The following is a 57,024-nucleotide window of genomic DNA, read 5'->3' as shown; positions in this document are numbered from 1 at the left end:
CGAGCCGGAGCCCGCGGCCCGCCTCGGCGGCGAGCGGTGGCGCGACGGGCACCTCCGGCGGCGCGGGGTCCGTGTCCCACGCCCCCAGCCGCAGGGCCCCCCGGGACTGCCTCAGTTTCAGGGCGGCGGGCCCTTTCGTGTGCCGGATGGCGTTGCTCAGCAACTCGGAGGCGAGGAGTTCGGCGGGTTCTAGGAGGGCGGGAAGGTGGTGGGTGGTGAGGATGTCGCGGAGGGTACGGCGACCGATCGCCACGGCGCGGGGGTCGTGGGGGATGTAGAGCGTGTACTCCCAGGGTTCGCCATCGCATTCGGGCATACGGGACTCCGGTGGGGAGGAGGGAGGGGTTGGGGGCGGCGGAGTCGGGCGGTGGCTCTGTCGCGGCCGCCCTGGCAGGGCGGGGCGGTGCGCTTCCGGGGTCCCGGTGATTCCGCAGCGTGTGCGGCGCGTCACTTAAGGTAGGGGTGAGATGTCACCCCGGTCAAGCTGGACTGGAATACTCGAGTCCCTCAACTCCCGTGGAAGAAGGGGTACATGCCAGCTAGGAATCTGGTCACCGCCCGGCAGGAGCGGCTTGGGGCCGAGCTGCGCAAGCTGCGGGAACGGGCCGGTGCATCGATCAGGGAGGCGTCCGAGGCCACGGGCATCGCGCAGAGCAAGATCTCCATGATGGAGGCGGGCCGAGTCGGCGTGAGCGCGGAGCGTGTGCGCTACCTGGCTGGTGAGTACGCCTGTCACGATGCCGTGTACGTCGATGTCCTGGTGGCCATGGCCACCGAACGGGAGCGCGGCTGGTGGGAGGAGTACCGAGGTCTGCTCCCGCCCGGCTTTCTCGACCTGGCCGAACTCGAGCATCACGCCGCGTATTTGAAGTCGTTCGAGAACGTACGGATTCCTGGTCTGCTGCAGACCGAGGAACAGTTGCGGGCGATGTACGGCTCCGCCGTCTCAGCGCTCTCCGAGGAGCAGGTTGAGGCACGCGTCCGGTTCCGCCTGCGGCGACAAGAGGTGCTCGAAAGGTCCGAGTTCCGTTGCGCGGTGGTGATCCATGAGGCGGCTCTACGTGTCAGAGTCGCCGACCGCGAAGTGGCCCGGCGTCAGCTGCTCCATGTCCTGGAGCAATCAGAGCGACCTCAAGTCACCGTGAACGTCGTCCCGTTCGACGTTGACGGCTTCACCTGGATCGGCAACCCGGTGTTGCTCGTGGGTGGGCTTGTTCCGCAGCTGGACACCGTCCTTCTCGACTCCGTGCATGGGGGGACGTTCATGGATACGGAGGCGCAGTTGGCCCTGTATCGCAAGGTGATCGCCGACGTGGAGTGCGCAGCGCTTGGAGTCGTAGAGTCCAGGGACTTCATCCACCAACTGGCGAAAAGCATGTGAGGGGTCCCGAAGTGACAGCGGTCGTGGCGTGGCAGAAGTCGTCGTTCTCCGACGGAGGGGACGCCCCCAACTGCATCGAGCTCGCCGCCACCCAAGGAGCCCTGTGGCTCCGCGAAAGCGACGAGCCCGGCACGGTGGTGACCACCACCGCAACCGGACTCGCGGCCCTCATACGCCACTTGCGGATGGACTAGTCGACGAAGGGATGCCCCACCTCGGGCAGTTCCACGGAGCCCGTCGCCGTCGGACCCGTCGTCGAACCCGGCAGCAGCAACCCCCCGCTGGACGCGGCGACGGCCAAGTCCGCCTTGCCGTCGGCGTTCACGTCGCGCAGGCGCAGGCTGTGGCCGAAGGACTCGTACGAGTCGGGCGTGCCCGTCACGGACTGCGGGATCCACGCGGAGCGGGAACCGGACAGGCCACCGGAGCCGCCACGGAACACGTGCACGCCGCCCTGGTCCTCCTGGCCGGAGACGTCCTCGTGCGGGACGCCGACCGCGAGGTCCGCGTAGCCGTCGCCGTTGGAGTCGGCGGCGGAGAGGGCGTAGGCGAAGTTGTCGTCGGCCTCGGGTGAGCCGGAGACACCGGACGTGGCCTGGGTCAGCTTCGTCGAGCGGGTGCTGCTCGGGCCGGAGGACGTGCCGTACCAGATGGTCACCGAGCCCTTGCCGCCGCTCTCGTCGGGGTCGCCGAGGGCGATGTCGCCGTAGCCGTCCTTGTCGAAGTCGCCGATGACGGCGTTCGGGCCGAGGCCGCCGTTCCAGTCGCTGTCGACGGTCTTGGAGGCGCCCGAGGAGAGACCGGTGGACGTTCCCTTCAGGTACCAGGCGCGGGCGCGTACTTCGGACCCGTAGAACTGGGTGCCCAGCACCACCAGGTCCGTCTTGCCGTCGCCGTTGACCTTGCCGGCGGCCAGGCCCGTCGAGGACCAGCCGGCGTCCGTCTTGTCGATCTTGCTGACGCTGCCCGTGGTGCCGGACTTGGTGAACGCGCCCCGGTACAGCCAGGCTTCCTGGCTGCCGATGACCGCGAGGTCCGGGGAGCCGTCGCCGGTGAAGTCGCCGGTCGCCAGGTCGCTGCCGAAGTGGCCGTACGCGGCGCTCTTCGGGGTGACCATGGTGCCGCCGGACAGCCCGGAGGCGGAGCCCCAGACGATGGTGACCGAGCCGCGGTACTCGTAACTGCCCACGTGCTCGGTGGGATTGCCGACGACGAGGTCCGCGTAGCCGTCCTTGTTGAGGTCCGCGCTCGTCAGGCTCTCGCCGAACATGTCGTCCTCCTCACCCGCGCCGGGGACGCCGGGGCTGTCCTGGTGGACGACCTGGGTGTGCGAGGTGTCGAGGCCGTTCGCACCGCCGTACACGACGGTGACGGCACCGCCCTGCCAGCCGTCCGCGCCGGAGATGCCGCTGTAGGCGTGGGCGTACGCGAGGTCGCGGCGGCCGTCGCCGTTGAAGTCGTCGTAGTGCTTGGCGGTCGCGGCGGAGGCGGAGGTGGTGAGGGTCAGCGGGGTGAGTCCCGCGGCCAGGAGGGCGGCGAGGGTCGTGGTGGTGCGGATGCGCATGGAGGTTCCTTCCCGGTCAGCCCGCGAGGACGTTGCCGAAGTACGCGAGGCCCGCAGGGCCGCCCAGCGTCGTGCTGTTGAAGGACTTGGAGCCCGTGGCGGTGATGCCGCTGGAGGTGGTCTTGAACAGCCAGGCCGCGCCGGCGCCGTCGTTCTCGCCCATCGCGCCCACCACGAGTTCCGTACGGCCGTCGGCGTTCGCGTCGGTGAGGTGGACCGCGTCGCCGAAGTGGTCCTCGGACTCGGCTGTGCCGGGCACGCCCGAGGTGTTCTGCGAGAAGGCCTTGGCGCCGCTGCCGGTCAGGCCCGACGCCGAGCCGCGCAGGACGACCACCGAGCCCGCGCGCGTTGCCGAGCCGATGGACTCGCTCGCGACGCCGACCGCGATGTCCGCGTACCCGTCGGCGTTCACGTCGCCCGCCGACAGGCTCCAGCCGAACGCGTCGTTCTTCTCGGCGGCACCGGGCACGCCCGTGGTGTCCTGGGTGATGCGGACCGGGGTGCGGGAGCTCAGGCCGGTGGACGCTCCGTACGTCACCGTGATCGCGCCACCGAGGCCGCCGTTGGGCTCGCTGGTGGACTTCTCCATGAAGTTGCCCGTGACGATGTCGCCGTAGCCGTCCTTGTCGACGTCCGCGATGACCGCGTCGTAGCCGCCCGCGACCTTGCTTCCCGCGATCAGGCCGGAGGCCGAGCCCTTGTAGAGGACGCTGCGCGTGCGGTAGCCGTCGGTGATCTCCTGCTGGCCCATGACCAGGAGGTCCGTCGTACCGTCGCCGGTGACGTCGCCCGCGACGAGCTTGTCGGTGTTGATGCCGGTCTGCTCGTATGTGTCGATGCCGACGAGTTCGGTGGCCGCGCCCGTGCGGGAGATCGGGCCCTTGAAGATGTTCAGCTCCGGGTACGCGAGGTTGGCGGCGGCCAGGTCGGTGTCGCCGTCCCCGTCGAAGTCGCCGGTGGCGACGGACCAGCCCAGCTCGTTGCGGTTCTCGGGGAGGGGCGAGGTGATGTCGGTGGCGGTCTTGAGCCCGTCCGCGCCGCCCCAGACGACCGTGAGGGCACCGTATTCGTCGGTCGAGCCGATCCGCTCGCCGTGCACGCCGACGATCAGGTCCGTGTAGCCGTCGCCGTCCAGGTCGCCCGTGGTCAGGCGGTCGCCGAAGTAGTCGTACGACTCCGGGGTGCCGGGGATGCCGGTGGTGGCCTGACTGATCACCTGCCGCTTCGAGGTGTCCAGGCCGCTCGCGGTGCCGTAGACGACCGCGACGTAACCGGCGCCGGACTTGGTGGAGACCTTGGCGATGGGTGCGGCGATCGCGAGGTCGCGGTAGCCGTCGCCGTTGAAGTCGCCCGGCAGGCCCGAGGGGGCGGCCGAGGCGGTGGCGGGAAGGGTGGTGAGCAGGCTGGTCGTCAGCGTGGCGGCCAGCAGGAGGGTGCGCTTGCGCAAGGTGGGGCTCCGGGGTGTGGGAGGGCCCGCACCCCGGTGGGGGTGCGGGCCCGACTAGCGGGAGTGCGCGTCAGCTGGCGGCGTTCGCGCCGAAGAGCGGGTACGCGTCCGTCGAGACGCCCACCGAGGTCGGGGAGAGGGAGCGGGCACCGGTGGTGGTGATCTTGGTGCCGTCGGAGGGCAGGTAGACCACCGAGCCGTTGCCGGTGTTCTCGCCGTACGCGCCGACCGTCAGGTCCGCCTTGCCGTCGCCCGTGACGTCGGTGAGCTTCACCTCGCCGCCGAACGCGTCGTCCTTCTCGTCCGAGCCGGGGACACCGGCCGTGGACTGGGCGAAGTACTGGTAGCCGGAGGCGGTGTTCACGCCGGACTCCGAGCCGTACAGGACCGTGACCGCGCCCGTGTTCACCACACCGTTCAGGTTCTCGCCGGGCGCGCCGACCACCAGGTCCGTCTTGCCGTCGCCGTTGATGTCGCCGAGCGACAGCTCGCTGCCGAACCAGTCGCCGCGCTCGGAGGAGCCGGGCACGTTGCCGCTGTTCTGGGTCACGGCGACGGTGGTGGCCGGTCCCTCGGCGGAACCGTAGATGATGTGGACCTTGCCGCCGGTGGACGACTCGGGGACGGACGGCTCGCTGCCGTCCTTGGACGGGTCCCAGTCCTGACCGGTCACGATGTCGCCGAAGCCGTCGCCGTTGACGTCACCGATGCCGGTGATGACGCCGCGCTTCAGCTCCTGCGCGTACGCCGCGTCCAGGCCCGAGGCCGTGCCGGGCACGTAGAAGTTGGTGTTGTAGCCGTAGTCGCTGTCGGTCTCGTAGCCGTCGACGACCAGGTCGGTCCGCTTGTCGCCGTTGACGTCACCCGCGGTGAGCATGAGCGTGCCCGAGTCGCCACCGGAGTGGATGTCCGTCGTGAAGGAGTAACGGCCACCGTAGCTACCGGACTTGGTGATGCCGCCCTTGAAGACGTAGACCCTGTTCGACGAGGAGCCGACCGCGAGGTCCTCCGTGCCGTCGCCGTCGAAGTCGCCCGCGGCGAGCGCCTTGCCCCAGCGGTCGTGGGACGAGACTGCCGGATCCTTGATCGTCGTGGCACCGGACAGACCGCTCGCCGAACCCCACACGATGAGGACGGTGCCGCCGTCGGTGTCGCCGTCCACGTCCTCGAGGTCCGCGGACACGGCGAGGTCGTCGAATCCGTCGGCGTTGAAGTCGCCGTACGCGCTCATCCAGCCGAACCCGTCGTTGGTCTCGGCGGTGCCGGGGACGCCTGTGGTGTTCTGGCTGATCGTGGCGCGCTTCGTGGACGTCACACCGCTGGCCGAGCCGTACAGGGCGACGATCTGGCCGGCGCCCTTCTTGCCACCGACGGTGGCTGAGCCGGCGGAGTACGCGACATCGCCGTAGCCGTCGTTGTTGAAGTCCGCCACGGGGTGGTGGACGGAGTCGGCCGCCGTCGCCGTCGCGGCCGTGAAGGTGAGCAGTCCGCCCGTCAGCGCGGCAGCGGTGGCCGTCGCGAGGGCGAGTCGCAGGTGCTTCTTGTGCATGCGGGATTCTCCTGCGGCATGCGGGGGACGCCTGGCGGGGCGTCCGCAGTCAATGGGCTGCTGTACGACCGCGTTTGCCCGGACTTCTCCTGGGGTTCGCGGGTCGGTTGGCGAACAGGAGACCGCTGAAGGTGTCTGAGGGTTGCACGGGAACGCGGAGAATTTCTGAGGCCCTGAGGTGAGTGGGGGCATAGGGGATGAAAGCCCTTCCCGTACGCCCCACCGGTGCTGGAACGTTCCTATTTCAGCTCCTATTTCAGCCGGAGTGGGACGCCGATGTCGGCAGGCGTGAAGTACTGGGCCTGCCGTGGATCGAGCCCTTCGCCGGTGCCGCGCAGTACCAGGAACTCGCCGCGCCGCTTCTCGTACAGCGGCAGGAAGACGATCACGTCGGAGCGCCCGTCGCCGTCGACGTCGAGCAGCGGCGGCTGATGGTCGAAGGCGTTCCAGTAGTGCGGGTTGGGGGTGCCGGGCAGGCCCTCGGTCGCCGCGTCGACGGACTGCTCACCCGTGGTGGACGGCACGCCCGCCGAGCCGCCCGGCAGGAGCGTGACCTTGCCGTCGTTCCTCCGGAAGCCCGGGGTGTTCACCACGACGTCGGGCCGCTTGTCGCCGTTGACGTCGCCGACGGCGGGCGATGAACCGAAGTCCGCTCGGCGCTCTCCGCCGATGACGGTCGCCTGCCGTCCCGTGCCGAGACCGGACGTGGCGCCGTACAGGATGGTCAGGGCCCCTCCGCCGCCGTCCGCCGGGGCCGTGGGCAGTTGTGTGGGCAGCAGCAGATCGTCGGTGCCGTCGCCGTCCGCGTCGCCCGTGGCCGGGACCCGTGGGCCGTCGGCCAGCGCAACGGCGCCGGCGATACGGGCCTCCCGGGCGCGGTCGCGTACGAGGCCCTGCTCGCCGCCCTCGTAGTACGCGACCGTGTGCAGGTCGGAGGGTGCGCTCTCGTCCTCCTCCGCGTCGAAGCCGTAGGTGAGGACGACGTCCGCACGGCCGTCGGCGTCGAAGTCGCCGGTGGTGGCGGTCGACGGAGCGGCGTAACCGTGCTGGCCGAGATCGAGTTCGGCCGTCCGCTGCGGTTTTCCCGAGCGGCCGAACGGTCCGTAGAGCAGACGCCCGTCGGTGGCCGGTGTGCCACCCATCGGCGGCCCGGAGCCACCGGTGCCGGCATCCAGCAGATCGGCCGAGCCGTCTCCGTCGAAATCCGCGACGGCGAGCGGGCGGGTGTCCTGGGGGACGTCGAGCGCTTGGGGCGTGTCCAGTCCCCGCGCCCCGCCGTACATCACGAACGTCTGCCGGCGCGGTGACGCGCCGTCCAATACCGACGGGCCGCGGCTGCCCACCAGGTCCGTGAAGCCGTCGCCGTCGAGGTCGGCGCGCAGGAGCGGCGTGGTGAACGACGCGCTGCCCGAACCTGCGGGGATGCGCACCGACCAGTCGGGGTTGAGGCCGTCCTTCGAGCCGTACACGACGATCAGGGTCGCCTTGGACCGGTTGCGGTCGCGGGAGGTGGCGCTGACGACCTGGACGTAGTCGTCGTAACCGTCGCCGTTGAAGTCGCCGGGGTCCGGGTCGGCGGCGGGCCTGCCGGGGGCCGGGGAGCCGCTCGGCTTCCCGGCGTCGCCTCCTCCGCTGCCGCCGTCATCTCCCCCGCCCCCGCCCCCGCTGCACGCGGTGAGCGCCATGGTGCAGCACAGGGTGACCGCGACGGCGGACTGCCAGGCCCCTCTGCGCGCCTCTGCGCGCCTCGACGTCATGCAGATCCCCCCAGCGTCCTGCTGTGCCCCAGCGTCATGCAGTGCCCTTGAACTCGGCGGTGGAGAACGTCACTTCCGGCTCGCCCACAACCAGCCCGCTCTTCCTCCCCGGAAACACCGCCACCGTATCCCTCGTCTCCCCGCGATACGTCCGCACGACGAGGTCGTCCCGCTTGTCCCCGTCGAAGTCGGCGACGGCGACGATCTGGGTGGAGCCTTGCGCCCTCGGTGTCACGGTGACCGCGGACGCCGCGGAAAGACCCTTCGGGCGCCCCTTGAAGATCTGCAACCGGTCGCCGTCGCCCACGACGAGTTCGCTGAGCCCGTCGCCGTCGAAGTCGCCGGAGGCGAGGGAGGCGCCAGGCCGCGAGAGGTTCCCGCGCAGGGTGCCGCCCGGCACGTCGTAGCGCAGGGCGATCCCGGTGCCGGAGCCGATCGCGGCGTCCGTGCCCCGGCCCTTGCCGAAACGGCCGAAGGCCACGGTGGAGCCCGCCGGGAACACGGCCCCCGTCCGGGTCGGGCCGGCCGGACCGCCGAGGACGAGGCTCGACGCCGATGCGTCGGCGGCGGTGGCGCGCACCAGCAGGTCGTCGTAGCCGTCGCGGTCGACGTCGACGGAGGGGCCGACGGAGGGTCCGACGGGGACGTTGCCGGGCGCGGCCAGCGGTGTGCCCGCGGCCCGCGGGGAGCCCTCGCGGCTGAACGGCCCCCGCAGATAACTGATCCGGCTGCCCGACGCGTGCACGACGAGGTCCTTGGCACCGTCCCCGTCGAAGTCGCCGCACACGGGCTGGTCGGGCCAGTCGTTGCCGAACCGGGCACGCGCGGGGATGCGCAGCTTCACCGCCTTTCCGGTCAGTCCCTTGGGCGAGCCGAAGAGGAGCTGCAACGGCACCGGCGGCTGCCCCTGACCGTCGTACGGCGGGTCGGTGGAGACCACGAGATCGGTGAAACCGTCCCCGTCGAGATCGCAGGAGGCCTCGGCGTCGAAGACGGCGGGCAGCTGCCCCTTGGTCGGCGCGGCGTACTCGGCCGGGCTCAGCAACTGACGTGCACCCGGCACGAGTCCCTGCCCCTGTCCCCGTCCCTGCCCGGAGCCCGCGTTCCCGCCGTACACGATCCCGATCCCCGGGTCGTCGCCGTGCAAGTCGTCCGCCCCCTTCACCAGGTCGTTGAGGACGAGATCACGGTGGCCGTCGCCGTTGAAGTCGTCGGCGACGCGGCTGCCCTTGCCGAGGGGGATGGGCAGGCGCGCAGCGGCCTTGCCCGGTGTGCTCACGGGCCGGTGCTTCGCGGCGGGCGGGCCGTGATGCGTGGCTGTGCCGCAGGCGGTGAGCAGCAGGCTGCAGCCGACGGTGGCGGCAGCGGCCCGCAGACCGGCGCGGGTACGGCGATGTCTCCTGCTCCCTGTGCTCGGAATGTGCACCACCCACCTCGAAGGCACCAGCGTCACGGACGACAACGATCGGCTCATGATGCTCTTGTTTCACTGACCACGTAAGGGCCCACGTCAGGGTGGGGACGCCGAAGGGCCGGGCCCCCAAGACGGGAACCCGGCCCTTCGCGTGCGTACGAACCTGTACGAACCCCGGCTACTTGACCGGCTCCGGCTCCGACTCGCTCTCCTCCTCGGCCTCACCGGCCGGGGGCTGGTTGTCGACGGGTGTCTTCACCGAGTCGAGCAGCAGCTGCGCCACGTCCACGACCTGCAGCGACTCCTTGGCCTGGCCATCGTTCTTCTTGCCGTTCACGGAGTCGGTGAGCATGACGAGGCAGAACGGGCAGGCGGTGGAGACGATGTCGGGGTTGAGGGACAGCGCCTCGTCCACGCGCTCGGTGTTGATGCGCTTGCCGATCCGCTCCTCCATCCACATCCGGGCGCCGCCGGCGCCGCAGCAGAAGCCGCGCTCCTTGTGGCGGTGCATCTCCTGCTGGCGCAGGCCGGGGACCTTGTCCATGATCTCGCGCGGCGGCGTGTAGACCTTGTTGTGGCGGCCCAGGTAGCAGGGGTCGTGGTAGGTGATCAGACCCTCGACCGGCGTGACCGGGATCAGCTTGCCCTCGTCGATGAGGTGCTGCAGCAGCTGCGTGTGGTGGATGACCTCGAACTCGCCGCCCAGCTGCGGGTACTCGTTCGCGATCGTGTTGAAGCAGTGCGGGCAGGTGGCGACGATCTTCTTCGCCGACTTCGGCTTCTTCGTCTCCGGGTCGTCGTCGTCCTCGCCGAACGCCATGTTCAGCATGGCCACGTTCTCCTGGCCGAGCTGCTGGAACAGCGGCTCGTTGCCCAGGCGGCGGGCCGAGTCACCGGTGCACTTCTCGTCGCCGCCCATGATCGCGAACTTGACGCCCGCGATGTGCAGCAGCTCCGCGAAGGCCTTGGTGGTCTTCTTGGCCCGGTCCTCCAGGGCGCCGGCGCAGCCGACCCAGTACAGGTAGTCGACCTCGCTGAGGTCCTCGATGTCCTTACCGACGACGGGAACCTCGAAGTCGACCTCCTTGGTCCACTCCAGGCGCTGCTTCTTCGCAAGCCCCCAGGGGTTGCCCTTCTTCTCCAGGTTCTTGAGCATCGTCCCGGCCTCGCTCGGGAAGGCGCTCTCGATCATGACCTGGTAGCGGCGCATGTCGACGATGTGGTCGACGTGCTCGATGTCCACCGGGCACTGCTCGACGCAGGCGCCGCAGGTGGTGCAGGACCACAGCACGTCCGGGTCGATGACGCCGTTCTCTTCGACGGTGCCGATCAGCGGGCGCTCGGCCTCGGCCAGCGCGGCGGCGGGCACCTCGGCGAGCTGCTCGGCCGTCGCCTTCTCCTCGCCCTCCATGGTCTTGCCGCCACCGGCCAGCAGGTACGGCGCCTTGGCGTGCGCGTGGTCGCGCAGCGACATGATCAGCAGCTTCGGCGAGAGCGGCTTGCCGGTGTTCCACGCCGGGCACTGCGACTGGCAGCGGCCGCACTCGGTGCAGGTGGAGAAGTCCAGCAGGCCCTTCCAGGAGAAGTGCTCGATCTGGCTGACGCCGTAGACGTCGTCGTCGCCCGGGTCCTCGAAGTCGATCGGCTTGCCGCCGGAGGTCATCGGCTGCAGCGCGCCGAGCGCCGTCTCGCCGGTCGCGTTCCGCTTGAACCAGATGTTCGGGAAGGCGAGGAAGCGGTGCCAGGCCACACCCATGTTGGTGTTGAGGGAGACCACGATCATCCACACGAAGGACGTGCCGATCTTGATCATCGCGGCCAGGTAGACCAGGTTCTGCAGCGCGCCGACCGACAGGCCCTTGAAGGCCAGGACCAGCGGATACGAGGCGAAGTACGCGGCCTCGTAATGCTCCACGTGGTGCAGCGCGCCCTCGAGGCCGCGCAGGACGTAGATGGCCAGGCCGATGGTGAGGATGACGTACTCGACGAAGTACGCCTGCCCGGCCTTGGAGCCCGCGAAGCGGGACTTGCGGCCGGCCCGCGACGGCAGGCTCAGCAGGCGGATCACCATCAGGACCGCGATGCCCAGGACGGTCATCACACCGATGAACTCGATGTACATCTCGAACGGCAGGAACCCGCCGATGACCGGCAGCGTCCAGTCGGCCTGGAAGAGCTGGCCGAACGCCTGGGCGAGGGTCGGGGGCAGGGTGAGGAAGCCGACGGCCACGAACCAGTGGGCGATGCCCACGATCCCCCAGCGGTTCATCCGCGTGTGGCCGAGGAACTCCTTCACCAGCGTCACGCTGCGCTGGTAGGGGTTGTCGGTCCGGCTGCCGGCGGGGACCGGCTGGCCCAGCTTGAAGTAGCGGACGAACTGACCGATGGCGCGTGCGAGCAGCGCAACGCCGACCACGGTCAGGACCAGCGACACGATGATCGCGGCGAGTTGCATTTAGGGGCTCCTCGGGCCTGCGAGGTGTGCTTCAGCGGAGTGCTTCAGCGGTCTGTCTTCGGATCTTCGGTGATTACTAAGCAGTAACTTATGCAGTCCGTCTGAGACTACCCAACATATGCCGCCGCGCTGTAGTCGCGCGTGCGGTGATCTGCGTCGCTGAGGATTGCCTTGCTAGCGGCGGACAGCGCCGTCCGGGGCCGTGGCCGGAGCCGGAAGTCCGCCGTCCGAGGGGATCCGGGCGACGCAGGCAATCTCGGAGAACAGGGTCGGCCGGGTGCGGGCGAGGAGCGTGCCCGTCCGGCGGCCGAGGATCCGGGGGCTCTGGAAGTACGGGTGGAACTCCACCTCCGTGTAACCGCACCGCCGAGTGAGCATCAGCGCCAGCGAGCGGTGCGTGAAGTAGTGCAGATGTCCCTCGTCGTGGAGGTCGGCGGCGGCCCCTCCGTAGGTGGTGAGGCCTTCGTTGGCGGAGGCGGTCGACGGGAAGCGTCCGGCGGCCAGCTTCAGCCGCCGGGTCCATTTCGCGATGTTGGGTGTGTCGATGTAGACGAAGCCACCCGGCTTGAGCAGTCCACGGATCTTGCGCATCGCTCCCAGCGGATCGATGAGGTGCTCGATCAGGGCGATCATCACCACTGCGTCGAAGGGGCCGTCGACCGTGGCGGTCGGCTGTTCCGCGTCGACCTGCGCGAAGCGCATCCGCGGGTCGGTGAGGGTGCGGCGCAGGCCCTCGAGGCGGGGTGTGGAGATGTCGCCGATCGTGTAGCCGCGGAACGGCACGCCGCCCGCACGCAGGCTCTCGGCCACCACTCCGTTGCCCGCGCCGAGCTCCAGGACGTCGGCGCCGTGGGGCAGCAGCCTGGCCAGAGTGGTGACGGCGGCGGCGCAGCGGTCCGCGGGGCGGGGGGCGCGGACCGGCAGGGGCTCCGGGGGCGGTGCCGTGCGCTCGGCCGCGTACTTGGCCTCGTAGTGCTGCACCAGGCGGGTGGGGATCACGGTGGCTCCTTTGCTCACTGGGTGGGCGATAACAGCGGAAATTCGGGCAACGAGAATTTAAGCAAGGGAAATTCATCAAATGAATCAGAGAGGGATGAAAACGACGCGGAACAACCTGGGCCACAGCTTCCCGGTGAGCAGGAACTGATCGGTGCCGGGGACGGCCGCGACACCGTTCAGGACGGCTCCGTGCTTCTTCTCCTCGGCGGGCAGCAGGCCCGCGGCATCGATCTCACCGGTCACCGCCCCGGTGGCGGCGTCGATGCGCACGATCCGGTCGGTGAACAGGACGTTGGCGTACACGGTGTTGCCGACGCATTCCAGCTCGTTGAGCCCCGACACCGGCCGACCACGGACCGTGACGGCGACCTCGCCCGTCTTCGCCAGCGTCGCCGGGTCCCGGAAGGTGAGGCGGGACGATCCGTTGCTCGACACCAGCCGGTCGTGTTCCCGCTGGTGGCACAGGCCCCAGCCGTCGTCCCGGTACGCGACCCGGCGCAGCTCGGCCAGCGTCCTGGCGTCGCGTTCGATCGCGACGCCGTTCTGCCAGGTGAGCTGCCACAGGGTCCGGCCGACGACGGTGATGCCCTCACCGAACAGAGGCGCGCGCATCATGACCCGGACCGTGGGGCTCTTGCCGGGCGGGCCCGCCCGGACCGAGGACCGCCCGACGATGCCGGTGCTCTCGTAGAGCGTGCCGCCCGCCATCTCCAGGCCCTGGGTGAACGCCTCGGGATCATGGGGCAGGACCTCGAGCACCTTGACGCCGAGCTGCTCGACGCCTTCCGGGTCGCGGGCCGGCGCGCCCGCCGTCCGGCTTCCGGCGTCGCGCTCCGCCGTACACGACGTGATCAGCGCTCCGGTGAGGACCGCCGCCATGGCGACGGGGGTAACCCGCACGTGGCGCCGGGCCGCGGGCCGACGCGGTGGCCGGGCCCGAACGTGGCGCCGGACCTGGTGCCGGCGCCGTGGCCGGACCCCGCCGCCCGTCAGGCCTGGCACGACGGCCCCGGCGGCAGCGTGGCCCGGAGCGGCGTCACGAGGGGCTGGCGCAGCACCGCGGGGGCGCGCTCGGCTCCCGGCTCCAGCAGGTGCAGCACCAGCGTGCGGCTCGATCGGGCCGGCAGCTCCAGGTCGAGGGTGTACACGGGATGACCGCGCTCCACGGCGGGGGACATCAGGACCGGGCGGCCGTCCAGGGTGGCCCTGGTCAGGCCGGCGCCCCTGCTGGCGTAGTAGGACACCAGGAGCCGGTTGTCGCCCGGCCGTGTGCGGTAGGGCGGGCTGTCGACGCGTTGGGTGACGTAGTGGGGGAGGCCCGAGGCCGGCGCCCGGTTGGCGAGGGTGATGGTCGCGGTGACCGACCGCCCGTCGGCGGTGCAGTGCCCCGGCGCCCAGGTCAGGCGGCGGTCGAGGTAGTAGTCCAGCTTGGTGCCGGCCGCGTTGTTCACGACGAGTCCGGCGAACGGGCCGGGTGTGTTCGGGAGTGCGCCGCCGAGCGGATGGGTTTCGAGCAGGCGTTGCTCGGCCCGGTGGGAGCTCCACATCTTGAGATGCCCGTCGCGCTGTGCGTCGTGGATCGCGGCGACCATGGCGGGGAGCAGGCGCGGGTCGTCCGCCGCGTCCATGAGCCGGGCGGCGGCCGCGCGGGCGGCGTCGAGGAAGAAGGCCTTGCGTTCGGCGGTGTCCCGGTAGGCCGCGTAACTGGCTCGCTCGGTGAGGTCCACCGCGTTGTCGGCCGTGAGAGCGGTCCCGTCGGGGAGACGGGCCGGTCCGGTGGCGCGCAGAAGCCGACTCAGGGCGCTGGGATCGAGAGCGGCGGCGCCGTCCACGCGCCGGCCGCTGTGCTCGCGCCACGCCGCCGTCCAGATACGTGCCGCATAGGGAAAGTGCGGGCTGAGATTCGAGTTGACCCAGACCTTGGTGGGAGCGTTGTTCCCGTACCGGGCTGTGTATTCGGCACCGAGGCTCACGTTCGCGCTGGCGTGTGCCAGCTCGGTGTCGTTCCCGAAGCGCTCGAAGCGCAGCCGGCCCTTGTCGGCCGTGACCGCGGCGAAGGCGCCCGGCAGCCCGCCGGTGCCGCGCGCCTCGGCCGTGTTCTGGAAGACCAGGAGATAGCGGCGTGTTCCATCCGCGCCCAGCATCGGCGGCAGCAGGCGGGCCGCGGCCGAGGCGTCGGTCGCCGCTGGGCTGAGACGGTTGAGTTGGCGGGACAGCTGCGTCCGGGCCCGGTCCGCGGCCGGAAGCCAGGTGGAACGGGGGAGAGCGCGGACCTCGGCCCGCACCTCGGCCGCGACGCGCGCGGCCCGGGCGAGCGCCGGGGCCTGCTCCCGCAGCGCGGAAAGGATCCGCGGAACGCCACCCTCGCGTGAGCCGGCCGTGAGCGCGGGGACGGTACGCACCAGCGGGGGCAGTACGTCGCCGGTCAGCCTGTCCGCGGCGTGTGCGGCGCCGCGGACCGTGCGGACGGGGCCGCCGAAGAAAGGCAGGTGAGCGGCGGGATACCAGGCCGGACCGGTGGTGAGGCGATGCGCTCGCGCGGCATGCGACGCCGCGGAACGCAGCGCCGCGTCCGGGGCGGGAGTCTGCACGGCGGCTGACGCGCCGCCGTCCGGTGCCGTTCGGCCGGCGACCGACTGCCGCAACCGGTCCAGGTCGCGCTGGGCCGCCAGCAGCTCGGCGCGGGCGAGCAGACCGGTGACGACGATCCAGGCCGCGCCCGTCAGGAGCACAGCCGCGGCAGCCGGCAGCAGGTGTCGTGCTGAAGGGCGGAAGCCACCGAGCCGTACGCGGCAGGCGTCCCGGGCACGCCCGGGACGCCTTGGGAAGCGTGGCAAGTGCATCCTGCGGTCTCCGTCATCGGCGCCCGCGCCGGCGCATGACCACCATGGTTCCGGCGCCTAGTGCGACCAGCCCTCCGGCTGCGGCGGACAGCATCAGCGTGGTGTCGTCGTCCGAACCCGTGTCCGCGAGATAGGGCGGCCTGTCCTTGCCGTGTCCCCCGCCTCCGGGAGCGCCCGGCCTCCCGGCGGACCCCCTCACGATGATGTTGGCCCGGAGGGTCAGGTCGGGATCGTGGGCGACGAGCTGGAAGGTGTGCCGGCCCGGTCTGATGTAGCTGGGGATGGTCACCGTCGCGGACACCGCGCCCTCGGCGTTGGCGTAGTACTCGCCGACGACCACCTCCCGCGAGAGGATCGACGCGATGACCTCCTGGCCGGCGGCGAAGCCCGTCGCGCTGAAGGTGAGCGTGCCTCCCGCGGTCACCGTGCTGGCGTTCAGGCCCAGACTCGGGGGCCCCGGCGGATACTGCGCGTGGGCGGTACCGGCCCCCACGAGCGGTGCGGCGACGAGAACGGCGGCGGTTGCTGCCGAGGCCAGAGCTGCCCGCCATCTCGACGAGGTCGTCATCTTCTCCACGCTCCCTCAACTGGGTCAGGCCCGGCGGCAGCGCAGGCCGTGACAGCAAGATCGGATACCTGCATAGATGGGACGCGGGCGGCTCGAGTAACGCGGACATCCCTCAGAACAACCGGATGGTGTAGCACTCGGTCCCCGATGGCGCAGGGGCGGCCCCTGCTTGTCCCTCGGATGCCTGCGATGGCCCGCCAGCAGGGTGGAGATCCCGCGGATTGCTCCCGTTGTCGGAGCGGCGGCAAATTGCAATATGTACCGAAACGTACCATCGCCTCGCATTGCTAACAGAGCGTCAGGGAGGCGAGTGTTGGCTGCCATCGATGCGGTGGTGACAGGGGCCGGAGGCTTCATCGGCGGTCATCTGACCCAGGCTCTGCTCGCCGAGGGCAGGACCGTGCGGGCGGTCGACCGCAAGCCGGTCGACGAGTGGTACCAGACCCACGACGGCGCTGAGAACATGGTCGCCGACGTCTCGTCGTACGACTCCTGCCTATGGGTCCTCGAAGGCGGCGCGAGCGAGGTCTACCATCTCGCGGCCGACATGGGCGGCATGGGGTTCATCGAGAACAACAAGGCCGCCTGCATGCTGTCCGTGCTGTCGAGCACGCACATGCTGCTTGCCGCCCGGGACATGGGAGTCGGCCGTTACTTCTACTCCTCCTCCGCCTGCGTGTACGCCGCGCACAAGCAGAGCGAGGCGTACGCACCCGCGCTGAGGGAGGAGGATGCGTACCCGGCGATGGCCGAGGACGGCTACGGCTGGGAGAAGCTCTTCAGCGAGCGCATGGCCCGCCACTTCCGCGAGGACTACGGTCTTGCCACCCGCGTCGCCCGCTACCACAACGTCTACGGCCCGTACGGCACCTGGACCGGCGGCCGCGAGAAGGCACCCGCCGCCGCGTGCCGCAAGGTCGCCCTCGCCGTCCTGACCGGCGCCCGCGAGGTGGAGATCTGGGGCGACGGCGAGCAGACTCGCAGCTTCACCTACATCGACGACTGCGTGGAGGGCACGCTGCGCCTGACGCGCAGCGAGCACGTCGATCCGGTCAACATCGGCTCGGACAGGCTGGTCTCCATCAACCAGCTGTACGCGATCGTCGAGCAGATCGCCGGGGTGCGGCTGAAGCACCGTCACATCCCGGGCCCGCTCGGCGTACGCGGCCGCAACAGCGACAACACCCGTATCCGCAAGGAGCTCGGCTGGGAGCCGGAGACATCTCTGCTCGACGGCCTGGAGATCACCTACCGCTGGGTCCACGACCAGCTGAAAGCACAGCTCGACAACCGTCCCTACCTGCGCTGATGCCCGCCCCTCCGCGGGTCGACGTGCTCGGCGTCGGCATCAGTGCGGTCGACCCGGACACGGCCCTCGACGAGATCGCCCACTGGGTCGAGACCCGCAGGCGCACCTACGTGTGCGTCACCGGCGTGCACGGCGTCATGGAGTGCCGGCGCGACCCCGTGCTCCGCCGGATCCACAACTCCTCCGGCCTGACCGTTCCCGACGGCATGCCCATGGTGTGGGCCGGCCGGCGGGCCGGGGCGACGTGGATGCGCCGTGTCTACGGGCCCGACCTGATGCTCGCCGTCCTCGAACGGGCCGCCGAGGAGGGCTGGTCGTCGTTCCTGTACGGCGGTGCCGAGGGGGTGCCGGAACTCCTCGGCGAGCGACTGGTGGGACGGATTCCGGGGCTGAAGATCGTGGGCGCGTACTCGCCGCCGTACCGGCCGCTGACGGCCGAGGAGTCGGCGGCGGCCGTCGCCACCATCAACGACTCCGGTGCCGATCTGGTCTGGGTCGGGTTGTCCACACCCAAGCAGGAGCTGTGGATGGGCGAGCACCGCGACCGTCTCGACGCGCCCGTCCTGCTCGGCGTCGGCGCCGCGTTCGACTTCCATGCGGGCCTCAAACCGCAGGCACCGGCATGGATGCAGCAGCGCGGCCTCGAGTGGGCGTACCGCCTGGCGAAGGAGCCGCGCAGGCTGTGGCGCCGCTATCTCCGGAACAACCCCGCCTATCTGGCGCGCGTCGCGCTGCGGCCTCCACGGCTTCAGGAACGCGCCCTCCAGGAGTGATCGACCATGGAAAGCCTCATGCGCGCCCGCCTGTACGGGCTCGTCAAGCGCACCCCTCTCGGCCCCTACGTGAACAACTGCCCGCCGATCAGGATCGGTCCCGAGCGGCTCTACGTATGGACCCATGTCCTGATGCGGACCCGCCACGTGACCGGCTCGGTCGTCGAGGTCGGCTGCTCGCTCGGCGGAACGGCGATGTGGAGCGACCGCATGCTGCGGCAGACCGGCGTCCACAAGCCGTACGTCGCGATCGACACCTTCAGCGGCTTCGTGCCCGAGCAGTTCGACGCGGACGTGGCCCTCGGCACGCCGCGTCGGCTCCGCAAGACCTTCGACTACATCTCGCTGCCCGCCGTGCGCCGTTCCGCGCGGAAGATGGGCGCCCCCGACATCAGGTTCGTCCAGGGTGATATCTGCCGCATGGACGCCGCGCGGCTTCCGCGGCAGATCTCGGCCTGCCTGGTGGACGTCGACCTCTCCAAGCCGGTGCACGCCGCGCTCACCAAGGTGTATCCGAGGCTCGCACCCGGCGGCGTGATCGTCGTCGACGACTGTCCCGAGGGCGACGACTACAAGGCGCGCGTCGGCTACCGGCGCTTCGTCGCCGAACACGGCCTCGAGGAGCGGTATGTCCTCGGCATGGGCGTGGTCACCGGACCGGCCGCCGACATCGACTTCGGCCGCTGAGCGCAATGAGGTCTCTGAGCGCATGAGGAGTCTGAGCGCATGAGGATCGCACTCGTCCACAGCTTCTACGCCTCCGGGCAGCCCAGCGGCGAGAACGAGGCCGTACTCGACCAGACGCGGGCGCTGCGCGCGGCGGGCCACGACGTGGAGCTGTTCGCCGCCCACACCGACGAGCTGGCCCGGGACCCCCTCTACCCGCTGCGGGCCGCCGTGCGCGTGGCGGCCGGGCGGGGTGCCGACCCCCTCCACCTGCTCCGCGCCTACGACCCGGACATCGTCCACGTCCACAACCTCTTCCCCAATTTCGGCAGGTCCTGGGTGAGGGACTGGGCCGGTCCCCTCGTCGCGACGCTGCACAACTACCGGTCGCTGTGCGCCGCCGGGACCCTCTACCGCCAGGGCGCGGAGTGCACCCGCTGCCTGGACGGCGAGCGGTGGGCGGGCCTGCGCCACGGCTGCTACCGGGACTCGCGGCTCGCGACGCTTCCCCTGGCCTGGGCGGGCCGGCACGGCGCCGCGGCGGATCCGCTGCTCGCCCGCGCCGACCGGCTCGTGGTGCTGTCCACGCTGAGCCTGCGTACGTATCTGCGCGCGGGAGTGGCGGCCGAACGCCTCGCGCTCGTACCCAACTTCGTCGAAGCACCGCTCCACCAGGACCCGCCCGGCGACACCGGCCGCTGGCTGGTCGCCGCCCGCCTCACGCCCGAGAAGGGCGTGCTCGAACTCCTCGGCCAATGGTCGGACGACCAGCCGCTGGACGTTGTCGGGGACGGCCCGCTCCTCGCGGCCTGCCGTGCCGCGGCTCCCGGGTCGGTGCGGTTCCTGGGCAGCCTTGACCGGTCCGAACTGCGCCGGCGGATGCCCTCCTGGCGCGGACTGGTCTTCTCCAGCCGGGTGTACGAGGGTGCGGTGCCGCTCGTCTACATCGAGTCCCTGGCCGCGGGCCTGCCGGTCCTCGCCTTCGACGGTTCTTCGGTGGCGGAGTCGGTGCGCGAGAGCGGCACGGGCCTCGTCGTGCGGTGGGGCCGTCCCTTTTCGCCCGTGCTGGCGGAGGCCGCAGCGCGGTTCCCCGCTCTGCGCGCCCACTGCCGCCAGATGTACGCGGACCACTTCGCCCAGAGGATCTGGACGGACCGGATGACCGCCTTGTACGCCGACCTGGCCGCCTCAACCGGAGCAGCGAAGAAGGCCGGTGTGAGGGAACCCGCATGACACATGTCACCGTGGTGCAGCCCTATCTCGCCCGCTACAGGGTGCCGTTCTTCGAACGCCTGGCGGCGGACCTCGCCTTGCGGGGCATCGACCTCACAGTGGCGCACGGCCGCCCCACCGGGGCACTCGCCGCCCGGGGCGACAGCTGTCGGCTGCCGGGTTCCGTCCAGCTGGCCCAGCGGGTGTTCCATATCGGCGGCCGGGAGCTGTTGTGGCGGCGGATCGGTGACCTTGCCCGGGGGGCCGACGTGCTGATCCTCGAACAGGCGCTGCGCAATCTGGAGAGTTACCCGTGGCTGGCGTGCCGTGGCGGACCCGCCGTCGCGCTCTTCGGCCACGGCCGCACGTACACCCGGCGTGCCGGGCCGCTGGCGCGTGCCGCGAAGTCCGCGCTCACCCGCAGGGCGGACTGGTTCTTCGCCTATACGGAACAGGGTGCGCGGCATGTCGCACGAGAGGGGTTCCCAGCCGATCGGATCACCGTCGTCGACAACGCCATCGACACCACGGCCCTGGCGGCGGCCGTCGACGCGGTCACCGAGGAGGAACTGGCGGCGTTCCGCCGCAGGCACGCACTCGAACCCGGTCGTACCGCCCTCTACCTCGGAGGGCTCGACGGCCCCAAACGGATTCCGTTCCTGCTGGCCGCGGCCGCGCACGCCGCTGAACGCCTGCCCGGTTTCCGGTTGTTGGTCGCGGGCGACGGAGAGGAGAGAGCGAGAGTGCGGGCGGCCCAGGCGGCAGGCCGCTGTGTGGTGTACCTGGGCCCGCTGTCGGGGCGGGCCAAGGCACTGGCGGGCGCGGCTTCGGACGTGCTGATGCTGCCCGGCCTGGTGGGGCTCGCCGCCGTGGACTCCTTCGCGCTGCGCTGTCCGCTGGTCGCGTCCCCGGACGCCGACCACGCTCCGGAGTTCGGCTACCTGGAGCACGGCCGCAACGCGCTGATCGTGCCGGGCGGCGCGCGGGCGTACGGGGAAGCCGTGGCCGGACTCCTCACCCGCCCGGCGCTGCTGGAGACACTGCGCCGGGCCTGCCGGAGCGATGCGGCCCGTTACACCGTCGAGGGCATGAGCGCCCGGTCTGTGGAAGGCATCGAGAGGTTGCTGGCGGCCCGTTGAAGGAGCAGCTCGGCGACGGAGCGATCGCGGAGCCCGGGTCGGCCCGGTCGGCAGGTGCAGGATCCGTCGGCGGTTGCTGTGCCGCCGGATGGGGGTCGGGTCTTCGGCGTCGAGTCGGCTACGGGATTCAGGCCGGTCGAGCGGCCGGTTGGTCTCAGCGGGCAGACGCTCGACCTTCATGCGCATCGTGCCGCGCGGCGCGAGAGGCTGCTGGACCGACAGAGGCCCGGCCTCCGGCCACCCGTGGTCGGCGGGTGGCGGCGACCTGGTGGCAGAGCTCGGCGTACTGCGCCACACTCCGCGCCATGCTGAACCGCTGCCCGGGCAAGGGCGCCCTGCCGCGGGACGCGCGAGCGAGGGCGTCCAGGAGCGCGGCGGGATCCACCTCGGTGAGGATGACCGAGGGCTCTGAGGGCGTCGCCAGGTCCCGCAGGCCGGGCGCATTCGCGAGGACCAGCGGCAGTCCGGTGGAGAGCGCCTCGATGGCGGCCACGCTGGAGCCCTCGTGCGTGGACGGCATGACGAAGACGTCGGCTGCGTGCAGCGCGTCCAGCGGGTGCACGCAGCCCAGGAACCGGACGCGTTCCCCGAGGCCGAGCTCGCGGGCGAGCTGCCGTTCGCCCTGGTCCGGCTTCTCCTGGCCGACGTGTACGTACACGAGGTCGTCCGGTGCGGAGGGGTCACCCATGGCCTGGAGGACGGCTTCGTGCCGCTTCTGCGGGGCGCAGTTGCCGACGCTCACCAGGGCGATGTGGTGGTCGGCGAGTCCCAGCGCGGACCTGGCGGCGGCACGCCGGCCGGGTGTGGGCGGCTCGAAGCAGCCGTCGCACCAGTTGTCGATGACCCGGGGGCGGGGGCCGAAACGGCGCTCCTCGTTGGCGGCCACGCTGGCGCTGACCGCCACGTGGGTCCAGGAACGGGCCCTGGCAGTGATACGCCGCTGCACGGCGCGTTCGAGGCGCAGGAGCCGTTCGAACTCGAAGACGTTGTGGACGGTCCGGACGACTCCGGCTCCGGCGGCGCGGGCGGCGGCGCCGAGCCAGAAGTTGGCCCACTCGGTGTGCAGATGCACGACGTCGTAGCGCTCTGAGCGGACGAGCTTCCGCAGGCCGTACAGCAGACGCCCACGGTTTCTGTCGCTCTCGTGCAGGATCCGGTAACCCGCGGCGCGCAGTTCGGCGGCGTAGGGGCCGGTGGAAGGACCAATGGCCAGGATGTCCGGGATGATCCCGTGCTCCCGCCATGCCGCTCCGGCGGAACGCAGCATGACCTCCGCTCCCGACGCCCGGAGTTCGGGAAAGACGTGCAGGACGCGCAGGGGACGTGGGGCGCTCGGGTGGGTCATCGGTCCTCCGGTCGTACGGCTTTCACGGCGGGCGAGGGGATGGGGGAACGCGGCGGACTCAGCGGGCGCCTCGCGTCGTCCCCCGTACGACGTGCCGGTACTGCCGCAGGTAGCGCGCGGCCGAGGCGGACACGGTGAACTCGCGTGCCCGCGCGAGTGCCGCCCGCCCGATCCGTTCCCGGCCGGCCGAGTCGAGAGCGAGGCCGAGGATTCCCCGGGCGATGTCCCGCGGCCTGCGTACGTCGACCAGAACGCCCGCGCGCCCGCCGTCCAGCAGCCACGGCACCGCCCCAGACCGGTGACCGCCCACGACGGGAAGTCCTCGCGCCATCGACTCCAGAACGGTCATGCCGAAGGACTCCTCGAGGGTGGGGGCCACGAACAGATCCGCGTCATCCAGGAGCACGGGTACGCGCTCGGCCGGTACCGGCCCGGCGAACACGATGCCGTCGGCCAGTCCGCGCGCCCGGGCCCAGGTCTCGGCAGGGCCGCCGGGCTCGTAGCCGTGGCCGGCCAGGGTCAGCCGGACTCCCGGTAGTTCGGCCCGTACGGAGGCGAACCCGGCGATCAGGGCGGCGCCGTTCTTGAGCCGGTCGAAGTCCGTGCTGATGGAAAGGACGCGATGGCCTGTGCCGCGGGTGGTACGGACGTCCGGGACGCAGAAGTCGTCCGGCACCCCGTTCGGCACGACGGCGGCCGCGCGGGGCACGAAGCGCGCCAGGGCCTGCCCGACGTACGGCGAGACCGCCGTCATGTGCCGTGCCCTGGCAACGCAGACACCCTGCATCGCCATGCGCATGGCCCGGTAGGCGTCGCGGCGTCGGCGGAGAACGGCGGGAGCCCAGTCGTGCACGGTGACCAGGACGGGATGGCGGGTCGCGAGGGCACCGAGAGCGAACTCGTAGGTCCAGTGAGCGTGCGCGAGGTCCACGTCGAGGGAGTCCAGGAGCGCGCTTACGGTGCGGCGCTCCGCGCGGAGCGCGTCCCGGGCGTAATGGCGTGTCCGGAAGCCGCCGACGACCACGTCGACCGGGCCGATCCGGCACCGTACGGGCTGCTCCACACCGCGGCTCAGGGTGACCACGGTGACCTCGTGGCCGCCGTGGGAGAACTCGGTGGCGAGGTGCGGGATGATCGAACTGCCGAGACCAGGCGGGAGCCCGGGTTCTGCCGCGGGGGCGAGGAGCCGGGCGAGCAGGGGGATGTCCGCGGGTCCCGCGAGTGCGATCCTCATGCGTTCTCCTGTGCTTTCCGCCCGAACTCGTGCTCTTTCCGCCCGAACTGGTGCTCCTTCCGCCTGAACACCGTCGGCAGCAGTCCTCGTTCGCGCGCGACCCGCACCGCGCACAGCCCCGTCCCGTACCGCAGGCAGCACAGCATCAGCACGCCCGCGGCCGTCAGTTGTGCGGTGAGCGTCGCCGTCGGCGGGCACGCACCCTCCAGCGAGCGTCCGATGGTCCACACCGCGCCCCACACCACGGCGGCGACCGCCGCGGCCTCCGCGTACGCCCTGGCCACCGCCCGCCGGGCGGCCGGGAACAGCCGGTTCAGCCAGCAGCAGTACAGGGCGTGCTCGGTGAGGCGTCCGACGAGTACGACCACCACCAGTCCGTACACCCCGCAGCCGAGGAACAGCGCGATGGCCGTTCCTGCCACGAGCACGGCCAGCTGCACCAGCTGGATGACGGCCTTGCCGCCCACCGCTCCCATGGCCTCCACCAGCACGGCCGGGAAGTGCACCACGAGGCTGAGTGCCGAGGCCAGGGCCAGCACCGGCACCAGCTCCGCGCTGCCCTGCCACTGGCCGCCGAGCAGCACCGCCACCAGCTGGTCGCCGCTCGCCGCGATGACCGCCGAGAGGGTGAGGAAGAGCAATGTGGTCAGCGCGGTGCAGTCGGCGTACACGGCGCCGAGCCGGCCGCTCTGGCCCTGGATGCGGCTGAAGGCGGGGAAGAGGACCTTGCTCGCTGCGCCCGACAGCTGCTCGAGCGGCAGCGCGGTCAGATACGCGGCACGGTTGTGGAGCCCCGCCGCCGTGGCGCCCGCGCAACGGCCGATGACGAAGCCGCCGAAGTTCGCGGTGAGGAACTCGAGGAATCCGTTGACCGAGACCGTGGCGCCGAAGCCGGCGACCCCGCGCATCGCCCGCAGGTCGAACAGCGGCTTCACCGGGTGCCTGACCAGCAGGTACGAGAGAAGAGCCGCCGACAGACTCTGGCCGAGGGCGGCATGGGCGAGGCTCCAGGCACCGCTGCCGAGGAGTGCGGACGTGAGGCCGATGCCGCAGTACCCGGCGGCGTACGAGACGAAGTCGACCAGGGCGACGGTGCGGTAGCGCATGCCGCGGCGGAGCAGCCCGTTCGCCACGGCGCCCAGAGCCGTGGTCAGCAGGGACAGCCCGAGGACGCGCGACAGGGACGTCAGTTCGGGGGATGCCTGGAGCAGGCGCGTGACATAGGGGGCGATGCACCAGAGGACCGTCACGCCGCCGGTGCCGGTGGCCATGGCCAGGGTGAACACGGCCCGGACGTCTCGCTGGGTAAGCGCCGGACGCTGCACCACGGCGGTGCTCAGGCCGCACCGGGCGAAGTGGTCGACGAGCCGCAGCGTCAGCCCGGCCATCGCCATGAGGCCGAAGTCCGCGGGCGAGAGGAGCCGTGCCATGGCGACCGTGTACGGGAGCTGGACGGCGAGTCCGGCCGCGGTGCCGAGGTACGTCCAGCGCATCCCCCGGACCGTGAGCGCGGTGAGGGGCGTCATGCGTGCACCCGGTCCCCGTCCCTGTCCTGGGTCTCCATCGCGGTGATCGCGTCCCATGGATCGGCGGGCGGTGCGGGCAGGCCGAGGATCGGGCCGAGCATGTGCAGCAGCGCGTTCCGTTCCGTGAGCCGGTCGCGGACCCACTCGTGCAGGGCGCGGCCCATGGCGTCGAGCGTGGCGTCGTCGGTGCCCAGCAGTTCCCGCGCCAGAGCGACGGCCTCGGCGGGCGAGTCGGCCAGCAGCAGCCCCTGATCACGGCCGGGTAGCCAGCCGACCGGGCCGGGCCGGGTGCCGATGTGCGGGCGGCCGGCGTACATGCTGATGGGCAGCCGGTCCGAGAACTCGCCGAGCCGGCCTGGGAAGTGGCTCCAGCTGAAGCTGAACCTCGCCCTGCGCAACGTGCTGACCTGCGCGTCGTACGGCAGTGGGCCGAGCGCCCCGCGGCCGCGCCATCCCGTGCCGTACACAGCCGTGCGGCAACCGGGCAGCCGGCGGACGCCCTGCACGGTACGGCGCCGCTCGCGTGCGCCCGCGACGCCCTCGTACAGGCCGAACCTCAGATAGAGACCGCCGATCTGCACGGCGTCGTGCACCGCTTCGGCGATGGGCGGGATGGGGGCCGGGGTGAGCAGCCGACCGGGGACCACGTTCGGGACGTAGCGCGGGGAGCGGCGGGTGAAGCGGCTCAGCACACGGCGCGTGGCGCCCAGTCCCGTGGCGCACACGGTGTCCGAGGCGCGGTACCAGACCAGGCGGTGGCTCCGCCTCGCCTTGTCCTCGCAGATCGCGTCGCCCTCCCAGAAGAGCGTGTGCGGCGAGCCCGCCCGGCGCAGCAGTGCGGCCAGGTAGTCGTCGGTCCACGGGAGGGAGCCGATGGGCTGGACGAACATCACGTCGGGCCGGATCTCCCCGGCCACATCGGCCAGTTCACGCAAGGCCCGGGCGGGGCCGTGCCGCAGCGCATCGGCGGACGGGGCGACCGCGTGGTGCCGGATGAGGCCCTCCTGGCAGAGAGCGGCGAATCCTCTGCCGAAGCTGACGTTGTGGTCCAGGACCCTGTCGTTGGTCACGTGAAGGACGGTGGGCGGCGCCATGGGAGGGGACCTCCAGTCAGACCGGTACGTGGGAGTTCTCTTGTCGGCCGGGACGCTGCACGAGGGCCGTCGCAGGGAGGGTCCGGACCGGGGGCGGTGGCGCCGCGCGCCCGGGCCGGCGCAGGCCCGTCTCTGCGGCGTACCGCAGCAGCAGGCCGATCAGCAGGCCGCCGGTGAGCCCCGGCGCATACGTGATCCAGAAGACGAGCTCGCCGAGCACCAGCAGCCACAGCAGCAGCCCGACGCTGTCCCGCCGCCCTACGCGGCACAGAGCGCACACCAGCAGGAGGGCGAGCGCGGCCAGCCCCACGAGCCCGATGCGCAGCAGCAGCTGCAGGTAGTAGTTGTGGGGCGACACGTCGATCACGGCGTGAGCGCTGCCGAGCCGCGCGAATCCGGTGCCGAAGGGCCGCCCCAGCAGCCAGTCCGGCAGGTCCCGCAGTTGTTCGAGGAGGCTGGCCCAGCCCGCCACGCGCCAGTTCATCGTGCGGTCGTCCGATGCCGACTGGGCCAGGGTCTCCATCAGCGCTAGTCCGTGCCCCAGCAGCACCACGACCGTGGCCACCGCGACGGCGGCGGCCGTTCCGGCCAGCGCGCGCAGCCGGTGCTGGGGCCGCAGCAGCAGCCAGCCGCCCACCATGACGAGGGCGCAGACCCATACGGACCGGTGTTGCAGAAGCACCATGACCAGCAGCAGAATCCCGGCGAGCAGCCGGGCGCACCGCCTGCCCAGAACGAGCATGATCAGCGCCGCCTGGCAGATCAGCAGTGCCGCGACGGCCGTGACCGGGCGGCCGTTGGCCAGCCGGCCGTCGATCAGCACCTGGCTGCTGTTCGAGCCGATCCCGTACCGCGACCAGCCGATCAGCGCCACCAGCGCGCTCAGCAGTGCGAGCCCGATCCACACACGGCGGAAGGCCGGCAGCAGGTCGAGCCCCGGGCGCGCCACCGCGACGTAGGCCGCGACCCCGAAGACATGGAGGAACGAGACACGCGCCTCGTTGCCGGCCGCCTGCAGACCGTGGGCGACCGCCCCGGCGGCCAGCGAGCCGAGGACCAGGAGCATCAGCACGGCGAGTGCCCCGAGCTCCGGCGTGCACGGCGGGCGCGGACCGCTGACCAGGGTGAACAGTGCCGCCGTCAGGGCGGCCAGGACGAGGATGTCCGCCGGCTGGGCGTCGATGCCCAGCGGGACGGACGGCGGCGCGCCGGCGACCACGCCCCATGCGGCCGTGCAACCGAACAGGCCGATGCCGAGGCCGGAACAGTGGATGTAGATGACGGTCAGTGCGCCGAAGACCAGCAGTCCGGCGCACGCCATGAAGAGTGTCTGCGGGGCCATGGTCACCAGCGCCGTCATCGCTCCGCCCGGTCGTGGCCACCGGTCAGTGCCCGCGCGGCCGTCAGCAGATACGGCGAGACCATCCACACCGGCGCCCAGGGCCACAGATGGCGGTTGCAGTACGACCACCAGGCGGCGAGGGGCAGTTCGCGCCGGGAAGTGACCCGGCGTAGCGCCTCGCGTACCCCGATGCCGGGCTCCCGTGAGCCCGTGCCCGGAGGGTTCGTGTCGCAGACACCCACGTGGCGCGGTGTGACATGGACCGGGATGCCCGCGCGGCGGGCGCGCAGCCCGTAGTCGTAGTCGCCCATCGAATGCCGGAAGCGGCGGTCGATGTCACCGAGCCTGTCGTATGCGGCGCGTGGCACGAGCACGACGTTGCCGTTGAAGGTGTCACACGGCTCGGGGCGCCCGGTCGGCTCGACGAGGGCGAAGTCGTGCGACCGCGGATGCCAGCGGGGGCGGGTACGCCGTCGGCCCGAGTACGTGGTGCGGGAGCCGTCGGATGCGCGCACCGCGCCGACCACCACGGCAGGTGCGGGCAGCCGGTCCGCCGTGGCCAGCAGTTCGGCGACCGCGTCGTCGTCGAGTGTCACGTCGTCGTTGAGCCACAACCGGTGAGTGCAGGGCGGCAGGTCGGGGCGGTCGCTGCTGTGGCCGGCCAGCCGCATCCCCTCGCCCCAGAAGACGTCCGTACCGACCGTCGTCACGTCGACGTCGGGAAAGCGCTCGGCGACCGCCCGGGCGGTGCCGTCGCTGCTGCCCGCGTCCACGAGATGCACGGAGAGCGCGGTGCCGGGCGGCAGGCCGCGCTGCCGGCGCAGTGCGGCCAGGGCGGTCAGGGTCTTCTCGCGCCTGTTGTGGGAGGTCATCAGAACGGCGATGCGGGCGGCTTCCAAAAGGGCTCCTAGTGTGCGCCCCGCGCGGTCAGCACCGCTGGGACCGTGCGGACGAGGATGGCCAGGTCCATGCCGATCGAGCGGTGCTCGACGTAGTGCAGGTCGAGCCTCACCATCTCCTCCCAGGGGAGTGCGGACCGGCCGCTGATCTGCCACAGGCCGGTCAGCCCGGGCGGTACGGACAGACGGGCGCGGGCACGGCCGGTGTAGCCGGAGTCCGCGAGCGGCAGCGGGCGGGGGCCGACCAGGGACATCTCGCCGCGCAACACGTTGACCAGCTGGGGGAGTTCGTCGAGCGAGAGCCGGCGTAGCAGCCGTCCGACGCGCGTGACCCTGGGGTCGTCGCGGAGCTTGAACAGATGGCCGTTCGTCTCGTTGCGCGCGGTCAGCTCGGACCGTTCGGTTTCCGCCCCGGCGTGCATGGTGCGGAACTTGAGCATCGTGAAGGGGCGTCCGTCGAGCCCGGCCCTCGTCTGCCGGAAGAGCACGCCGCCCGGTGAGGTGGTGGCGACAGCGAGGCAGATGACGCAGCTCAGAGGAGCTGCCAGCAGAAGCAGGGCGAGGCTGCCGACGATGTCGACCAGCCGCTTGATCACCATTGCGCCGCATCCGTTCGTGGGTATTTGGCACGTGTCATCACGAAAGGTCTGTTTTGCGGCTAGGACTCTCTCACGATGTCCGTGATTGATCGGCACGCCACGCGTGACCGGGCGGCAGAGGTAGTCCCAGAGGTCGAGAGGTAGCTGGCATGCGTGCCGTGGTGACTGGGGGAGCCGGGTTCATCGGTTCTCATGTGTGCGAGCGACTGCTGGAATCCGTCTGCGACGACGTCGTGTGCGTGGACAACTTCATCACCGGAGAGCCGGCCAACATCGCGCGTTTGACGGGGCGTGCGGGATTCCGGCTGCTGGTCTCCGACGTCGTCGACGGCCTGGAGATCGATGGCCCCGTCGACGCGGTACTGCACTTCGCGTCCCCCGCGTCGCCGGCCGACTACCTGCGCCATCCGCTGGCCACCCTGCGAGTCGGCGCGGAGGGCACCCGGCACGCACTGGAGCTGGCGGCCGCCCACGGCGCGCGCTTCGTGCTGGCCTCGACCTCCGAGGCGTACGGAGATCCGCAGGTGCATCCCCAGCCCGAGTCCTACTGGGGCAACGTCAACCCGGTGGGCCCCCGCAGCTGCTACGACGAGGCTAAACGCTACGCCGAGGCGCTGACGATGGCGTACCGGCGCTCGCTCGGCGTCGACGCCGGGATCGTCCGGATCTTCAACACCTTCGGTCCGCGGATGCGCCCGGGCGACGGCCGCGTGGTCCCCAACCTGATCAGGCAGGCGCTGGAGGAAGCCCCCATGACGGTCACCGGGGACGGCTCGCAGACCCGATCGCTGTGCTACGTGGACGACCTGGTCGACGGCGTGCTGCGGATGCTCGGCGCGTCCATTTCCGGACCGGTCAACCTGGGCAACCCACACGAGGTGACGATGCTCGAACTCGCGCACTGGATCCGGCGGCTGACCGGATCGCGCTCCGCCATCGTGCAGGTGCCGCTCCCCGAGGACGACCCCAGGCGGCGCCGTCCGGACATCGCGCTGGCCGCCGCCGAGCTGGGCTGGCAGCCGAGAACTCCGGTGGAGGAGGGGCTGCTGCGGACCATCGAGTGGTTTGCGGAACGGCGGAAAGGAGCGGGCGTGCTGGCGGAGGTGGCGGCGCCCGCAACTGCCCCGTCAGGGCTGGCGGTTTCATGACCGGTGGCCGGTCGTCCGGGGGAGCCGCCCGTCGGTTCCGGCCGCGCTGTCACGTGCCGTCCGCATGACGTGCCGTCGTTCGGGTGACTCCGGGGTTTGAAGTGCCCAAGTGCCTATCCTCTGCGGTGCACATCGGGAGCAAACCGGCCTACCCAGACCATCCGGCCGACCCAGACCATTTCTACAGCCCTGTGAGGGGTGCACGTTGGATCTCCGCGGATATCTCAAGGTTCTCGCCAGACGCTGGCCGACCGTCCTGGTCTGCCTGCTGCTCGGCATCGGGGCGGGCCAGGCCGCCAACGAGCTGATCAGACCCGTCTACGAGGCCCGCACTCAGCTCTTCGTCGCCACCAGGTCGGGTGTCGACACCGCTGAGCTCAACCAGGGCCAGAGCTTCTCGCAGGCCCGGGTCCAGTCGTACGCGGCGATCGTGGCCACCCGCCAGGTGACCGAACCAGTGGTGCGCGAGCTCGGGCTGCCGACCACACCGGAACAGCTGGCGTCCAAGATCTCGGCGAACGTCCCGCTCAACACCGTGCTCATCAACATCACGGTCCGCGACGCGTCCCCGTCGCGTGCGGCCCGTATCGCCAACGCCGTGGCGGTGCGCTTCAGCGCCGTCGTCGAGCAGCTGGAGACGCCGAAGCAGGCGGCGGAGCCCGCACCCGCGCCGTCCCCTGCCGGCCCGGCCCCCGAAGCCGCGGCTCCTCCGGCCGCCGTGTCGCCCGTCTCGCTCGGCATCACCCAGCAGGCCACGGCGCCCAGCGTCCCCGTCTCGCCTCGGCACCTGCTGAACCTGGCCGCCGGGCTGCTCGCCGGGCTGCTGCTCGGTGCCGCGCTCGTCATCCTGCGCGAGACGCTCGACACCACCCTCAAGACCAGCGAGGCGCTGAGCGAGCTCACCCGGCTGCCGGTCCTCGGTTCCATCCCGTTCGACAAGGACGCGGCGAAGCAGCCGCTGGCCACCGGTGCCGCCAAGCACTCGACCCGCGCGGAGGCGTTCCGCAAACTGCGCACGAACCTGCAGTTCGCGCAGGTCGACGACCGGCCGAGGGTGATCGTCGTGACCAGCCCGGTGCCCGGCGAGGGCAAGACGAACACCGCGGCGAACCTGGCGCTCTCACTCGCCGAAGCGGGCATCGTGACGTGCCTGGTGGACGCCGACCTCCGCAGGCCGTCCGTGGCACGCACCTTCGGTCTGGTGCAGAACGCCGGGCTGACCACCGTGCTCATCGGACAGGCGCGCATCGAGGACGTGATGCAGCAGGCGGGCAGCCGCCTGTCGGTGCTCACCAGCGGCGCGGTGCCGCCGAACCCGACGGAGCTGCTCTCGTCGGACCGGATGGGCGAGGTGCTGCGTGAACTCGCGGGCCGCTACGAGGCGGTGATCGTCGACACCGCTCCGCTGCTGCCGGTCGCCGACACCGTCGGTCTGGCCCCGCTCGCCCAGGGCGCGCTGCTCGTCGTACGCGCCTCGAAGACCGGCCGCGACCAGGTCCGTTCGGCCGCCGAAGCGCTCAGCCGGGTGGGCGTACGCACCCTCGGCACCGTCTTCAGCATGGCCCCGCTCAACAAGGGCAAGGGCTACGGCGCCTACGGCAGTTACGGCGATCTGCCCGCGCCCCGCCCGTCCGGCCGCCGCAAGGAGGCCGCCGAGCCCGCCCTGACCCACCTCGCGGGCGACAAGTGACCGGGGTGCGCTTCAGATGACCAGGGTGCTCTTCGTCTGCACGGGCAACGTGCACCGCTCGGCGCTCGCCGAGCGGCTGATGGCCGCCAGGCTCGCGCCCGGCTCGCCCGTGCGGCCGGAGAGCGCCGGCACCGGGGCGCGGCACCGCAGCGGTATGGATCCGGCCACCCGGCGGGTTCTCGAGGAGCTGGGCGGTGACGGTGCGGGCTTCGCCTCGCGCCCACTCACCGAGGAACGCGTGGGCGAGGCCGGGCTGGTGCTCGGCCTCGCGCGCGAGCACCGGGAGGCCGCGGTGCGGATCTCGCCGCTGGCGATGCGCCGCTGCTTCACGCTGAAGGAGTTCGTACGGCTGGCCGACGGGGCTACCGGGGACGTGGTCGCCGAGGCCGCCGCCCGCCGGGGCCTCCTCGGCGCGGTTCCCGGTCCGGAGGACGACGTCGAGGACCCGTGGGCGCAGCCGATCGGCGTCCTGCGCGCGTGCGCGCACGAGATCGACACCCTCGTGACCCGGCTCGCCGGGCTGCTGGACCCGGCCTCCACGAGGCCGCTCTCCGGCGTCACGGCTGGGAGCCTCTTCGGCGACAGGGGCGTCTGACCCCACCGCGGGATCCTGTGGCCTCGGCTCACATGGACCCAAGGGCTCGCAGCGAGGGCCTTCGGGCCCGACCTCGCCCGACAAAAGGGGCGTAAGCTCCAACCTGATGCCAGCATCGGGGTGCCCAGCGCCAGCGCCGCGGGTGCCGTCGCGCGCTTGCCGGTAAGCCCCGGATAAAAGTTGAGCCCCCTCGACTCAGCTCTGTTGACTCGCCCCCGGCCTTCATGCATCCTTGAGCCTGTTCCACTCAAGTCATGCTGGAGGAATTGAAATGGCACGTGCGGTCGGCATCGACCTGGGCACGACTAACTCCGTCGTCAGCGTTCTGGAGGGCGGTGAGCCCACCGTCATCACCAACGCCGAGGGCGCCAGGACCACGCCGTCCGTCGTCGCCTTCGCCAAGAACGGCGAGGTGCTCGTCGGCGAGGTCGCCAAGCGCCAGGCGGTCACCAACGTCGACAGGACCATCCGGTCGGTCAAGCGCCACATGGGCACCGACTGGAAGATCAACCTGGACGGCAAGGACTTCAACCCGCAGCAGATCAGCGCGTTCATCCTGCAGAAGCTGAAGCGGGACGCCGAGGCGTACCTGGGCGAGAAGGTGACCGACGCGGTCATCACCGTCCCGGCATACTTCAACGACTCCGAGCGCCAGGCGACGAAGGAGGCCGGCGAGATCGCCGGTCTGAACGTCCTGCGCATCGTCAACGAGCCGACCGCCGCCGCCCTGGCGTACGGCCTCGACAAGGACGACCAGACCATCCTCGTCTTCGACCTCGGTGGCGGCACCTTCGACGTGTCCCTCCTGGAGATCGGCGACGGCGTCGTCGAGGTGAAGGCCACCAACGGCGACAACCACCTCGGTGGTGACGACTGGGACCAGCGCGTCGTGGACTACCTGGTCAAGCAGTTCGCGAACGGCCACGGTGTCGACCTGTCCAAGGACAAGATGGCCCTGCAGCGCCTCCGCGAGGCCGCCGAGAAGGCCAAGATCGAGCTGTCCTCGTCCACCGAGACCTCGATCAACCTGCCGTACATCACGGCGTCCGCCGAGGGCCCGCTGCACCTGGACGAGAAGCTCACGCGCGCCCAGTTCCAGCAGCTCACCGCCGACCTGCTCGAGCGTTGCAAGACCCCGTTCCACAACGTGATCAAGGACGCCGGCATCCAGCTCGGCGAGATCGACCACGTCGTCCTCGTCGGCGGCTCCACCCGTATGCCCGCCGTCGCCGAGCTCGTCAAGGAGCTGACCGGCGGCAAGGAGGCCAACAAGGGTGTGAACCCGGACGAGGTCGTCGCGATCGGCGCCTCGCTCCAGGCCGGTGTCCTGAAGGGTGAGGTCAAGGACGTCCTGCTCCTCGACGTGACCCCGCTGTCCCTCGGTATCGAGACCAAGGGCGGCATCATGACCAAGCTCATCGAGCGGAACACGACGATCCCGACGAAGCGCTCGGAGATCTTCACGACGGCCGAGGACAACCAGCCGTCCGTGCAGATCCAGGTCTACCAGGGCGAGCGCGAGATCGCGGCGTACAACAAGAAGCTCGGCATGTTCGAGCTGACCGGTCTGCCCCCGGCCCCGCGCGGCGTCCCGCAGATCGAGGTCTCCTTCGACATCGACGCCAACGGCATCATGCACGTCACGGCCAAGGACCTCGGCACGGGCAAGGAGCAGAAGATGACCGTCACCGGCGGCTCCTCGCTGCCGAAGGACGAGGTCGACCGCATGCGCCAGGAGGCCGAGCAGTACGCGGAGGAGGACCACCGCCGCCGCGAGGCCGCCGAGACCCGCAACCAGGGCGAGCAGCTCGTCTACCAGACGGAGAAGTTCCTCAAGGACAACGAGGACAAGGTCCCCGGCGAGGTCAAGACCGAGGTCGAGGCCGCCGTCGAGGAGCTGAAGGAGAAGCTCAAGGGCGAGGACACGGCCGAGATCCGCACCGCCACGGAGAAGGTCGCGGCCGTCTCGCAGAAGCTGGGTCAGGCCATGTACGCCGACGCGCAGGGCGCGCAGGCCGCGGGCGGTGCCGGTGACGCCGGTGCCGGTCAGGCCAAGGCCGCTGACGACGACGTCGTCGACGCCGAGATCGTCGACGAGGACCGTAAGGACGGTGCCGCGTGACGGAGGAGACCCCGGGCTTCGACGAGCAGCCCGACGTCCCCTCCGGCGCCACCGCAGAAGACGCCGAGTCGAAGGCCGCCGAGCCCAAGGAGGGCGCGGCGGCCCCGGCCGGGGACGCAACCCAGACGGCAGGCCTGACGGCCGAGCTGGACCAGGTGCGCACCGCGCTCGCCGAGCGCACGACGGACCTCCAGCGGCTGCAGGCCGAGTTCCAGAACTACCGCCGCCGGGTCGAGCGCGACCGGATCGCGGTCAAGGAGATCGCCATCGCGAACCTCCTGACCGAGCTCCTTCCCGTGCTCGACGACATCGGTCGCGCGCGGGAACACGGCGAGCTCGTGGGCGGGTTCAAGTCGGTGGCCGAATCGCTGGAGACGGTCGCCGCCAAGATGGGCCTGCAGCAGTTCGGCAAGGAGGGCGAGCCCTTCGACCCGACGATCCACGAGGCGCTGATGCACTCGTATGCGCCCGACGTCACGGAGACGACGTGCGTGGCGATTCTGCAGCCGGGGTACCGGTTCGGCGAGCGCACCATCCGCCCCGCGCGGGTGGCCGTTGCCGAGCCGCAGCCCGGCGCGCAGACCGTCAAGGCCGACAAGGCCGAGGCGGGCGACGGGTCTTCGGAAGCGACGGACGCGACGGGCAAGGAGAACGGTGGCCCGGACGAGGGCTGACGTCATACGCACAGTACGGATCGCCGTACGGACGAGGAAGGAGGGACGTCGGGGATGAGCACCAAGGACTTCATCGAGAAGGACTACTACAAGGTCCTCGGCGTCCCCAAGGACGCCACCGAAGCCGAGATCAAGAAGGCGTACCGGAAGCTCGCCCGCGAGTTCCACCCGGACGCCAACAAGGGCAACGCCAAGGCCGAGGAGCGCTTCAAGGAGATCTCCGAGGCGAACGACGTCCTCGGCGACCCCAAGAAGCGCAAGGAGTACGACGACGCGCGCGCCCTCTTCGGCAACGGCGGGTTCCGTCCGGGTCCGGGCGCCGGGGGCGGAACGTTCAACTTCGACCTGGGCGACCTCTTCGGCGGAGGCGCCCAGGGCGGAGGCGCCGGGGGATTCGGCGGCGGTCTCGGTGACGTCTTCGGGGGACTGTTCAACCGCGGCGGCGGCGCGGGCACGCGGACGCAGCCGCGGCGCGGCCAGGACATCGAGTCCGAGGTCACGCTGAGCTTCACGGAGGCGGTGGACGGCGCGACCGTCCCGCTGCGGATGTCCTCGCAGGCGCCGTGCAAGGCCTGTTCCGGCACCGGCGACAAGAACGGCACGCCGCGCGTGTGCCCGACCTGCGTTGGCACCGGCCAGGTGGCGCGCGGCTCGGGCGGCGGCTTCTCGCTCACCGACCCCTGCCCCGACTGCAAGGGCCGCGGCCTGATCGCCGAGCACCCCTGCCTGGAGTGCAACGGCAGCGGCCGCGCCAAGTCGTCCCGCACCATGCAGGTCCGCATCCCCGCGGGGGTGACGGACGGCCAGCGGATCAGGCTGCGCGGCAAGGGCGCACCCGGCGAGCGGGGCGGCCCGGCGGGCGACCTGTATGTGGTCGTGCACGTCGACGCCCACCCGGTCTTCGGCCGCAAGGGCGACAATCTCACGGTCACGGTGCCCGTCACCTTCGCGGAGGCCGCGCTCGGTGGTGAGGTGAAGGTGCCCACGCTCGGCGGTCCGCCGGTCACGCTGAAGCTGCCGCCGGGCACGCCCAACGGGCGCACGATGCGCGCCCGCGGCAAGGGCGCGGTCCGCAAGGACGGCACCCGCGGCGACCTGCTGGTCACGGTCGAGGTCGCCGTGCCGAAGGATGTGACGGGCAAGGCTCGGGACGCCCTGGAGGCGTATCGCGAGGCGACCGCGGGCGACGACCCGCGGGCGGAGCTGTTCCAGGCCGCGAAGGGAGCATGACGCACATGGACAGCCGTCGGCGGAACCCTTACGAACTGACCGAAGAGACGCCGGTGTACGTCATCTCGGTGGCGGCCCAGCTCAGCGGGCTGCACCCGCAGACCCTGCGGCAGTACGACCGTCTCGGCCTGGTCTCCCCCGACCGCACGGCGGGCCGGGGCCGGCGCTACTCGGCCCGTGACATCGAGCTGCTCCGCCAGGTGCAGCAGCTGTCGCAGGACGAGGGCATCAACCTGGCCGGCATCAAGCGCATCATCGAGCTGGAGAACCAGGTCGTCGCGCTCCAGCAGCGCGTCGCGGAGCTCGAGGACGCGCTGGACGGAGCGGCGGCGGCGATGCGGCAGCGTGAGGCGGCGGTCCATGCGTCGTACCGGCGGGATCTGGTGCCGTACCAGGAGGTGCAGCAGACCAGCGCGCTGGTGGTGTGGCGGCCGAAGCGGCAGCAGCAGTCCGACTGACGCACGTCAACCATGCGAAGGGGCCCGGAGGCCGAACCTCCGGGCCCCTTCGTCATGCCGTCAGGAGGACGGCGGTACGGCCACGCTGACCAGGACCGGCAGCGAGGTGGTGCCGTCCTCGTGGACGCCGACGACCTGGTACCACAGGGACGTTCCGGTCGGGACGCTCGCGTCGTAGAGGGGGTCGGAGGCGGGCAGCGCGTCGAAGGTCGCGGTCCCCGGGTTCCAGCGGGCGGCCCGGAAACTCGCGTACTCCTCCGTGCCCGCGGGCGACCAGGCGCTCACCTGCACATTGCCGATGGCGGAGAGCGATGCGTAGGCGGCGTGGGTGGCCCCGGCCGGGGTCTCCACCGTGGGCCGCAGATCGTGCTCGGTGACGTGGACGGTGGTGCCTGCGCTGAGGTTGCCCGCGAAGTCGGCGGGCCGCACGACGTAGCAGAGGCTCTCGCCGTCCGCGACGTTGACGTCCCGCCAAGACGTCTCGGTCACGCGGGTGTCGCCGAGCTTCTCGGTGTCCGTGCAGACGCCGTCGACGGTGGTGCCACGCCACACGCTGTACTCGTCAAGATCGGCGTCGGCCACCTGTGACCAGGTCAGGGTCGTGCCCCAGTCCTCGGTGGTCGCGGTCACGGACGCCGGAGCCGCGGGCGCCTGCTTGTCGGTGCCGGTGGTGGCCGTCACCTCGCCGCTGCGCAGGCCCTCCCTGTCGTTGACGTCGTAGCCGCTGACGGCATAGCGGTACGCGGTGTTGGTGCCGGCGGACCAGTCGGTGCACAGGTACTGGTCGGTGCCGTCGGGGAGTTCGCGCTCGGTCCAGTGGCAGCGCTCGGTCACCTCGACCCAGTCGGTGCTCGTGCCGGTGGCGCGGTAGATCCGGAAGCCCGAGTAAGACCCGCCGGTCTTGTGGTCCGCGTCCCAGGTCACGGTGACCGCGCTGGTGTGCGGGAAGGCCTTGCCGATCGTGGGCGCGGCCACCAGGCGGCGGGCGGTCTTGGCCGTGGAGTAGGCGGTGACCCGGCCGCTCGCGTCGATCGCGGCGACCCGGTACTCGTGCTGGGCGGAGCGGGTCACGCTGGTGTCGGTGAGCGAGGTTCCGGTGGGCTGCCAGGTGGCGCCCCCGTCGATGTAGTGCGACGAGCGGACCACCCGGTACTTGACCGCCCCGGGCACCGCGTCCCAGCGCAGGGCGATCCCGGCGTCGGTACCGGTGGCGGTGAGGCCGGTCGGCGTGGTGACGGCGATGCTGGTCACCGTGGCGCGCGAGGTGTCGGCCGAGTAGTTCCTGGCCTTGTCGTACGCCCGGACCATGTACTCGTACGTCTCCCCGGTGGCGGGCGGGGTGTCGGTGTACGAGGTGGTGGTGGCCCCCAGCTCGCGCAGGATCAGCCAGCTGGTGGTGCCCGCCACGCGCTGGTAGACGCGGTATCCGGCCAGGTCCATCTCGACGTTCTTCGACCAGGTGAGCTTGGCCTGCTGGGTGTCGTTCGCGTACGCGGCCGTGAACCCCGTCGGCGCCAGGGGCTTGACCTTGTCGACGTCCGCAGAAGTCCTCGGCGCATAGGTGAACTTGACGTTCGCCGCGCCGGTCCAGTTGACGAAGTCGATCCGGAGCGTGTGCTTGCCGGAGGGGATGGTGACGTTGACGGTCTTCTTCTGCGTCGTCGAGACGTTCTTCCAGAGGTCGACCTTGCGGACGCCGTCGAGGTAGACCCGGATGCCGTCGCGCGACTCGACCGAGAAGGCGAACGGGCCGCCGGAGCCGAAGTCGCGGGTGACGGTCCAGCGGACGCCGAAGTTGTTGCTGGGCAGACCCGAAGCCGGGGCTCCGGTGCCCCAGTTCTGGTCGATCTTCGAGTCGCAGTCGGTCTTCTTCGGCGTACCGGAGAAGGTGGTGTTCGCGAAGAACTGCCGCTTGTAGACGGGGGACGTGCAGCTTACGGCGGCGGAGGCGGAGACCGCGGTGAGCAGGCCGCCCGCGGTGGCGAGGACGACCGCCGCGGACACGGCGGTCGTACGGGCACGAGTGGTCACGTGTGAGGCTCTTTCAGGCCCGGACCGACAGCGGCGTGGGATGCCGTGGCGCGCGGGCGGGTGAGGCGGGACAGCGGGACCGTGGGGGGACCTGCGGGTCAGGTGGGGCTGAAGAGTCCGCCGGTGGGGGCACTTTAGCGGCTGATACCGGACACTGACCAGCGCTGATCGGAGCCCACAACCTGGCTGGAAAGGGTGACATCGGGAGGAATCGCCCGGTCGTTCCGACTCTGACCTCGGCTCGCTCACCAAGGTGTCCGGCAGGGCGCCTATCCGTACGCGGCGATGCGCATCCCTCGGTGACGAGAAGAGGTCCCACTGTGACGATCAGGCGCAGAACGATCAGCCGAAGAGCGGTCAGCCGAAGAGCGCGTCACCTCCTGCCCGTCCTGACCGTCCTGCCGGTCGTGCTCGGGCTGCTGCTGGGCCTCGCGCCTGGCCCGACGAAGGCTCAGGAACCCTCCGTGGAGCGAGCCATCGAGGCCACGGACGAGATCCGGGCGCCCGAGGCGAGGATCGCCACTCCCTCCGGGCACTTCCGTCCCGCGCAGCCGCCGCCGCTCGGGCCCAGGCCCACGGAGACCGAGGAGCAGCTGCGCAGGTCCATGAGGCTCAGACCGCAGGAGCGCCCGGAGGACGGAACGGGTGACATGCCCCGGCGCCTGGTCCCGCCCGCCGCCCAGGCCGGTTTCGAGGGCCTGAACGCGGGTTCGTGCTGCGCCCGCCCGCCGGACACCCACGGAGCCGTCGGCGTGAACCACTTCGTCGAGATCACCAACCACAGGGGGGTGGGCGTCTTCCGGAAGTCGGACGGTGCCCTGGTCAAGAACACGACGCTCAACAGCTTCTTCGGCTACACGGCCAGGACGATCTTCGATCCCCGGATCGTGTACGACCGGAGGTGGGACCGCTGGGTCGTCTTCGCCGTGGCCTTCCAGGAGAGCTCGACGGTCCAGAACGTCTTCCTCGGCGTGTCCAGGACCTCCGACCCCACGGGCGCGTACTACCTCTACAGGTTCGACGTGCCGGAGCCGGCGGGTGACTTCTTCGACTACCCCCAGCTCGGCATGGACCAGGACGCGCTGATCGTCACCGCCAACATCTTCAGCGGGACCACCTACGTCCGCTCCCGGGCGTTCGGCATCCCCAAGGCGGCCGCGTACAACGGCCGTTCGTTCGGCCGTCCGTACTTCGACCTCGGTACGCCGGGGACCGTGGCGCCTCCGATCGTGGAAGACGACAACGCGCACGCGTTCCTCGTGTCGGCGAGTGCCGGCGATCCCACCCGTCTGAGGCTGTTCCGCGCCACGGGCCTCGGCAGAAGCGCCCCGGCCATCGTGCTCCAGGCCTTTGTGCCGGTGTCGGCGTTCGCCGTCCCGCCGGACGCCCGCCAGCCGGGTACGACCGACCGGCTCGACACCCTGAACGCCCGCTTCCAGAACGTCAGCACCCAGATCGGCAGCCACCTGCTGAACGTCCACACCATCAACGCGGGCAACCGCCCGACGGCGAAGTGGTACCAGATCGACACGGCCACGAACACCGTCCCTGCCGGCCGCTCCGGATACGTCCTCGAGTCCGCCACCTCGGACGACTTCAATCCTTCGGTGGCGGGGTCGGCGGTGGGAGGCACCTCGGCGAACCCGATCGGGCGGATGTTCTTCACCTGGACCTCCACGAGTGTCGCGAGCGGAGCCGCCCACCACGCGACGATGAAGGGCAGCGGCCGCCTCGCGACCGACACCGCGAACGTCACCGGCGGCACGACCTTCGCCCGAGCCTCCACGGCGTACAACCCGTCCTCCGACACCGTCGAACGCTGGGGCGACTACTCCGCCGTCTCGATCGACCCGGTCGGAACGAGCACCTGCCCCGTCGGCCAGCGGGCGTGGATCGTGAACGAGCGCCATGTGAACGCGACGGTGTGGGGGTCGCGGTTCGGGAGGCTCGGGTTCTGCTAGTCCCGGCTCGGGTTCTTGATCGTCGGGTGCAGGCGGCGGCGCTGCTCTTCCGCTCGTCAGGCCAAGCCGTTGTCGGCCAGCCATTGCGGATCCGGTGCCACCGTCTGCAGCACCTCCACCAGCAGCCCGTCGGGCCCGGCGACCTGGAACCGGCGCTGACCCCACGGTTCGGTGACCAGCGGCAGGACCACCTCGAGTCCGGCCGTCCCCAACCGCTCGTACTCGGCGTCGACGTCCTCGACCAGGAACGCCAGGAGCGTGCCGACCACCGCCTTGCCCCGCGTCGCCGCCGGCCACGACTCGTGGTCGCGCTGGACGAAGTCCAGGCTCAGGTTCGCGTGCTCGGGGTGCTGGGTGTTCGCGTACCACCCCAGGTCGATGCCGACCTTGAACCCGAAGTGTGCACTGAACCATGCGGCGCTGCGCGCCGGATCCTCCGCCGCCACGGCCATGCCGACCAAGGTGAACTGCATTCTCGTCCTCCCCCTTCTCACCGACCGCCCGGCGTCAGGGCGGCGCCGGGTCTGCGGCGACCAGGGTTGCAGCGCGGTGGCGGGCGATCAACGACGAGAATCAGGCCACTGACGACAACTGGTATGTCACGGCGTGATCGCCCCCGCGCCTTCTCAGCGCTTCACGCCACCCGCGTGAACTCCACCAGCACTTCCGGCGGTCCGCCCGCCACCCCCCGGTACACCCCCTTGTGCGGTGTCACGTCGTCGTAGTCCCGGCCCCGGCCCACGATCACGTGGGACTCGTTCGCGCGGGTGCGGTTCGTCGGGTCGTAGCCGGACCAGTCGCCCGCCCAGTACTCGATCCAGGCGTGGCTCTGGCCGGCGACCGGGCGGTGGAGTTCCGCGTCGCGCTCCGGGTGGAGGTAGCCGGAGACGTAGCGGGTGGGCAGGCCGAGGGCGCGGAGGAGGCCCGCCGTGAGGTGGGCGATGTCCTGGCAGACGCCCGCGCCCTGCTCCCAGGCCTCGGTGGCGACGGTCTGGACGCCCGTCGCGCCGGGGACGTACGCGACCCGGTCGGCCACGAGGTTCGAGACCGCGACCGCCGTCTCGTGCGGGTCCAGGCCGTCGGCCGTGGCACGGGCCAGATCGGTCAGTTCCTCGGTCACGGCGGTACGCCGCGTGGGAACCGCGTACTCCAACAGGCGTGAGCTCGACGATTGTTCGGCCACCTCCGTCCACGTGGGCGGCGTAGGCAGAGGCGCCGGAGGCGAGGTCTCCACCAGGCTCAGTGCCGTGATCGTCAGGTCCTCGTGCGGCTCCATCAGGTCGAAGCCGGTGACCTGGGTGCCCCAGTAGTCCCAGTACGCCCACGTCGCCGTCGCCGGGCTGATGGTCACGCGCGCGTCCAGGGTGGTCTGGCCCGGCAGGGTCAGCGGGGTCATCCTGACCTCGTTGTGCGAGGAGATCGCCGCCTGCGCGTACGACACCCGCGTCTCGTGCCTGATCCGGAGCCTGCTCGTCCGCTGCCCCATCATGCTCATCATGTCCACGGTCGTCGTCCTTCCCGTCATCCCGCTCACGCTCCTTCCCGGGCCCACTCGACCGGGCCCTGATACGGGAAGAACCTCTCCGCGACCGCCTCCGCGGAGGCCATGCACGCCTGCTGCAGGTCGCGCAGCAGATGCGGAAGGCCATCCTCCAGTGCGGCCGAGTCCAGGTACTCGAGGCGCGTCCGCATCCGGCCTATCGGGCGGCGCGCCGGGTCCTGGCGCGGGCGGCCGAGCGCGGTCAGGCACTCCTCCGCGGTCGTCAGCGCGTGCAGCACCGAGCGCGGGAAGTCCCGGTCGAGGATGAGGAATTCGGCCACCCTCGGGGTGTCGCCGAAACCGCCGTACACGCGCGCGTACGCCTCGTCCGCGCCGCTCGCGCTCAGCAGCGTCGGCCAGTCGGGGGCGTGGGCGGCGTCCAGGACGCGTACGGACAGCAGCCTGACCGTCATGTCGACGCGCTCCAGGCTCCTGCCCAGGACCACGAAGCGCCAGCTGTCGTCCCGGCTCATCGTCGAGTCCGCAAGGCCGAAGAAGAGCGCGGCCCGGCGGCGTACCAGCTCCAGATACGCGTACGGGCCGGTCCGCCGCGCCGCCGTGCGCTGGTCTGCGAGCGCGTGCCAGGTGGAGTTGAGGCACTCCCACATCTCGGAGGAGACGGCCTCGCGGGCGCTGCGGGCGTTGAGCCGGGCCGCGCCGAGCGCGCCCTCGATGGAGCCGGTGGAGCGGGCGTCGAAGGCCAGCTGGTCGAGGACCTGCTGCATGTCGACGGGCTCGCCGCCCGCGTCCAGCCCGAGGATCGCGTACAGCGAGCGGCACGCGGTGTCCTCGTCGCGCCACGGGTCCTCGAGGAGGCGGTGCAGATACGCGTCGAGGATGCGGGCGGTGGCGTCGGCACGCTCGACGTAGCGGCCGGTCCAGGTGAGGGCCTCGGCGATGCGGGAGAGGATCACGTCGTTCACGGCGGTGCCTCCTGTGGCAGAGGGCTGTCCGGACGTCTGTCCCGGCGGTCCCGGCGGTCCTGCAGGGATGGTCTTCACTGCTGCTGCGCCCCTTCCTGTACGCCCTTGGGGGTGGTGCCGTCGGGTCCCAGCTGGCGGGGTGCGACCGGCGGTGGTGTGCCGGCCGGTTCCGGGTCCGCCGCGGACGCCGGGCCGCCGTCCGTGAGGACCCACGTGTCCTTGGAGCCGCCGCCCTGGCTGGAGTTGACGATGAGGTTGCCCTCCTGCAGCGCCACCCGGGTGAGGCCGCCGGGCAGCACCCACACGTCGCGGCCGTCGTTCACGGCGAACGGGCGGAGGTCTATGTGGCGCGGCGCCATGCCGTCGCCCGCCAGGGTCGGCGAGGTGGACAGGGCGACGGGTCGCTGGGCGATCCACCCGCGCGGATCGGCCACGACCTCCTTGCGGACCCGGTCGAGCGTGGCCTTGTCGGCCTGCGGTCCGATGACGATGCCCTGCCCGCCGGCCCCGTCGACCGGCTTGATGACCAGCTGGTCCAGCTGGTCCAGTACGGCTTCCAACTGCCCCGGCTCGTCCGGCCGGTAGGACTCCACATTCGGCAGAATCGGTTCTTCGGAGAGGTAGTAGCGGATGAGGTCCGGCACGTACGTGTAGAGCAGCTTGTCGTCCGCGACACCGTTGCCGACCGCGTTCGCGAGCGTGACCGTGCCCGCCTGCGCGGCGCTCATGATGCCCGGGCAGCCGATCACCGAGTCCGGGCGGAAGTGCAGCGGATCGAGGAAGTCGTCGTCGAGCCGCCGGTATACGACATGGACCGGCATCTCACCGCGCGTCGTCCGCATCCACACCCGGTTGTTCCGGCAGACGAGATCGTGCCCCTCCACCAGCTGCACACCCATAAGCCGCGCCAGCAGGGCGTGCTCGAAGTACGCCGCGTTGTTCGGGCCGGGTGTCAGCACGACCACCCGGGGATCGGTGACCCCGTCCGGCGCGGCCGCCCGCAGCGCGGCCAGCAGCCGCTGTCCGTAGCCGTCGACCGGCAGCACATGCTGCTCGGCGAAGAGCGACGGGAAGATCCGGGTCATCGCACGCCGGTTCTCGATGACGTACGAAACCCCGGACGGCACCCGTACGTTGTCCTCGAGCACCCGGAAATCGCCCTGCTCGTCCCGGACGAGATCGATGCCGGCGACGTGGATACGCACCCCGCCCGGTGGCTCGACGGGGCCCGCCGCTCTATGGAAATGCGGTGAGTTCAGCAGCAGCCGCCACGGCACCACACCGTCCTCGAAGGCCCGGCACGGCCCGTAGGCATCGGCGAGATACGCCTCCAGCGCCTTCACACGCTGGGCCACACCACGCGAGATCAGGTCCCACTCGAGCGCGTCGAGTATGCGCGGCACGAGGTCCAGCGGCCAGGGCCGCTCCTCGCCCGCGAAGGCGTAGGTCACGCCCCGGTCGGTGAACGACCGTGCCATCTGGTCGGCCCGGAACCGCAGTTCGGCCGGATCCATCGGCTGCAGTGCGGCCAGCACCGGCTCATAGGCGGTCCTGACTTCACCCGGCCGCTCAAACATTTCGTCCCATGCATCGGCCAACGCGTATGCGTCAAATATGTCCGCCATGGCGCGACGTTAGATGTCATACGTAACATCCCGGTCACCCGGTGGTTTCCGGCAGCTCACGAGGGTGCGGACCGATGGGGACTACTTTCGCTCAGTCGTGCTCTTCCAGGAGCCCTGACTGCGCGATGAGATACCCGAGTTGTGCCCGGCTGCCGCTGCCCAGGGTGGCGGCGAGTTTGGCGATGTGGGCACGGCACGTGCGCACGTTCATGCCGAGGCGGCGGGCTATGGCCTCGTCGACGTGGCCCTCGACCAGGAGCTTGGCTATGGACCGCTGGACACCGGATATGCCGTCCGTGGCCGGGGCGTAGGGAGGCTCGTCGAGCAAGGGGACCGCACGGCGCCAGAGTTGCTCGAAGACCTTCGCGAGGTACTCGACCAGGCCGGGGTGGCGCAGCTCCAGGGCGACGCGGCGGTCGTCGCGGGCGGGGATGAACGCCACGGTCCGGTCGAAGATCATGAGGCGTTCTATGAGTTCTTCGAGGGTGCGTATCTCCACCTTGCCCTTGGCCATGATCTCGGCGTAGGCGAGGGTTCCCTGGCTGTGCCGGACGGTGTGCTGGTACAGCGTGCGCATCGAGATGCCGCGTTCGATCATGGCCTGGCCGCGCTTCAGCGCCGTGCCGAGCGCGTGTTCGCTGCGCCCGCCTCCCGGCTGCACGGTGAGCACCTCGGACTGGCATTCGGTCATCGCGAGGTCTATGGCCTCGTTGATCCGCTCGATGCCTTCGAGCACCGTCACCGCAGCGGTGGCCTGAGGGTCCTGGGCGCTGATGCCCATGAACGGCTCGAAGGAGTCGGTCAGTTCGATGGCGAGGGCCCTGCGCTCCTGGATCTCGCGCTCGATGGGGTGCAGTCTCTGCGCCAGCGCCGCCGTGGGTGGAACTGGGCGGAGCCAGTCGGGGTCGTCCGGATCGGGGTGCAGGAGCGCGAACTCCAGGAGGCAGGGCGCGGGTGCGATCTCCGTGCGCCCTATGCGCCCCAGGCGCAGTGCGTCGGCGTACAAACGCTTCCCTGCATCGCACAGTTCGGTCAGCCCATGGGGATGTGTCCGGTGTGTAGTTGTTTTGGGCAAGATTTCCCCCCCTCAGGGTCCTGAACGTGCAGGAACATGATGCATCGCTTCTGTGGCTTTGACGTGGGTTGATGAGCCATCGTCTTGAGGGCGGGGGAGAGACATCTGGGAAGTGAGGACGAAGCCCACTATGTGCAAGAAAATGCTTCGCTCGGTGCTTGCCGTAGCCTTCTCCGCTGGATTGCTCTTCGGCGCAGTGAGCCCCCTGGATCTCGCTTGGGACAGCGCGCCGGCCGACGTGAACGTCGCGATCGCGCCGCCGGACCTCGCTTGGGACGCGGCCCCGGTGGGCGCGGACGCATGACCATCCCACCCGACGACCGGATCTTCCGCCGCGAAATGGCGACCGCCTATCGATCGGGCTGGCACTTCATCGATCTCGTCACGGCGATTCCGCACCGCGGCGACTCGTTGATGGTGACGCTAGTCGGTGAGTCGATCGTCGTCGTGCGCGAGGAGGACGAGGACGTACGGGCGTACCGGTGCCTGCGGCGGCCGCGGGGTGCACCACGGCCCGTGCGGTGTGCGGTCCGGTACGGAATGATCTTTGTGAACCTCGACCAGCGGGACCATCAGCCGGTCGAGCAGGAGGCACCAGAAACCATTTCCGCCACCCCCCGCAGTGCCTGACGCGATTCCCCCGTCGTAACAGATCGCTCAGGTGCTTCCCCCCGCAGCGGCGTCACCGTGACCTGAACACGGTGGCGCCGCTGCAGTTTGCGCTGCGCGCGGCTTCACCCCCCTGACTGCCCACAGCGGAGGCGGTCCGGGTCAGCCGCGGCCCATCGCCGTCGTCAGGCGAATCTCGATCGCCACGCGGTCGGGGTTCGGGGACGGGGTGCGGCCGTAGCGCTCGGCGTAGCGGCGCTCCGCCTCCGCGACGCGCGACGCCTCCGTGTGTACGGTCGCGCGCCCCTCGAGGGTCGCCCACCGGCGGCCGTCGACCTGGCACACGGCGACCCGCGCGCCCTCCGGCCCGGCGGCCAGCACGTGCCCCACCTTCGCGCTCGACTTGTTCGTGATCACGCGTGCCAGGCCCGCCTCCGGGTCGTACGTCACGCCGACCGGCACCACGTGCGGCGTGCCGTCGGGCCGGAGCGTTGTCAACGTGCACAGGTGACGCTCGCGCCAGAAGCTGAGGTAGGCGGGGTCGGGACGGAGCGGATCGACGGGGTACGCGGCCATGAGTTCGAATCTACTTCAACGGGTCTCTGCTTCCTGGGTCCCGGTTCGCTTCCGAGGCCGCCTTGAGTGGAATAGACTCAACTTTGTGTACGTTGCCCTAGTCACATCAAGGATGGGCTGACGCAAGGAGGAGACAGCGAACGTGGACGCCGAGCTGACCAACAGGAGCCGGGACGCGCTCGGCGCGGCCAGCAACCGGGCCGTGACCGACGGGCACCCGGATCTGACCCCTGCCCACCTGCTCCTCGCGCTGCTCGAGGGGCAGGACAACGAGAACATCACCGACCTGCTCGCCGCGGTCGAGGCCGACATGGCCGCCGTGCGCGCGGGCACCGAGCGCCTGCTCTCCGCGCTGCCCAGCGTCACCGGGTCCACGGTCGCACCGCCGCAGCCCAACCGCGACCTGCTGGCCGTCATCGCCGACGCCACGGAGCGCGCGAAGAGCCTCGGCGACGACTACATCTCCACGGAGCACCTGCTCATCGGCATCGCAGCGAAGGGCGGCCAGGCCGGGGAGCTGCTCTCCCGGCAGGGCGCGACCGCCAAGAAGCTGCTGGACGCTTTCCAGAAGACGAGGGGAGGGCGCCGCGTGACCACACCGGACCCGGAGGGTCAGTACAAGGCCCTGGAGAAGTTCGGCACGGACTTCACCGCGGCCGCGCGCGAGGGGAAGCTCGACCCCGTCATCGGGCGGGACCAGGAGATCCGCCGCGTCGTGCAGGTGCTGTCCCGCCGTACGAAGAACAACCCCGTGCTCATCGGCGAGCCCGGCGTCGGCAAGACCGCCGTCGTCGAGGGCCTCGCCCAGCGCATCGTGAAGGGCGACGTCCCCGAGTCGCTGAAGAACAAGCGGCTCGTGGCGCTGGACATCGGCGCGATGGTCGCGGGCGCCAAGTACCGCGGAGAGTTCGAGGAGCGGCTGAAGACCGTCCTCGCCGAGATCAAGGACTCCGACGGGCAGATCGTCACGTTCATCGACGAGCTGCACACCGTCGTGGGTGCGGGCGCCGGCGGCGACTCCTCGATGGACGCGGGCAACATGCTCAAGCCCATGCTGGCGCGCGGCGAGCTGCGCATGATCGGCGCGACGACGCTCGACGAGTACCGCGAGCGCATCGAGAAGGACCCGGCCCTGGAGCGCCGCTTCCAGCAGGTCTTCGTCGGTGAGCCGACGGTCGAGGACACCATCGCGATTCTCCGCGGCCTCAAGGGGCGGTACGAGGCGCACCACAAGGTGCAGATCGCGGACAGCGCCCTGGTGGCCGCCGCCGCCCTGTCCGACCGGTACATCACCTCGCGGTTCCTGCCCGACAAGGCCATCGACCTGGTCGACGAGGCCGCGTCCCGCCTCCGTATGGAGATCGACTCGTCCCCCGTCGAGATCGACGAGCTCCAGCGCGCGGTCGACCGGCTGAAGATGGAGGAGCTGGCGCTGGAGAAGGAGACCGATCCGGCATCGCGTGAGCGCCTCGAGAAGCTGCGCCGCGACCTCGCCGACAAGGAGGAGGAGCTGCGCGGTCTCACGGCACGCTGGGAGAAGGAGAAGCAGTCCCTCAACCGCGTCGGTGAGCTGAAGGAGAAGCTCGACGACCTGCGCGGCCAGGCCGAACGCGCCCAGCGTGACGGCGACTTCGACACCGCGTCCAAGCTGCTGTACGGCGAGATCCCGGCTGTGGAGAAGGAGCTGGAGGCCGCCTCGGAGGCCGAGGAGGAGGTCGCCAAGGACACGATGGTGAAGGAGGAGGTCGGCTCCGACGACATCGCCGAGGTGGTCGGCGCCTGGACCGGCATCCCCGCAGGCCGCCTGCTGGAGGGCGAGACGCAGAAGCTGCTGCGCATGGAGGACGAGATCGGCAAGCGCCTCATCGGCCAGAGCGAGGCGGTGCGGGCGGTCTCCGACGCGGTACGCCGCACCCGCGCCGGCATCGCCGACCCGGACCGGCCCACCGGCTCGTTCCTCTTCCTCGGCCCCACCGGCGTCGGCAAGACCGAGCTGGCCAAGGCCCTCGCGGACTTCCTCTTCGACGACGAGCGGGCCATGGTCCGCATCGACATGAGCGAGTACGGCGAGAAGCACAGCGTCGCCCGTCTCGTCGGCGCGCCTCCCGGCTACGTCGGGTACGAGGAGGGTGGCCAGCTGACGGAGGCGGTACGCCGTCGCCCGTACTCGGTGATCCTCCTGGACGAGGTCGAGAAGGCGCACCCCGAGGTCTTCGACATCCTGCTGCAGGTCCTCGACGACGGGCGGCTGACCGACGGCCAGGGGCGGACGGTGGACTTCCGCAACACCATCCTCGTCCTGACCTCCAACCTCGGCAGTCAGTTCCTGGTCGATCCGACGACCGGCGAGCAGGAGAAGAAGGAGCAGGTCCTGGAGATCGTCCGCGCGTCCTTCAAGCCGGAGTTCCTCAACCGGCTCGACGACATCGTGGTCTTCTCCGCCCTGGACAAGGACGAGCTGCAGCGCATCGCCAAGCTCCAGATCGACCGGCTCGCCCAGCGGCTGGCCGAACGGCGGCTCCAGCTGGACGTCACCCCCGAGGCGCTCGCCTGGCTCGCGGACGAGGGCAACGACCCGGCGTACGGGGCACGGCCGCTGCGCCGCCTCGTGCAGACCGCCATCGGCGACCGGCTCGCGAAGGAGATCCTCGCCGGTGAGGTCAAGGACGGCGACACGGTCAGGGTGGACACGTTCGGCGACGGCCTGCTGGTCGGCCCGGCCACGGGCAAGACGCTCTGACCTGCGGGTCACCGGAGGCCCTTCCGGCCGGGGACGCTCGGACGCTCTGAGCGGAATCCGGCCACAGATGCCCGAACCACCGGGGGCGGGGCTTGCCATGCCCCGCCCCTCCTGAGGGAGGATGGCGGGATCCGTACGAAGGGAAAAACACGGTGAGCATCGACCCGTCCTCGATTCCGAACTTCGGGGGCCAGCCGGGGCCGCAGCAGCCCCAAGGACCGGCCGGCCCTGTCGTCCCGGATCAGGACCTCGTGAAGCAGCTCCTCGACCAGATGGAGCTGAAGTACGTCGTCGACGACGAGGGTGACCTCGCGGCGCCGTGGGAGCAGTTCCGTACGTATTTCATGTTCCGCGGCGAGGGCGACCAGCAGGTCTTCTCTGTGCGTACGTTCTACGACCGGCCGCACCAGATCGACGAGAAGCCGCAGCTGCTCGAGTCCATCGACGACTGGAACCGCCGCACCCTGTGGCCCAAGGTCTACAGCCACACGCACGACGACGGCACGGTCCGGCTCATCGGCGAGGCGCAGATGCTGGTCGGCACCGGCGTCAGCCTGGAGCACTTCGTGTCGTCGACCGTCAGCTGGGTGCGGGCCGCCATCGAGTTCGACCGCTGGCTCGTCGAGCAGCTGGGACTCGAGAAGGAGATCGACAACACCGAGAAGCCCGAGGACGACGAGTAGATCCCGTAGATCACGCTCGGCGTCACAGAGGCGTATCCGCGATCGCGACCAGATACGTGCCGTACGCCATCGAGAGCCCGGCCAGGGCGCCGACCACCAGGACGGCGTGCACCGGCCGGGCTCTCGCCGTTCGCGCGAGCGCGCACGCGAGCGGCAGCAGCAGCGGGAACGCCGGCAGCAGGAAGCGCGGCTTGGACTCGAAGAACCCCGAGCCGGCGACGGTGATCAGCAGCAGGGCGCCGCTGTGGACGAGCAGCGGAAGCGGAGCGCGGTCGGCGATCAGCAGCGCGTACAGGAGCACGCCGGCCGCGACGATCACCATCGTCACGGGGAAGACCAGCCGGTCGCCTTCGAGCAGCAGATGCCGTACGAAAAGCAGCGAGTCGGCGCCGAAGTCGAAGCGGGAGCCCCAGCCGCGCTGCACCGCGAAGTAGCCGCCGAGCGGATCGCCCTTGCGGAATCCCACCCACAGGACGAAGGCGCACCAGCCGACCGGTGCGATCGCGGCGCCCGTCCACAGGCTGTGGGGAACGCGGCCGCGGCGCTTCCACACCTCACAGCCCGCCGCTGCGATGACCGCGGCGGCCACCGCGAACCCGTTCGGCCGCGACGCCCCGGCGAGGGCCGCCAGGACCCCTGCCCACAGCCAGCGCCCGGTGAGCACCGCGTACAGCGACCAGGCGGCGAAGGCGGTGAGCACCGGCTCGGTGTAGGCCATGGAGAGGACGACCGAGTGGGGGAGCAGGCCCCACAGAAGGACCAGCAGGGTGGCCGCGCCGTGCCCGTGCAGGAGCACCCCGACCCGGTACATGCCCCATGCGGCGGCCATGGCGGCCGTCCATGACACCAGCAGTCCGGCGGCGCCTCCGCTGACCGGGACGACGGTCGTGACGATCCGCACGAGACCGGGGTAGAGCGGGAAGAACGCCAGGTCGCTGTGGACGACACCCGGCTGGAAGTGCAGGGTGCGGCCGTAGCCGTGGGCGGCGATCCCGAGGTACCACAGGGAGTCCCAGGACCGTCCGAGCAGCGCGAACGTGCTCTTGCCGGTGAGGTGCGCGGCGGCGGCGAGGACGAGCGCGCCGCACAGCCGGGCAGCCACGAACAGCCCGAGAGCCGTGGCCGCCGTCGCCATGAGGCGTTCCGTCCGGGGTCCCGCCAGGCGCTTGAGGCGCTGGCGAAGGAACGGGTGGGCACAACTCGCGGTACCGGCCGCCTCGAGCGGAGCAGGGGCAACAGTGCGCGGGAAGGTCACATCCGCACCTTCCGTCGACCGACACGCCAGCGCGACCGGAAATCCCCCAGTCGGGTGCGCCGCCGCCCACGGCCGGTCGCCTACGACCTGTGGCGCTTCACGGCCTCCTCGAGGACCTCCCTCTGCTTGCAGAACGCGAAGCGGACGAAGGGCGCAGCGCCCCGGGCACGGTGACGGAGTCCGAACGCGCAGGGTTATTCCGCTGCGGCTGTGGCGCTAGCGTTGGGGGACGACCAAGAGCCGGGGCGATGGGGGAGCGACGTTGTCTGCGCAGTTCGATGTGGATCCGCAGGCTCTGCGGACGTATGCGAGGAACGTTGATAAGGATGTGGAGCGGATCCGGCGCATCCGCAACAAGATTGACCAGGTGACGCTGTCGCCCGGGGCCTTCGGGAGGCTGCCCGAGTCCGACGAGCTGGCGAAGGACTACGAAAAACAGCGCAGTGACTCGATGGATGACCTCAAGGACGCGGCCAGCACCCTGGAAGCCATCGTGGACGCGATGAGGGACACGGCGAACGCGTACGACCAGACCGAGGACGACATCAACGTGAGCTTCGGGGGCCAGTGATGGACATCCTCAGCAAGCTCGGGATCAGCATCTCCGGGCCGTTCTCGGACGTGCTCGATGAGGCCGTTCGCGGGATCATCAAGCAGTTCGGCCTTGAGGACGACCTGGAGAAGGTGTCCGGCGACAACGAACGTCTCATGCAGGTCGCCGGAGATTACCGGGATGCGGCCCGGGATCTGCGCGGTGTCGTGGACGACCTCAAGTTTGAACGGAAGCGTCTCAACGGCGCCTGGGCCGGGGAGGCGGCAGACGCCTTCCACAAGGAGATGTCCGCATTCGAGGAGGCCCTCGAGGGTGAGGCCGCGGACATGGACCAGATCGCCGAGCTGCTGGAGACCGCGGCCGGGGCGTGCGCTGAGGCCGAGCAGCTCATGATCGACCTGATCGTGGAGATCGTTCAGGCTGCTCTGGCCGCGGCCGCGACGACCGCGGTCCTGTCCGTGCTCACAGCGGGTGCGGCTGCCGCGATCGGGCCCCTGATCGCCGCTGCGGGGATCGCACACAAGGCTTTGAAGGCCGTGCAGATCACGGCGAAGCTCGCCGACACTCTGGCCGACCTGGCGAAGCGGATGCAGGCCCTGCGAAAGATGGCGAAGCTCCGCACGACGCTGAGGAAATTCAACGACAAGAAGAACCCGATGAGCCACCGCAACGCGCTCAAGCGGTACCGCGGGAAGTTCGACGGTATCGAGGGCGGCTCGAAGGACGACCTCCAGGCAGCCGCTCAGTACTGGATGGCCAAACGTACGGTGAAAAAGGAGGTCCTGTACCCGCTGCTCGGCGTCGAGACGGGCGACGTGCTCAGGCAGGGCTACGAGAACTACGGCCCCGAAGGCGCCCCCGGCGTCGCGCCGAAGGACCCCCTTCCGCAGGATGCCTCCCGTCGCTTCGAGGACCGCATGAACGACGGGCTTTCGGCCAAGGAGAAGGTCGAAAAGGACTTCGGTTGAGGGTTTGGGGCAGAGAGCGTGATGAGTAACAAGGCGGAGCAGGTGGCGCAGGAGCTGCGTGGCCAGGTCGAGGCGGCGCTGGCCGGCGTTGACCAGCCAGTGGTGTTCGGGCCGAGTCAGGGCACGGGGCGCGCGAAGACGCCGCCGCGTCGCAGGTGGCCGAATCCTGGTGTGGTCCAGAAGCCGAAAAAGGGCTTGCTGGACCGGTTGTTCTGGTTCGTGTTCGCCCCCGTCTACTACGTGACCGATCCGATCGGGAACTTCTTCGACTGGCTCCTGGACACCATCTCCTTCCGCCGCAAGAGGCGTGCGCTGCACGGGGGTTGGGGGAGCATCGCCGGCTCACTGGTTGCGGCTCACCACACCTCCGCACGGCGTTTCCTGGTGTCCGGCCGTACCGGACTCCACCTCGTGTACGTCGGCGAGCTGGGTTCCGAGACGGGCTGGTCCCTGCCGAAGGAACAGGTCCGTGGCATCGAGCACCTCGAGTGGGCCGGGGGCATGCCGCACAAGGCCACTCTGCGGTTCCACTTCGCGGACGGTTCCTGGGCCGACCTGGTGCTCATCGGCCAGACCTGGCAGCAGGTGCTGTCCCAGTTCGCGCCGGCCCCGAGTAAGTGATCCGAGGAGCTCGGTGCTCTCCCGGTTCTGAGCTCAGTACGCCAGGTGCTGCAGGCGCTTCACGGCCTCCTCGAGGACCTCCCTCTGCTTGCAGAACGCGAAGCGGACGAAGGGCGCACCCGCGGCCCGGTGGTCGTAGAACACGGCGTTGGGGATGGCGACGACACCGGCGCGCTCCGGCAGCGCCCGGCAGAACGCGAAACCGTCCGACTCGCCGAGCGGCCGGATGTCGGTCGTCACGAAGTACGTGCCCGCCGGCCGGTAGACGGCGAACCCCGCCTCAGCCAGCCCCTCGCTGAGCAGGTCGCGCTTGGCCTGCAGGTCCTGCCGGAAGCTCTCGAAGTACGCGTCGGGGAGCGCCAGGGCCTCGGCCACCGCGTACTGGAACGGGCCCGACGAGACGTACGTCAGGAACTGCTTGGCCGAGCGGACCGCGCCGACCAGCTCCGCCGGGGCCGTCACCCAGCCGACCTTCCACCCCGTGAACGAGAAGGTCTTGCCCGCAGAACCGATGGTGACCGTGCGCTCACGCATCCCGGGGAACGTGGCGAGCGGGATGTGCTCCGCGTCGTCGAAGACCAGATGCTCGTACACCTCGTCCGTGACGACGAGGAGATCGCGCTCCACGGCCAGCTCCGCGATCGCGGAGAGCTCCTCGCGGGTGAGCACCGTGCCGGTCGGGTTGTGCGGGGTGTTGATCAGCAGCACGCGCGTGCGGCCCGTGACCGCGTCGCGCAGCTCGTCGAGATCCAGCCGGAACCGCCGGTGCACCGCGCCGCCGTCGCCATCCGTGCCCTCGTGTGGGCGCAGCGTGACGGGCACGCGGGTGCCGCCCGCCATCGCGATGCACGCGGCGTACGAGTCGTAGTACGGCTCGAGCGCCACCACCTCGTCGCCCGGCTCGAGGAGCGCCAGCAGCGCGGCCGCGATGGCCTCGGTCGCGCCCGCCGTGACGAGGACCTCGGTGTCGGGGTCGTACGACAGTCCGTACCGCCGCTGCTGGTGCGTGGCGACGGCCTGGCGCAGCTCCGGCACGCCCGGACCCGGCGGGTACTGGTTGCCGCGCCCGTCGCGCAGCGCCCTGACCGCGGCCTCGCGGACCTCCTCCGGGCCGTCGGTGTCGGGGAAGCCCTGGCCGAGGTTGATGGAGCCGGTCCGTACGGCGAGCGCGGACATCTCCGCGAAGATCGTCGTACCGAACTCGGCCAGACGGCGGTTGAGCAGCGGGCGCCGCTGCGCGCCGGACGGGTCTGGGGAGCCGGAAGAGGAGGTCATGGCGGCCATCCTGCGCCGAAGCTCTGGACTTCCTCAACTTACGTTCGGGAATCGGCACCTGGGTCGGTACCGGACGCACCGTTGCTGAGCAGGGGTAGGACCGTCGTTGTCTGTCGTTGTCGGTCGTCGTTGGCCCCCCTCGGACGGCCCACAGACGGCCCGGCCGTCTACGTCAAACGCGAGGTCAGGGAGCCGGACGGAGGGTCCGGTTCCCTTCGTGTTGGGCCCCGCATAACCGTACTGGCGCCGGGCGATGCAAGGTCACTTGCCGCATTCGGTAAACGAGAAAGCCCAGCTCAGACACCGTCTGGGCTGGGCTTTAGGTCTATCTCACCACATATTTGCCCATAGTTGACGAAGCGCGTTCGCCACGGCCGAGGCGATCGCAAGACGCCGCCGGTCTCCTTCACGAGCGCGGGGGCGCTCTCGCCTTAGCCGGGCCAGCACCGGCGCAGGACAAGGCGCCCGCTCGGAGGATCGGCATCAGCTATTTGGCCAGACCTGTGCCACACAACCGGGTGGAAGCGCTCTGTCCTCGTATTTCGGGCGCCAGTTATGTCCCTATTTGCGTAGAGTGCGCCGCCATGACGCACCCTTCGCCCCCTCCCACATCCAGCGCCGGGAGAGCTCTCAGAGTCGTGGCAGCTGCCATCCTCGGCATGCTCTGGATCGGCACGCCTGCCACTCATGCCGCCGCCCCCGCACTGAGCATCACCCCGCTCGAGTGGAACGTCGTGGGCCTGGATTCCAACAATCCGGCCAGCGGCCCGAACCGGTTCCACATCGGCGCACGGGTGTGTAACACGGGTGATGCTCCGGCGACCGGCGTCGAGGCGCAATGGTCCTGGGACACCGCGAACCCCGCTATCTCCCTCCAGGGACCGGCCGTCAGAGCGTTGCCCGACTTGGAGCCGAGTGAATGTGCGTCGGCGTGGTTCGGGGTGGAGGTGCTGCCGCAGGCGTCCTCCTTCGACCAGGCACGACAGTTCCACATCACCGCGACCGCGGCGGGCGTCGGCTCGGTGTCCACCCCCACCCCCCGCGAGATCTACGTCGAAAGGCTGGTCAGCCAGAACCGGAACACCATCACCGGATCGACCGGCGAGACGACCGCCACCGTAGGTCAGACCTACACGTACACCTTCACCGGGATGACCTCCACGACCTACGAACAACTAGCTGCCCAAGCCTTTTTCGACCCCACGATCTTCGAGGTGCAGTCCGTTGAGATGAACGTCGAGAGCGGTCAGTCGGTCTCCCAGTTCTACGTCGACGCCTGCGGCTGGGTCAGCGACCCCACAGCGGCCGGCTATCGCAGCTGCGCTGGGGCCGACAAAGCAGGCGGTACCTTCGACGTGACGGTGCGCGTCAAAGTGATTGGTGCGGGAAGCAGCACGCTCTCCATGCTGGTCTACGACTTCTCTGGTTCGTCCTACCACTACAACAGCGACTATTCGACTTCCGTCCACGCGATCAACGTCGTCGCGACCGAGCCGGATCCGAACACCGTGCCGAACGCGGTGGACGACAGCGCGAGCACCGATGAGGGGGTGCCGG

49 protein-coding genes (1 of these 49 only partly in view) are annotated in these 57,024 nt (G+C 70.5%); 22 read left to right on the top strand and 27 right to left on the bottom strand.

The features are described 5' to 3' along the window. A protein-coding gene (locus tag STSP_RS34740) for an ATP-binding protein (protein ID WP_067285022.1) crosses the window boundary here: on the bottom strand, positions 1 to 316 show its 5' portion. Its footprint begins 125 nt before the window's first position; 316 of the gene's 441 nt are visible here — the first part of the coding sequence; it begins with the start codon at positions 314 to 316; the stop codon falls past the left edge of the window. 216 nt (positions 317 to 532) lie between these two features. Between STSP_RS34740 and STSP_RS34735 the strand changes: the two genes are divergently transcribed. Both STSP_RS34735 and STSP_RS34730 read left to right on the top strand, forming a co-directional pair. Continuing rightward, a complete protein-coding gene (locus tag STSP_RS34735; RefSeq protein WP_067285021.1) occupies positions 533 to 1,381 on the top strand; it encodes a helix-turn-helix domain-containing protein in 849 nt (282 codons plus the stop codon). Between the two features lie 11 nt (positions 1,382 to 1,392). Further along, positions 1,393 to 1,575: a DUF397 domain-containing protein gene (locus STSP_RS34730; protein WP_067285020.1), complete on the top strand. Its 183-nt coding sequence runs from the start codon at positions 1,393 to 1,395 to the stop codon at positions 1,573 to 1,575. Here the strand turns inward: STSP_RS34730 and STSP_RS34725 are convergent. From STSP_RS34725 to STSP_RS34680, 10 genes are all read right to left on the bottom strand, one after another. After that, the gene (locus STSP_RS34725; protein WP_067285019.1) at positions 1,572 to 2,945 is read right to left on the bottom strand and encodes an FG-GAP and VCBS repeat-containing protein; all 1,374 of its coding nucleotides are present in this window, start codon (positions 2,943 to 2,945) and stop codon (positions 1,572 to 1,574) included. The two genes, STSP_RS34730 and STSP_RS34725, sit on opposite strands and share 4 nt — an antisense overlap. Before the next feature lie 16 nt (positions 2,946 to 2,961). Continuing rightward, positions 2,962 to 4,392: an FG-GAP-like repeat-containing protein gene (locus STSP_RS34720; protein WP_067285018.1), complete on the bottom strand. Its 1,431-nt coding sequence runs from the start codon at positions 4,390 to 4,392 to the stop codon at positions 2,962 to 2,964. Positions 4,393 to 4,462: 70 nt separating this feature from the next. Then, positions 4,463 to 5,941: an FG-GAP and VCBS repeat-containing protein gene (locus STSP_RS34715; protein WP_067285017.1), complete on the bottom strand. Its 1,479-nt coding sequence runs from the start codon at positions 5,939 to 5,941 to the stop codon at positions 4,463 to 4,465. 251 nt (positions 5,942 to 6,192) lie between these two features. After that, positions 6,193 to 7,698 (bottom strand): FG-GAP repeat protein, encoded by a 1,506-nt coding sequence (locus STSP_RS34710; RefSeq protein ID WP_067285016.1) that lies wholly within the window; start codon positions 7,696 to 7,698, stop codon positions 6,193 to 6,195. 34 nt (positions 7,699 to 7,732) lie between these two features. Further along, positions 7,733 to 9,124, bottom strand: a complete 1,392-nt coding sequence (locus STSP_RS34705; RefSeq protein WP_408646399.1) for an FG-GAP repeat domain-containing protein — start codon at positions 9,122 to 9,124, stop codon at positions 7,733 to 7,735. 166 nt (positions 9,125 to 9,290) lie between these two features. After that, entirely contained in the window at positions 9,291 to 11,567 is a 2,277-nt protein-coding gene (locus STSP_RS34700) for a (Fe-S)-binding protein (RefSeq protein WP_067285015.1), read from the bottom strand. A 174-nt stretch (positions 11,568 to 11,741) separates the two neighbouring features. Continuing rightward, a complete protein-coding gene (locus STSP_RS34695; protein WP_067285014.1) occupies positions 11,742 to 12,566 on the bottom strand; it encodes a class I SAM-dependent methyltransferase in 825 nt (274 codons plus the stop codon). A gap of 84 nt (positions 12,567 to 12,650) precedes the next feature. Then, entirely contained in the window at positions 12,651 to 13,445 is a 795-nt protein-coding gene (locus STSP_RS34690; RefSeq protein ID WP_067285013.1) for a glutaminyl-peptide cyclotransferase, read from the bottom strand. A 110-nt stretch (positions 13,446 to 13,555) separates the two neighbouring features. Continuing rightward, positions 13,556 to 15,298 (bottom strand): DUF4012 domain-containing protein, encoded by a 1,743-nt coding sequence (locus tag STSP_RS34685; protein WP_067285012.1) that lies wholly within the window; start codon positions 15,296 to 15,298, stop codon positions 13,556 to 13,558. Positions 15,299 to 15,422: 124 nt separating this feature from the next. After that, complete coding sequence (locus tag STSP_RS34680) at positions 15,423 to 15,977, bottom strand: hypothetical protein (protein ID WP_157902978.1); 555 nt, start codon at positions 15,975 to 15,977, stop codon at positions 15,423 to 15,425. Between the two features lie 313 nt (positions 15,978 to 16,290). Here STSP_RS34680 and STSP_RS34675 point away from each other — a divergent pair, with 313 nt between their 5' ends. From STSP_RS34675 to STSP_RS34655, 5 genes are read left to right on the top strand one after another with little or no spacing between them, the layout of a single operon-like run. Continuing rightward, positions 16,291 to 17,286, top strand: a complete 996-nt coding sequence (locus STSP_RS34675; protein ID WP_067285010.1) for an NAD-dependent epimerase/dehydratase family protein — start codon at positions 16,291 to 16,293, stop codon at positions 17,284 to 17,286. Next, positions 17,286 to 18,059, top strand: a complete 774-nt coding sequence (locus STSP_RS34670; protein WP_067285009.1) for a WecB/TagA/CpsF family glycosyltransferase — start codon at positions 17,286 to 17,288, stop codon at positions 18,057 to 18,059. Before STSP_RS34675 ends, STSP_RS34670 begins: the two co-directional genes overlap by 1 nt. A gap of 6 nt (positions 18,060 to 18,065) precedes the next feature. Further along, positions 18,066 to 18,746 carry a TylF/MycF/NovP-related O-methyltransferase gene (locus STSP_RS34665; protein ID WP_067285008.1) on the top strand — a complete coding sequence of 227 codons (681 nt, stop codon included), beginning with the start codon at positions 18,066 to 18,068 and terminating at the stop codon, positions 18,744 to 18,746. Positions 18,747 to 18,785: 39 nt separating this feature from the next. After that, positions 18,786 to 19,958, top strand: coding sequence for a glycosyltransferase family 4 protein (locus tag STSP_RS34660; protein ID WP_067285007.1), 1,173 nt, complete (start codon positions 18,786 to 18,788; stop codon positions 19,956 to 19,958). After that, positions 19,955 to 21,076, top strand: a complete 1,122-nt coding sequence (locus STSP_RS34655) for a glycosyltransferase family 4 protein (RefSeq protein WP_232789912.1) — start codon at positions 19,955 to 19,957, stop codon at positions 21,074 to 21,076. Before STSP_RS34660 ends, STSP_RS34655 begins: the two co-directional genes overlap by 4 nt. Before the next feature lie 154 nt (positions 21,077 to 21,230). Here STSP_RS34655 and STSP_RS34650 read toward each other — a convergent pair whose 3' ends face one another. The 7 genes from STSP_RS34650 to STSP_RS34620 are packed head-to-tail and all read right to left on the bottom strand — an operon-like array spanning position 21,231 to position 29,115. Continuing rightward, entirely contained in the window at positions 21,231 to 22,421 is a 1,191-nt protein-coding gene (locus tag STSP_RS34650) for a glycosyltransferase (protein ID WP_067285006.1), read from the bottom strand. Positions 22,422 to 22,479: 58 nt separating this feature from the next. After that, entirely contained in the window at positions 22,480 to 23,655 is a 1,176-nt protein-coding gene (locus STSP_RS34645) for a glycosyltransferase family 4 protein (RefSeq protein WP_067285005.1), read from the bottom strand. Next, positions 23,652 to 25,181 (bottom strand): oligosaccharide flippase family protein, encoded by a 1,530-nt coding sequence (locus STSP_RS34640; RefSeq protein ID WP_067285004.1) that lies wholly within the window; start codon positions 25,179 to 25,181, stop codon positions 23,652 to 23,654. The genes STSP_RS34645 and STSP_RS34640 overlap by 4 nt, the downstream gene beginning before the upstream one ends. Then, positions 25,178 to 26,251: a glycosyltransferase family protein gene (locus tag STSP_RS34635; protein ID WP_157902977.1), complete on the bottom strand. Its 1,074-nt coding sequence runs from the start codon at positions 26,249 to 26,251 to the stop codon at positions 25,178 to 25,180. The genes STSP_RS34640 and STSP_RS34635 overlap by 4 nt, the downstream gene beginning before the upstream one ends. Positions 26,252 to 26,291: 40 nt before the next feature. Then, complete coding sequence (locus STSP_RS34630; protein ID WP_067285002.1) at positions 26,292 to 27,635, bottom strand: O-antigen ligase family protein; 1,344 nt, start codon at positions 27,633 to 27,635, stop codon at positions 26,292 to 26,294. Then, positions 27,632 to 28,516, bottom strand: coding sequence for a glycosyltransferase family 2 protein (locus STSP_RS34625; protein ID WP_067285001.1), 885 nt, complete (start codon positions 28,514 to 28,516; stop codon positions 27,632 to 27,634). Before STSP_RS34625 ends, STSP_RS34630 begins: the two co-directional genes overlap by 4 nt. Before the next feature lie 8 nt (positions 28,517 to 28,524). Then, positions 28,525 to 29,115, bottom strand: a complete 591-nt coding sequence (locus STSP_RS34620; protein WP_067285000.1) for a sugar transferase — start codon at positions 29,113 to 29,115, stop codon at positions 28,525 to 28,527. A 149-nt stretch (positions 29,116 to 29,264) separates the two neighbouring features. On the opposite strand from STSP_RS34620, the gene STSP_RS34615 reads away from it, so the two are divergent. The 7 genes from STSP_RS34615 (at position 29,265) to STSP_RS34585 (ending at position 37,032) form a co-directional block, all read left to right on the top strand. Continuing rightward, positions 29,265 to 30,263 carry a UDP-glucuronic acid decarboxylase family protein gene (locus tag STSP_RS34615; protein ID WP_067284999.1) on the top strand — a complete coding sequence of 333 codons (999 nt, stop codon included), beginning with the start codon at positions 29,265 to 29,267 and terminating at the stop codon, positions 30,261 to 30,263. Positions 30,264 to 30,468: 205 nt separating this feature from the next. Further along, positions 30,469 to 31,953, top strand: a complete 1,485-nt coding sequence (locus tag STSP_RS34610; protein ID WP_067284998.1) for a polysaccharide biosynthesis tyrosine autokinase — start codon at positions 30,469 to 30,471, stop codon at positions 31,951 to 31,953. A 16-nt stretch (positions 31,954 to 31,969) separates the two neighbouring features. Beyond that, on the top strand, positions 31,970 to 32,548 hold the full coding sequence (locus STSP_RS34605) for an arsenate reductase/protein-tyrosine-phosphatase family protein (protein ID WP_067284997.1): 579 nt from the start codon (positions 31,970 to 31,972) through the stop codon (positions 32,546 to 32,548). A 271-nt stretch (positions 32,549 to 32,819) separates the two neighbouring features. Beyond that, the gene (gene dnaK / locus STSP_RS34600) at positions 32,820 to 34,670 is read left to right on the top strand and encodes a molecular chaperone DnaK (RefSeq protein ID WP_067284996.1); all 1,851 of its coding nucleotides are present in this window, start codon (positions 32,820 to 32,822) and stop codon (positions 34,668 to 34,670) included. Beyond that, positions 34,667 to 35,344 carry a nucleotide exchange factor GrpE gene (grpE, locus tag STSP_RS34595; RefSeq protein ID WP_067284995.1) on the top strand — a complete coding sequence of 226 codons (678 nt, stop codon included), beginning with the start codon at positions 34,667 to 34,669 and terminating at the stop codon, positions 35,342 to 35,344. Before dnaK ends, grpE begins: the two co-directional genes overlap by 4 nt. A gap of 54 nt (positions 35,345 to 35,398) precedes the next feature. After that, on the top strand, positions 35,399 to 36,574 hold the full coding sequence (dnaJ, locus tag STSP_RS34590; protein WP_067284994.1) for a molecular chaperone DnaJ: 1,176 nt from the start codon (positions 35,399 to 35,401) through the stop codon (positions 36,572 to 36,574). 5 nt (positions 36,575 to 36,579) lie between these two features. Beyond that, on the top strand, positions 36,580 to 37,032 hold the full coding sequence (locus STSP_RS34585) for a heat shock protein transcriptional repressor HspR (RefSeq protein WP_067284993.1): 453 nt from the start codon (positions 36,580 to 36,582) through the stop codon (positions 37,030 to 37,032). Positions 37,033 to 37,092: 60 nt separating this feature from the next. Here STSP_RS34585 and STSP_RS34580 read toward each other — a convergent pair whose 3' ends face one another. After that, complete coding sequence (locus tag STSP_RS34580; protein WP_067284992.1) at positions 37,093 to 39,063, bottom strand: fibronectin type III domain-containing protein; 1,971 nt, start codon at positions 39,061 to 39,063, stop codon at positions 37,093 to 37,095. A 464-nt stretch (positions 39,064 to 39,527) separates the two neighbouring features. On the opposite strand from STSP_RS34580, the gene STSP_RS34575 reads away from it, so the two are divergent. Further along, the gene (locus STSP_RS34575; RefSeq protein ID WP_067284991.1) at positions 39,528 to 41,024 is read left to right on the top strand and encodes a hypothetical protein; all 1,497 of its coding nucleotides are present in this window, start codon (positions 39,528 to 39,530) and stop codon (positions 41,022 to 41,024) included. A 56-nt stretch (positions 41,025 to 41,080) separates the two neighbouring features. Here the strand turns inward: STSP_RS34575 and STSP_RS34570 are convergent, their stop codons facing one another. The 5 genes from STSP_RS34570 to STSP_RS34550 form a co-directional block, all read right to left on the bottom strand. After that, positions 41,081 to 41,497, bottom strand: coding sequence for a VOC family protein (locus STSP_RS34570; protein WP_067284990.1), 417 nt, complete (start codon positions 41,495 to 41,497; stop codon positions 41,081 to 41,083). Positions 41,498 to 41,658: 161 nt separating this feature from the next. Beyond that, positions 41,659 to 42,549: a transglutaminase family protein gene (locus STSP_RS34565; RefSeq protein WP_232789911.1), complete on the bottom strand. Its 891-nt coding sequence runs from the start codon at positions 42,547 to 42,549 to the stop codon at positions 41,659 to 41,661. A 5-nt stretch (positions 42,550 to 42,554) separates the two neighbouring features. After that, entirely contained in the window at positions 42,555 to 43,487 is a 933-nt protein-coding gene (locus STSP_RS34560) for an alpha-E domain-containing protein (protein ID WP_067284989.1), read from the bottom strand. A 74-nt stretch (positions 43,488 to 43,561) separates the two neighbouring features. Continuing rightward, complete coding sequence (locus tag STSP_RS34555; RefSeq protein ID WP_067284988.1) at positions 43,562 to 45,112, bottom strand: circularly permuted type 2 ATP-grasp protein; 1,551 nt, start codon at positions 45,110 to 45,112, stop codon at positions 43,562 to 43,564. A 91-nt stretch (positions 45,113 to 45,203) separates the two neighbouring features. After that, positions 45,204 to 46,148 (bottom strand): helix-turn-helix transcriptional regulator, encoded by a 945-nt coding sequence (locus STSP_RS34550; RefSeq protein ID WP_078067750.1) that lies wholly within the window; start codon positions 46,146 to 46,148, stop codon positions 45,204 to 45,206. A gap of 339 nt (positions 46,149 to 46,487) precedes the next feature. On the opposite strand from STSP_RS34550, the gene STSP_RS34540 reads away from it, so the two are divergent. Beyond that, positions 46,488 to 46,817 carry a Rieske (2Fe-2S) protein gene (locus tag STSP_RS34540; protein ID WP_067284987.1) on the top strand — a complete coding sequence of 110 codons (330 nt, stop codon included), beginning with the start codon at positions 46,488 to 46,490 and terminating at the stop codon, positions 46,815 to 46,817. Between the two features lie 141 nt (positions 46,818 to 46,958). Here STSP_RS34540 and STSP_RS34535 read toward each other — a convergent pair whose 3' ends face one another. Next, positions 46,959 to 47,372 carry a pyridoxamine 5'-phosphate oxidase family protein gene (locus STSP_RS34535; RefSeq protein WP_067284986.1) on the bottom strand — a complete coding sequence of 138 codons (414 nt, stop codon included), beginning with the start codon at positions 47,370 to 47,372 and terminating at the stop codon, positions 46,959 to 46,961. Positions 47,373 to 47,514: 142 nt separating this feature from the next. On the opposite strand from STSP_RS34535, the gene clpB reads away from it, so the two are divergent. Together clpB and STSP_RS34525 are read left to right on the top strand one after the other, a co-directional pair. After that, entirely contained in the window at positions 47,515 to 50,112 is a 2,598-nt protein-coding gene (gene clpB / locus STSP_RS34530) for an ATP-dependent chaperone ClpB (protein ID WP_067284985.1), read from the top strand. A gap of 152 nt (positions 50,113 to 50,264) precedes the next feature. Continuing rightward, a complete protein-coding gene (locus tag STSP_RS34525) occupies positions 50,265 to 50,795 on the top strand; it encodes a YbjN domain-containing protein (RefSeq protein WP_067284984.1) in 531 nt (176 codons plus the stop codon). A 22-nt stretch (positions 50,796 to 50,817) separates the two neighbouring features. Here the strand turns inward: STSP_RS34525 and STSP_RS34520 are convergent, their stop codons facing one another. Further along, a complete protein-coding gene (locus STSP_RS34520; protein ID WP_107441486.1) occupies positions 50,818 to 51,930 on the bottom strand; it encodes a hypothetical protein in 1,113 nt (370 codons plus the stop codon). A gap of 382 nt (positions 51,931 to 52,312) precedes the next feature. Between STSP_RS34520 and STSP_RS34515 the strand changes: the two genes are divergently transcribed. The 3 genes from STSP_RS34515 to STSP_RS34505 are packed head-to-tail and all read left to right on the top strand — an operon-like array spanning position 52,313 to position 54,192. Further along, the gene (locus tag STSP_RS34515) at positions 52,313 to 52,621 is read left to right on the top strand and encodes a type VII secretion target (protein WP_067284983.1); all 309 of its coding nucleotides are present in this window, start codon (positions 52,313 to 52,315) and stop codon (positions 52,619 to 52,621) included. Continuing rightward, positions 52,621 to 53,571, top strand: coding sequence for a WXG100 family type VII secretion target (locus tag STSP_RS34510; RefSeq protein WP_067284982.1), 951 nt, complete (start codon positions 52,621 to 52,623; stop codon positions 53,569 to 53,571). Before STSP_RS34515 ends, STSP_RS34510 begins: the two co-directional genes overlap by 1 nt. A 21-nt stretch (positions 53,572 to 53,592) precedes the next feature. Further along, complete coding sequence (locus STSP_RS34505; protein ID WP_067284981.1) at positions 53,593 to 54,192, top strand: hypothetical protein; 600 nt, start codon at positions 53,593 to 53,595, stop codon at positions 54,190 to 54,192. Between the two features lie 33 nt (positions 54,193 to 54,225). Here the strand turns inward: STSP_RS34505 and STSP_RS34500 are convergent, their stop codons facing one another. After that, positions 54,226 to 55,476, bottom strand: coding sequence for a pyridoxal phosphate-dependent aminotransferase (locus STSP_RS34500; RefSeq protein ID WP_198547510.1), 1,251 nt, complete (start codon positions 55,474 to 55,476; stop codon positions 54,226 to 54,228). A gap of 629 nt (positions 55,477 to 56,105) precedes the next feature. Here STSP_RS34500 and STSP_RS34495 point away from each other — a divergent pair. Then, the coding region (locus STSP_RS34495; RefSeq protein ID WP_198547509.1) for a hypothetical protein at positions 56,106 to 57,024 on the top strand (919 nt) is incomplete at its 3' end.

The organism is Streptomyces jeddahensis (assembly GCF_001642995.1).
GTDB lineage: Bacteria > Actinomycetota > Actinomycetes > Streptomycetales > Streptomycetaceae > Streptomyces > Streptomyces jeddahensis.
This window is presented reverse-complemented; position numbering and strand designations above follow the sequence as displayed.

What these genes read in the sequence shown, in the direction of transcription:
- STSP_RS34735 (WP_067285021.1), top strand. Translation starts at nt 533, where the DNA reads ATGCCAGCTAGGAATCTGGTCACCGCCCGGCAGGAGCGGCTTGGGGCC.
- STSP_RS34725 (WP_067285019.1), bottom strand. Translation starts at nt 2,945, where the DNA reads ATGCGCATCCGCACCACCACGACCCTCGCCGCCCTCCTGGCCGCGGGA.
- STSP_RS34715 (WP_067285017.1), bottom strand. Translation starts at nt 5,941, where the DNA reads ATGCACAAGAAGCACCTGCGACTCGCCCTCGCGACGGCCACCGCTGCC.
- STSP_RS34710 (WP_067285016.1), bottom strand. Translation starts at nt 7,698, where the DNA reads ATGACGTCGAGGCGCGCAGAGGCGCGCAGAGGGGCCTGGCAGTCCGCC.
- STSP_RS34700 (WP_067285015.1), bottom strand. Translation starts at nt 11,567, where the DNA reads ATGCAACTCGCCGCGATCATCGTGTCGCTGGTCCTGACCGTGGTCGGC.
- STSP_RS34690 (WP_067285013.1), bottom strand. Translation starts at nt 13,445, where the DNA reads ATGGCGGCGGTCCTCACCGGAGCGCTGATCACGTCGTGTACGGCGGAG.
- STSP_RS34680 (WP_157902978.1), bottom strand. Translation starts at nt 15,977, where the DNA reads ATGACGACCTCGTCGAGATGGCGGGCAGCTCTGGCCTCGGCAGCAACC.
- STSP_RS34670 (WP_067285009.1), top strand. Translation starts at nt 17,286, where the DNA reads ATGCCCGCCCCTCCGCGGGTCGACGTGCTCGGCGTCGGCATCAGTGCG.
- STSP_RS34665 (WP_067285008.1), top strand. Translation starts at nt 18,066, where the DNA reads ATGGAAAGCCTCATGCGCGCCCGCCTGTACGGGCTCGTCAAGCGCACC.
- STSP_RS34660 (WP_067285007.1), top strand. Translation starts at nt 18,786, where the DNA reads ATGAGGATCGCACTCGTCCACAGCTTCTACGCCTCCGGGCAGCCCAGC.
- STSP_RS34655 (WP_232789912.1), top strand. Translation starts at nt 19,955, where the DNA reads ATGACACATGTCACCGTGGTGCAGCCCTATCTCGCCCGCTACAGGGTG.
- STSP_RS34650 (WP_067285006.1), bottom strand. Translation starts at nt 22,421, where the DNA reads ATGACCCACCCGAGCGCCCCACGTCCCCTGCGCGTCCTGCACGTCTTT.
- STSP_RS34645 (WP_067285005.1), bottom strand. Translation starts at nt 23,655, where the DNA reads ATGAGGATCGCACTCGCGGGACCCGCGGACATCCCCCTGCTCGCCCGG.
- STSP_RS34640 (WP_067285004.1), bottom strand. Translation starts at nt 25,181, where the DNA reads ATGACGCCCCTCACCGCGCTCACGGTCCGGGGGATGCGCTGGACGTAC.
- STSP_RS34630 (WP_067285002.1), bottom strand. Translation starts at nt 27,635, where the DNA reads ATGACGGCGCTGGTGACCATGGCCCCGCAGACACTCTTCATGGCGTGC.
- STSP_RS34620 (WP_067285000.1), bottom strand. Translation starts at nt 29,115, where the DNA reads ATGGTGATCAAGCGGCTGGTCGACATCGTCGGCAGCCTCGCCCTGCTT.
- STSP_RS34615 (WP_067284999.1), top strand. Translation starts at nt 29,265, where the DNA reads ATGCGTGCCGTGGTGACTGGGGGAGCCGGGTTCATCGGTTCTCATGTG.
- STSP_RS34605 (WP_067284997.1), top strand. Translation starts at nt 31,970, where the DNA reads ATGACCAGGGTGCTCTTCGTCTGCACGGGCAACGTGCACCGCTCGGCG.
- dnaK (WP_067284996.1), top strand. Translation starts at nt 32,820, where the DNA reads ATGGCACGTGCGGTCGGCATCGACCTGGGCACGACTAACTCCGTCGTC.
- dnaJ (WP_067284994.1), top strand. Translation starts at nt 35,399, where the DNA reads ATGAGCACCAAGGACTTCATCGAGAAGGACTACTACAAGGTCCTCGGC.
- STSP_RS34585 (WP_067284993.1), top strand. Translation starts at nt 36,580, where the DNA reads ATGGACAGCCGTCGGCGGAACCCTTACGAACTGACCGAAGAGACGCCG.
- STSP_RS34570 (WP_067284990.1), bottom strand. Translation starts at nt 41,497, where the DNA reads ATGCAGTTCACCTTGGTCGGCATGGCCGTGGCGGCGGAGGATCCGGCG.
- STSP_RS34565 (WP_232789911.1), bottom strand. Translation starts at nt 42,549, where the DNA reads ATGACGGGAAGGACGACGACCGTGGACATGATGAGCATGATGGGGCAG.
- STSP_RS34555 (WP_067284988.1), bottom strand. Translation starts at nt 45,112, where the DNA reads ATGGCGGACATATTTGACGCATACGCGTTGGCCGATGCATGGGACGAA.
- STSP_RS34540 (WP_067284987.1), top strand. Translation starts at nt 46,488, where the DNA reads ATGACCATCCCACCCGACGACCGGATCTTCCGCCGCGAAATGGCGACC.
- STSP_RS34535 (WP_067284986.1), bottom strand. Translation starts at nt 47,372, where the DNA reads ATGGCCGCGTACCCCGTCGATCCGCTCCGTCCCGACCCCGCCTACCTC.
- STSP_RS34520 (WP_107441486.1), bottom strand. Translation starts at nt 51,930, where the DNA reads ATGGCGACGGCGGCCACGGCTCTCGGGCTGTTCGTGGCTGCCCGGCTG.
- STSP_RS34510 (WP_067284982.1), top strand. Translation starts at nt 52,621, where the DNA reads ATGGACATCCTCAGCAAGCTCGGGATCAGCATCTCCGGGCCGTTCTCG.
- STSP_RS34505 (WP_067284981.1), top strand. Translation starts at nt 53,593, where the DNA reads ATGAGTAACAAGGCGGAGCAGGTGGCGCAGGAGCTGCGTGGCCAGGTC.
- STSP_RS34500 (WP_198547510.1), bottom strand. Translation starts at nt 55,476, where the DNA reads ATGGCCGCCATGACCTCCTCTTCCGGCTCCCCAGACCCGTCCGGCGCG.